We start from the raw sequence: 55,617 nt of genomic DNA on the forward strand, positions 1-55,617 counted from the left end.
ACCAGCGCGCGTCCGACTCCGGGACGGCACCCGTGCCCGCCCCCGTGCCCGCCCCGGCCCCCGCCACGGGTCCCCGGCCCTCCCCGCCCGCCGCCCACGCCTGGGCGGAGGACGACGTGCCGGTCGTGCACGAGAGGACCGCGAACGGACTTCCCCAGCGGCGGCGTCGCGCTGCGGCCCCGAGTCCCGCCCCCGGTGCGCGGATGGGCACCGTGCCCGCCGACGGCTCGGTCACTGCCGCGTCGGACCCGAAGCCGGGCAAGGAGCCCGTGCAACCGGGCATGTGGCTGGCGGCCTTCACCAGCGCCGTGTCCGGTGAGAGCACTGCCACCTCCTCTGACAGCAACAGTGACGAAACGTTAGATAAGGGTGAGTAGCCGTGATTCAGCAGCGGGCCAACATGGACTGGATGCTCAAGGACCTGGCGACGGGCGTCCCCGAGACCCGGCACGTCGTGGTGCTGTCCTCGGACGGCCTGCGCATGGCCCAGTACGGCGGCGACACGGACGCGGCCGACCGCCTGGCCGCGGCCTGCGCGGGCCTGCAGAGCCTGGCGGCGGCCATCGCCGGTGAGTTCCCGCACGGCGACGGGCGGATGCGGCTGGTCGTCATCGAGGTGGACGGCGGCTTCTTCTACCTCATGGCGGCGGGCGCGGGTGCGTACCTCGCGGTCCTCGCCGACGAGGGCGTCGACGCCGGGCTCATGGGCAATCGGATGCGGGACCTGGTCGCACGGATCGGCGCGCATCTGACCAGTCCTCCGCGCCGGGACGGGCAGGCCGTATGAGCGACGGTCCTGCGGAGGAGTGGGACAACGGAAACCCCGAGCGGCTCTACGTGGTGACGGGAGGGCGCAGCGGATCCTCGGAAGAGACCGCCATCGACCTGGTCACCCTGGTACGGGCCCGCTCGGGGCCGCCCCCGGGCATGGCGCCCGAACAGGCCGCGATCCTGCGGCTGTGCACCTCTCCCCTGTCCGTCGCCGAGATCTCCGCGTACCTGAACCTCCCGGTCAGCGTGGTGACCGTACTTCTCGCGGATCTGCTGGCCGACAAGCGGGTGGAGGCACGACCGCCGATCGCGCCCGCACTTCTTCCCGACGCTGCACTGATTGAGGCGGTGATGCATGGACTTGAAAGGCTCTGACGCGCTCGGCGTCAGGGGGCCGCGGAGTGAGGACGCTCTGCCGGAATCGGCAGCCGCCGCGGTCAAGATAGTGATCGTGGGGGGCTTCGGGGTCGGCAAGACGACCCTGGTCGGATCGGTCAGTGAGATCCGGCCGCTGTCCACCGAGGAGACGATGACCCAGGCCGGTGTGGGCGTGGACGACATCGTGGGGGTGGAACGCAAGACGGCCACCACGGTGGCCATGGACTTCGGCCGCATCAGCATCAACGACGAACTGGTCCTCTACCTCTTCGGGACACCGGGCCAGCAGCGCTTCTGGTTCCTGTGGAACGGGCTCTTCGAGGGCGCGCTGGGCGCGGTGGTGCTGGTCGACACGCGGCGCCTCGAGGTCAGTTTCGACGTGATAGGGCGGCTGGAGGAGCGCGGAACACCGTTCGTCGTGGCCGTCAACTCCTTCCCGGAGTCGCCCAGTTACCCGCTCGACGAGCTGCGGTCCGCCCTGGACCTGCCGGATCATGTTCCCCTGGTGGAGTGCGACGCCCGGTCCCGCAGCTCCGTCCGTGACGTGCTGATGACGCTCATGCGCCATCTCCACTCCCTCGCCGCCGCATCGGCCCTGTGATCCTTCCCCGCCCGTGATCAGGAGCGTCCCGTGACCACCCCACCCCCCGAATGCCCCGCCCACGGCCTCGGCCCGGGCGGCCTGCGCAGGCTCTACGGCCCCGAGGCCGCCGCAGACCCCATGGCCCTGTACGAGAAGCTGCGCGCCGAGCACGGAACGGTGGCCCCCGTGCTCGTGCACGGTGACCTGAACGCCTGGATCGTCCTGGGACACCACGAGAACCTCGAGGCCATGCGGAACCCCTCGCGGTTCTCCCGGGACTCCCGCATCTGGCGGCACTTCCGCGAGGGCAACGTCGCCATGGACTCGCCGCTGCTGCCGATGGTCGCCTGGCAGCCGCTGTGCGTCTTCGCCGACGGCGCCGAGCACGAGCGGCTGCGCGGAGCGGTCACCACCAGCATGGGCCGCCTCAACCGACGGGGTATCCGCCAGCACATCATCCGCTTCTCCAACCAGTTGGTCGACGAGTTCTGCCAGTCCGGGGAGGTCGAACTGGTCACCCAGTTCGCCGAGCAGCTTCCGGTGCTCGTCATGACCCAGCTGCTGGGCATGCCCGAGGAGTACGGGCCGAAGCTGGTGGAGGCCGGCCGCGACCTGATGCGCGGCACCGAGACGGCGGTGGCCAGCAACGAGTACGTGCTGTCCGCCTGCAAGCAGCTCGTGCAGCGCAAGCGGGCCGACCCCGGCGGCGACCTGACCTCCTGGCTGCTGCGCCATGAGGCGAACCTCACCGACGACGAGGTCGCCGAACACCTGCGGCTGATCCTGATCGCGGCCAACGAGCCCACCGTCAACTTCATCGTCGGCGCGCTCAAGATGGTGCTGACCGACCCCCGTTTCCGGGCCCACCTCTCGGGCGGTCACATGACCCTCCCCGATGCCCTGGAGCAGGTGCTGTGGGACGAGCCGTCGATCGCCGTGGTGCCCGGCCGCTGGGCCACGGGGGCCACCGAGCTGGGTGGTCAGCAGATCGAGGAGGGGGACATGGTGATGTTCGGCATCGCCGCGGGCAACGTCGACCCGCGCGTGCGGCCGGACCTCTCCACCCCCGTGCACGGCAACCGTTCGCACCTGGCCTTCAGCAGCGGCCCGCACGAGTGTCCCGGCAAGGACATCGCCCGGGCCATCGTCGACACCGCCATCGACACGCTGCTGATGCGGCTGCCGGACCTGCGGGTTGCCGTGCCGGAGGAGGAACTGACCTCGCAGGCCGCGTGGATCTCCCGGCACCTGGTGGCCCTGCCCGCGGAGTTCAGCCCGGCCAAGCCGCTCGGTGACCAGGGGCTGGCAGCGGCCGAACCGGCGCCCCGGGAGGTCCGCGTCCCGCAGACGCCCCCGAGGGGGCAGGTGTCCGAGGCCGCTCCGTCGACGACGGCCGAACTGCCCCCGGCGCAGCCGGAACCGGCCTTCGCGCCCCGGCCGGCGGCAGCCGTTCCCCTGCAGCGCCGTTCCTGGTGGCGGGCGCTCGTTTCGCGCCTGGGCGTACGACGGCGGTAGCCGTTGGCACGTGGTGTCTCACTGTGTGACCGGTTCAAGACGGGCGCACGGGCGAATGCGCCCGTGCGCCCGTTCGTGCGCCCTCCATGCCGTAGGGCCATCGTGGCTGGTTCGGCCAAGGTCGAGCATCGGGCGCACACACCTCGCCCATGAACACAACCGGAATGTGCGTCAACTGTCCTTCCCGTGACGCGTTTTGGTCTCTTGACTGCTCCGCCATATGCCGGAGTAATTGTCATTTGAATGATCCACTTGTGTTCGATTTCCGCCACGCGTGCGGTGCGTCACAGGTGGAACGGTTGTGACAGCTGAGAGGTGGACGTCAGTGGAGCCCGGGTCCGTCGTTCCACTGGGCCGCCCTCCCGCGGGCCGCTCCGCGCGCTCCGGGCGCGCGGCCCGCGCCTGTTCCTGTCGGTCTACGTTTGGCGCGTTCATGGCAAGGTTGTGCGGAAGGTAGCAGGCGCTGGCCCGCCCTCCCCCAAGCTCGAAGGAGCATGTCCGTGACCACTGTGCCCGCCCTTCAACTGGCGCCCTTCTACTGCCCGATCGCACCGGCCGCCCACCCCCTGGCCGACGACCTGGACCGGGCCACCATCGAGTGGGTCCGCCGCTTCGGCCTGTACGAGGACGAGTCCCAGCGGCTGCGCCTGGAGCACGTCGGAGCCGGCCGCCTCGCCGCGCTCACCTCGCCGTACGGGACCGAGGAGGGGGCGCAGATATCGGCGGACTCCCTGATGTGGCTGTTCGCCTTCGACGACGCCCACTGCGACGAAGGCCGCCTGGGCCGGCGCCCCGGCGAGCTGAGTCGTGTGCTGACCAGGCTGCTGCGCATACTCGAGGCTCCCGAGACACCGTTGTCCCCGAACGGCACGTACTTCTGCTTCGAGGCGGCCTTCCGGGACCTGCGGCTGCGCGTGGGCCGGGTCGCCACCGCCGCGCAGATCGGCCGTTGGACGGACGCGATGCGCATGTACTTCCTGTGCCAGGTGTGGGAGGCGGCCAACCGGGTCGACGGTGCGGCACCCGGCCTGGACGACTACGCACTGCTGCGCATCCACAACGGCGCGATGAAGGTCAGTGTCATGCTGCTCGACGTCGCGGACGGGTACGAGGTGCCCCCGGCCGAGCTGGAGCGGCCGGACGTCCGTGCCCTCACCGAGGCGACCTGTCTGCTGGTCGGCTGGGACAATGACATCCTGTCCTACCGCAAGGAGCACCTGCGCGACGGTGACGACCAGAACCTGCTCGACGTCCTCGCGCACGCCGCGGGCAAGCCCGTCCCCGGCATGGTCTCCGAGGCGATGTTCCTGCGTGACCAGATCATGGTCCTGTTCACGACGCTGAGCGCGCAGGTGCACCGCACGGCATCATCCGAGCTGCAGCGGTACGTGACCTCGCTCGGGCACTGGATCCGGGCGAACCTCGAGTGGGGCACGACCTGCGAGCGCTACCTCAACCCCGAGGATCCCGCCTACCTGCCGACGACCTGGGCGCCGGCGCCGATGCCCGGCAGCGATGCCCCGGTGGACCTCCCGGCGATCTCCTGGTGGTGGAGGCAACTGGAGGACTGACGGACGGCCCCCGCGGGACCGTCCGCACCCTCGGCGCCCTCGTGCCGTCCGTCAGCGGGACGCCATGAGGGCGCCGCCGTTCCCGGGCACGAAGGCGTCGTCGGCGGGGGAGGAGGCCGGGCCGTCGGCGCCGGGGCCGTCGGCGGAGCGGGGGCCGGGGGTCGTGCCGGCCGGGGGCTCCCCGTCGGCCGGGTGCTTGTCGCAGGAACAAGTGGGCTTCAACATGTCGATCTCTCCCAGCGTGTGAGCCCGGGATCATCGCTCGAGACGCGATGATCCACGGTCGTTTCTTACCAGACCGGGACATTCGCCACCGTGGCGTTGAGGATTCCCGCGTCACGGGTGGCTCAACCGGCTACCGTGCCTCGTTCTCCGGCCGGCCCGGACCGCAACTCCGCTGAACGCCGAGGCAACTTGATCCGTACGGGAGCGCGGCGGGCACCGGCGCCTCCTAGGATCACGCCATGGAACTGACGTTCGTGGACGTGAAGTCTGGTGAACCGGCCATGACCGCTGAAGTCGGGCCGCTGATCAGGGCGTTGCGGCCGGCTCTGACCGCCGACGGGTTCGCGGCCTTCGCCGCCGAGGCGCATGACCAGGGGGTGGTCTTCACGGCGGCCCTGGACGAGCGGGAGCGTTACCTGGGGGTGGCCACGCACCGGGTGCTGACCACGAGCAGGGGGCGGTTGCTGCTGGTCGACGACCTGGTCACGGCGCTGGACGCGCGTGGCGCGGGGGTGGGCACGCGGTTGCTGGCGGAGGTGGAGGCCAGGGCCCGGGCGGCGGGCTGCGAGCGGCTGGAGCTGGACGCGGGCGTGGCCAACCACGGGGCGCACCGCTTCTTCCACGCCCGCCGTATGGCGATCACGGCGCTGCACCTCGCGCGCGAACTCACCTGACGGGCGCGGCGCGGGACGGCGGGGCCGTTCAGAGGTCCCCGGTGAAGGCCACCAGCTGCGGGGTGCCCCACGGTTCGGGGACCGCGGTCCGGGTGGCGTGGTCGAGGAGCCACTTCTTCAGCACCTCGAAGCCGGCGTCCCCGTAGGTGTCCTTGTAGAGCGCGGCGATGCCGGTGACGTGGGGGGCCGCCATCGACGTGCCGCTCATGATCGCGTAGAGCCCGCCGGGGAAGGCGGAGGCGATGTCGACACCGGGCGCGTTCAGGTTGACGCAGCTGCCGAAGTTGCTGAACGCCGCCCGGTGGTCGGCCCGGTCGGTCGCGGCGACGGTGAAGGACTCCGTGGCGCTCGCCGGGGAGATGACGCAGGAGCTGACGTCGTCGTTGCCGGCCGCGACGACCGGGAAGACCCCGGCCCGGGCCAGCGCGTCCAGGGTCTCGTTCATCGTCGGGGAGTAGAGGCCGCCCAGCGAGATGTTGGCCACGGCGGGCTTCACCGCGTGCCGGGCGACCCAGTTGATCCCGGCGATGATGCCGGAGTTGGGGCCGCGCGCCTCGCAGTCCAGCACGCGTACGGAGACCAGCGAGACCGCCCGGGCGACCCCGGTGTGCTCGCCGCCGACCGTGCCGGCGACGTGCGTGCCGTGGCCCGCGCAGTCCGCGGCGTTCCGGCCGTCGTCCATCTCGTCGATGCCGGGCTTGGCGCGGCCGCCGAACTCCGGGTGGGTGAAGTCGATCCCGCTGTCGATGATGTACGCGGTGACCTTGGCGCCGGTCGCGCGGACGGTGAAGCCGTGCGTGGCCGGGGCGCGGTTGCTCACGCGCTCCAGGCCCCAGAACCGTCCGGTGCCGTCGGCCGGGGGCGGGCTGCCCGGCATCCGGCGGCTGGTCGACACCGGGATCCGGTCCTCCGCGGGCAGGGTGACCGTGGTGTCCTGCTCGACGCCGCGCACCGAGGGCAGGGCCCGTACGCGGGCCAGTTGCCTCCCGGTGAGCGGGGCGGCGAAGCCCCGCATCACGCTGTCGTACACGTGGGCCGGGGTGATCCCGGCCGCGCTCGCCACGGCGGAGGGGTCGCTGTCCGGGGCCAGGGTGACGATGTAGCGGCCCGGGATGGAGTTCGGCGCCCCGACGCCGAGCAGGGGCGCCAGGGCGACGGAGGAGCGCGCCTGTGCGGGCACCGGCGCGGGGAGGGCGGCCAGCGCGGGGACGGCGGTCATCAGCAGCGCGGCGAACGTCCGGCGCAGGGACACACGCATGTGTCGATCTCCTCGGGACTCGGCGGACAGCTCGGCCGACGGGCCGTCAGCCGGCCCTCTCCCCCACCCTGTCAGCCAGGATCGGACGCGGGCGCGCCCTGCTACGCCATCCGGGCCGGGGCGCGACGAGCAGCCCCAGGCCGATCCACACGTAGGCGCTGCCGCCCACGAGGGTGCCCAGGCCGCCGGTGCCGGGGTCGCCCCGCCAGAGCCACACGACGCTGCTGCAGAGCAGGACGTAGCTGCCGACCGCCGCGACCGTCGGGCCCCGGGTCCGTACCCGCAGCGCCTCGCCGGCCAGCGCCGCCAACGCCGGGACCAGCCACACCAGGTGGTGCACCCAGGTCACCGGGCTGACCAGGCAGGCCGTCACCCCCGTGAGGGCGACGCCCGTCGTGACGCCGGTCCGGCGCACCTTGTACGCCCACACCGCCAGCACCGCGACCACGGCCACCGCCCACACCCACGTGGGTGCGTCGAGCCGGGCGAAGGTGCCGCGCAGCGACTGGTTCGAGGCGTACGACAGCGAGCCGACGCGGTCGGTGTCCCACATCGCCCGGGTCCAGAAGTCGCGGGACGCGCCGGGCGCGGCCAGCGCCGCCAACAGGGTCGCCCCGGTCGCGGTGGCGGCCGCGGTGAGGCCGGCGCGGCGGTGCCCGGCGAGCAGCAGCCATCCGACGAACAGCGCGGGCGTCAGCTTCACGGCGGCGGCGAGGCCGATCGCGCACCCGGCCCAGCGGCTGCCGCGGCGCAGCAGTTCGGTGTCGGCGAGCACCAGGGCGAGCAGGACCAGGTTGACCTGCCCGAAGGTGAAGGTGTCGTGGACCGGCTCCAGGAGCGCCATCAGGCACACGGCCAGCACCATCGCGTACCAGGGGGTCCAGCCCTCGCGGCGCACGATCGGCCACACCGTCCACCACAGGACGGCCGCCGCGGCGCAGATGTTGATCGCGGCCGCGCAGACGACGGCCGCGGGCCAGCTCACCAGGGCCAGCGGCAGCATGCACAGCGCGGCGAACGGCGGGTAGGTGAAGCCGTACGTCGTCCCGGGACTGAGGTAGTCGTAGACGCCGACGCCGTCGTGCGTCCAGGCGTTGACGGTGCCCCAGTACACGCCGAGGTCGAACCAGTGCCGGTGCAGCGGCACGGTGGCCAGGAAGAGCGCGGTCGCGACCACGGCGGCGACCGCCGTCACGATCCGCCTCATGAGGCGAGCGCGGGACGTACGAGCCGGACCAGCCGCAGCGCGGCGAGCGGGAGCAGCGCGAGTGCCGCACCCGTGGCCGCCAGGGCGATCTGACGGGGCGTCGCGGCGAACCCGCTGGGCAGCACCACGAGCGCCAGCACCGCGCTGGCGAGCGCGGCGATCCGCCGCACCCGGCCGTCGGGTGCGGCCACGGCGAGCGGCACGAGCCCCCACAGCAGGTACCAGGGGCGGATCGCCGGGCCCAGCAGCGCCACCGCGAGCAGGCTGATCCCCAGGGCGTACACCGGCCCGAGCCGTTCGCGGTACAGCCACACGGCGGCGATGACGAGCGCGGCCGCGGCCATGCCGAGCAGCCGCCAGACGTCCGGGGTGCCGGCGAACCGCCCCAGGACGTTGACCAGGGACCAGTTGGAGGCGGAGGCGGGCGTGGTCAGCGCGCCGATCCAGCCGTAGCCGACGCCGGTGACGGCGGTGACCGCCACGGTGGCCGCGCCGGCGACCGCCGCCGTGGCCGCTCCGGCGCGCGCCAGGCGCCGGCGGCCCTCCAGGTGTTCGGCCCACAGGCTGGCCACGACCAGCAGTCCGAGCGCCGCGGGCGCCTTGACCAGGGCGGCCAGGGTGACCAGCGCGGCGGCCACGACCGGGCGCCGGGCGAGTGCCGCGCCCAGGCCCGCGCCGAGCAGGCCGAGCATCACGGCGTCGTTGTGCGCCCCCGCCACCAGGTGCAGCAGCACCAGCGGGTTGAGCGCCCCCAGCCACACGGCCGCGGCCGGGTCCGCGCCGCAGCGCCGGGCGAGCCGCGGCAGCAGCGTGGCCAGCAGGGCCACCCCCAGCAAGGCCAGCGCCCGCATCCCGGCGACCCCGGCGTGCGCCCCGAAGCGCGCCAGCGCCAGGAACGCCGGCCCGTACGGCGCGGGGCTGTTCCGCCAGATCGCCGGCACCTCGGCCGCCGCCGTACCTCCCAGCACGCCCGGCCCGTGCGTGTAGGCGTCGATGCCCGCGTTCACCATCGTGCCCTGCGCCAGGTAGCTGTAGACGTCCCTGCTGAACAGCGGCGGGGCCAGCAGCAGCGGTGCCGCCCACACGGCGCACGTCGTCAGCAGCGCGCGTATCGACGGGGGCCGGGGCCCGCGGACCAGCCGGCCGAGCTGCCACCACGCCGCGACGAGCAGCCCGAGGCCGAAGTACGCCACCAGCAGTCCGGCCGCCGCCTGCCCCTGCGGCAGCGCGATCCCGTCCCGTACCGGCAGCGCCCCCGCGGCCATGCCGCCGATCGCCAGCGCGGCGGTACCGGCCAGTCCGAGAGCCATCGTGCGAGTCACGCCCGCACGTTCCCATCACCGGATGTCCGCCGGACGACCGGCGGGCGACCGGCGGATGACCGGCCCGGACGCGCGGCGCCCGCTTCGCTACGGTGAGGGCATGTTCACACCCGGGGAACGCGACCGCGTACGGGCCCGGTTGCTCGGTCTCGCCGCGGACGACCCGGACGTCACCGGGGCCGCGCTCACCGGTTCGCTCGCGGTCCCGGGCGGCGGCGACCGGTGGTCCGACGTCGACCTGGTGCTCGGGGTGCGGGGCGAGGTGGGCGCGGCGCTGGCCCGCTGGACGGCGTGGCTGTACGGGCCCGGGTTCGGGGCGCTGCACCACTGGGACCTGCCGGCGGGCGCGACCGTCTACCGGGTGTTCCTGCTGCCGGGGGCGCTGGAGGCGGACCTGGCGTTCACGCCGGAGGAGGAGTTCGGACCCCGGGGGCCGCAGTGGCGGACGGTGTTCGGCTCCGCGGGCCGGGCGCCGGAGGCGGCGCCGGCCGACCCGGGGACGCCGACGGGACTCGGCTGGCACCACGTCCTGCACGCCGCGGCGAGCATCGAGCGGGGCCGGCTGTGGCAGGCCGAGCACTGGATCGCAGCGGTGCGCACCCAGGTCATCGCCCTCGCCTGTCTGCGCCTTGGGCACCCCGCGGCCTACGCCAAGGGCGCCCACCTGCTGCCGGACGAGGTCACGGGGCCGCTGCACGCCACGCTGGTGCGCTCGGCGGAGCCGGCGGAACTGCGCCGCGCGCTCGCCGCGGCCGCGTCCGCCCTGGGGCGTGAAGTGGCCCGCACCGACCCGGTGCTGGCGGAGCGCCTGTGGCCGGTCCTGGTGGAGCGGGGCGGCGCGGCCTGCTGATCCCGGCGGCGGTGCAGCGATGATCTCCGCGGCGCGGCCGGGTCGTTCGAAGAGGAAGCCGTACCCGGCGCGGTGCAGGTGCCGAGGTCGCGCCGTTCCCGGTCGGTGAGGCCGATGTCGTCGGCGGTCCCGCCGACGACGACCGCGCGGACGCCGACGGCGCGCAGCCGGGCGAGCCGGCAGGCTGCGGACGACGACGCCGCAGCCCGTGTCGGCGGCGAGCCGTTCCATGAGGCGGGCGCGGTTCCTGATCGGCAGGTCGCGCCCGTGGTCGGGCAGGGCGATGGCTACCGGGCCGAATCCGGCGACTGCAGGTGCGGGCTCGGCCATGACGGCCGTGGTCGGGCAGGGCGATGGCTACCGGGCCGAATCCGGCGACTGCAGGTGCGGGCTCGGCCATGACGGCCGTGGTCGGGCAGGGCGATGGCTACCGGGCCGAATCCGGCGACCGCAGGCGCGGGCTCGGCCATGACGTCGGCGTGGAACCCGGTCGTGCGGACGTCCCGGTCCGCACGCCCACCGTCGGCGTTCTCGGCTCCGTACCCCGGCCCGGTCCGTCGGGGCGGGCGGGCACCGTGCTCCGTGCGCGGCGTGCCGGTGCGATCCTGAACCGCGTGCGAGATGCGATGACGGTGGTCGAGGCGGCGTTCGCCGGTGTCCTGGGGGCGCCGGAGGGGGACGTCGAGACGGCGCTGGACGCCGGGGCGTCGGCGATGGCGGCGGCGGAGGCCGGGTGGGACGAGGTCGGCCGGGCGGTGGCGACCGCGGTGGGCGGGCTGCTGCGGGGCTGCCGGGCGCGCGGCTGGGAGGACGCCGACCTGCTGCGGATGGTGCGCCGCGAACTGCGCCCGGAGCACGTGCGGCTCGCCGGGCGTCTGACCGCCGACGGGGGCGGTGACCCGGCGGGCCTCCTGACGGCGTACGGGGCGGCCGAGCGGCTGGACCGCTTCACGGTGGCGACGGCCGTGCTGGAGCTCGTCCGCCTGCTGGGGCGGCTGCCCGGGATCACGCCGCCGGCACCGCCCGCGCCCGCTGCGGGCGGTGCGGGGCATCCGATGCTGCGGCGGATCAGGGCGCTGCTGGCGAAGGCGGAGTCCACGGCCTTCCCCGAGGAGGCGGAGGCGCTGAGCGCGAAGGCCCAGCACCTGATGGCACGGCACAGCGTGGACGAGGCGCTGGTCGCGGGCAAGGCGCCGGGCGGCGGCGGTCCCGGCGCGCGGCGGATCGGCGTGGAACGTCCGTACGAGGCGCCGAAGGCGCTGCTGCTGGACGCGGTCGCGGCGGCGAACCGCTGCCGTGCCGTGTGGTCGGCGGAGTTCGGCTTCTCGACCGTCGTGGGCTGGGAGGCCGACCTGGAGGCCGTGGAGGTGCTGTACACCTCGCTGCTGGTGCAGGCCGAGGCGGCCATGCGCGGCGGCGGCGCCCCGGGGCCGGCCACGCGTCGCCCGGGACGCAGGGGCGTCAGGGGCGGCGCCAGGGGCGGGGACCTGTCGCGGGACTTCCGCGAGTCCTTCCTCATCGCCTATGCGGGCCGGATCGGCGAGCGCCTGGCCGCCGCCGCCCGTGACGCGACGGAGGAAGCCGCGGAGGCGGGCGGGTCCACGGAGGTGCTCCCCGTGCTGGCGGCGCGCGAGGTCGCCGTCGGCCGCGCCGCGGACGCGATGTTCCCCGAGACCCGCACGCAGCGGCTCAGGGGCCGTGACCGCGAGGGCTGGGAACGCGGTACCGCCGCCGCCGACCGTGCCGCCTTCCACGGCCCGGCCGGCGCCGGACCGGGACGGGAGCGCGGCCGGGGCCCGGGTCCGTCCCCGGGTTCCCGGGGGTGAGGGAACGGCCTGCGCCCCGGTGCGCCCGCCCGCTCCGGCGACCGGACCTCCGGCACGGCCTGCGCCACGTCCCGGCCGCGTACGCCTAGAACAGCCACCGGGTCTGGCTGTAGGTGGTGCCGCGGGCGTACGCGAAGGCCGTGGTGGGTTCCACCTCGTACACCAGGGCCTCGTGGCCTTCGCCGACGAGGACCTGGTCGCCCACGTCGAAGTGCCATCCGGAGCCGTACTTGGTCTCGTACGCCGCGGCGATCCGGTGCAGCTGGTTCTCGCTGCGCACGCGGGCCGCCTTGCCCTCGAGCACCACGTCCAGGCCCTCGCCGAGCGCGTTGTTGCCGGTGGTGAGGACGACCCGGCCGTTGCGGGCGAGGTTCTTGGCCTTGCGCTCGTCGGCGCCGGTGCAGAAGTGCAGGGCGTCGTCCAGCCAGACCCCGATGAGCGGGGTGACGTGGGGGCGGCCGTCGGGACGGACGGTGGTCAGCCAGTAGATCTCGGCTCCGGCCAGGTGCCCGCGGGCGTCGTGCCAGGTGGTGGGGGCCGCGCCGGCGCTGCTGAAGCGGGCGTCGAGCCGGGGCTCGGGTTCCTTCTCTTCTGTCATGGGTTCACTGATACTCCATCAGCCCGCGCGCAGCGCGTACGCGCTGTCCACGGCTTCCGCCAGGTCGCGTACCGCCGGGTCCTCGGTGGTCGCCGCCAGGGCGTGCGCGCGGTCGCCGAGCCGGGCGAGGCCGGGGGCGCCGGGCAGCTGCTCGTCGCCGGTGTCGTAGGTGCGCAGCGCGTCGGCGAAGTAGGCGGCCACCGCGTCCACCCGGAGCCGCGGCGAGGTGCCGGAGTCCCACAGCCGGCCGGCCAGCCGGTCCGCCTCGACGGCGCCCGACGCCTCGTGCGGGGTGCGGTCGTGCGGGTCGAGCCAGCGCACGGTCGCGGTGGCGACGTGGCCGCGGGCGCCCGCCTTCAGGCGTACGGCGTAGAGCGCGGTGACGGTGTGGCCGGGGCCGACCTCGCCGCCGTCGACGCGGTCGTCGCGGAAGTCCTCGTCGGCGACGGCGCGGTCCTCGAAGCCGATCAGGCGGTAGCGCTCGACGGTGTTCGGGTCGAAGGAGACCTGGGCCTTGGCGTCGCGGGCGCGCAGGCCGATGTTGACGGGCAGCTGGTCCACGAACAGGGCGCGGGCCTCGGCCGGGGTGGAGACGTACGAGGTGTGGCCGTCGCCCTTGTCGACCAGCCGCTCCATCAGTTCGTCGCCGTACTCGCTGCCGACGCCGACCCCGAACAGGGCGACGCCGTGCTGTGAGCGGGCCCGGTCGATCCGTTCCAGGAGGGCGTCGGGGTCGGTCTGCCCGGTGTTGGCGAGGGCGTCGGAGAGCAGGACGACCCGGTTGGTGGCCCCGCGCCGGGCGCTCTCCAGGGCCACGTCGTAGCCGGTGCGCAGGCCCGCCTCCAGGTTGGTGGAGTCCTCCGGCGCGAGGCGGTCGACGACGGACAGGGCGCGCTGCCGGGCGCCTCCGGCGCCGAGCCGGGTCGTCGGCAGGGCGACCCGCGCGCGGTCGCTGAAGGTCACGACGGCGAGGGAGTCGTCGTCCCGCAGCTCGCCGACCGCGGCGCGGAGCGCCTTCTGGACGAGGTCCAGCCGGCCCGGATCGCCCATGGAGCCGGAGACGTCCACGACGAAGGTGAGCACGGCCGGCGGCCGGTTCCCCTCGTCGGCGGGGCGGGTGGCGAGGCCGACCCGCAGGAGGGACCAGCCCTCCTCGTCGCCGATGCGGGCGCCGTCGACGGTGACGGAGAAGCCGTCGCCCTCGGGGGCGGGGTAGTCCTGGCGGAAGCTGTTGACGAACTCCTCGTGGCGCACGTCCGCGGGGGAGGGCAGCGAGCCCTCGTCGAGCCGCCGCTTGGCGTAGCCGTACGAGGCGGTGTCGACGTCCAGCGCGAAGGTCGACAGCTGTGACGCGTCGGGCGCCCGCTCCAGGCCCCGGTCCTCCTCCGTGCCCTGCCCGTTCCACTCGGAGCCGCCGTCCTTGGGGGCGCCGTCCGCGCCCCGTACCGGTCCGGGCCGCCGCGTGTCACCGGCGTGGCCCCGGTCGGTGTTCGCGCCGCAACCCGTCAGGACCGCTCCGGCCGCCACCGCCGCCAGCACCGCCGCCGTGATCCGCCGCATCACCGTCACCTGCTTCCCCCGGGGGCGCCCCCTGCGCCTTCTGCGACTGTGACGCAGGAGGGGGCGGGCGGGTGGCATCGGGGCCGTTGCGGATGGATCTCAGTCGGGCAACGCCGCTTCGCCCGGGGCCGCTTGGCGGGCGCGGCCGGCGGGTGGGGAGTTGGCCCGCGGGGTGGGGCGGGCGTCAGGCGGGCCGGGTGTGGCGGGCGCGTGCGACGTACAGCGCCGCCCCGGTGGCGAGGACGGCCGCGCCCGCGGCGACGGAGGTCCAGGGGAGGGCGAAGGCCAGGGCGAGGCAGCCGATCAGGCCGAGGGCGGGGACGGCGCGCCGGGCGCCGGGGCCCAGGGTCCAGGCGGAGACGTTGGCGACGGCGTAGTAGGCGAGGACGCCGAAGGAGGAGAAGCCGATCGCCCCGCGCAGGTCGGCGGTGGCGGCGAGCACGGCGACGACCGCGCCGACGGCGAGTTCGGCGTGGTGCGGCACCCCGGACCGGGGGTGCACCGCGGCCAGGGTCCGCGGCAGGTGCCCGTCGCGGGCCATGGCCAGGGTGGTGCGGGAGACCCCGAGGATCAGCGCGAGCAGGGATCCGGTGGCGGCGACCGCCGCGCCCACCCGCATCAGCGGCGCGAGGCCGCCCGCGGCGTCGGCCAGGGGCGCCGCGGAACGGGCGAGCCCCTGCGGGCCCAGCACCGCGAGGAGGGCGACGGCGACGGCGGCGTAGACGGCCAGGGTGATGCCGAGGGCGAGCGGGATGGCCCGGGGGATGGTGCGCGCGGGGTCCTTGACCTCCTCGCCGAGCGTGGCGATCCTGGCGTACCCGGCGAAGGCGAAGAACAGCAGACCGGCCGCCTGCAGCACCCCGCCCGCGGTCGCGTCGGCCCCGATGTCCAGCCGGGCGGCGTCCGCGTCGCCGCCGGTGGACGCGGCGACCACGAAGGCCGCGAGCACCGCGAGGACGACCGCGACGATGCCCCGGGTCAGCCAGGCCGCCTTCTGCACCCCCGCGTAGTTGACGGCGGTGAGCGCCACGACCGCGGCGACGCCGACCGCCCGTTGCTGCTCCGGCCAGGCGTACGCGCCGATCGTCAGCGCCATCGCCCCGCAGGAGGCGGTCTTGCCCACGACGAAGGACCAGCCCGCCAGGTAGCCCCAGAACGGCCCGAGCCGCTCGCGCCCGTAGACGTAGGTCCCGCCCGAGGCGGGATGGAGCGCGGCGAGCCGGGCCGAGGACATGGCGTTGCAGTAGGCGACGACGGCGGCCGCCGCGAGCCCGAGCAGCAGCCCGGACCCTGCCGCGCGGGCGGCCGGGGCGAAGGCCGCGAAGACCCCGGCGCCGATCATCGAGCCGAGCCCGACGACGGTGGCGTCGAAGACGCCGAGCCGTCGTCGCAGTATCGCGTTCTCACCGGTCACGGCGGCAAAGCTATACCGTCCCACTGCTAGACACGGCGTCAACAAGCTGCCATCGTGGCCGCCGGGAACGGCGAACCGACGACCGACCGACGACGCGGTGACGCGAAGGCGAAGACGAAGGGCGGCGGACATGGCGCAGCGCTGGGTCACGGCCTCCGACGGGGTGCGGCTGGCGGTGTACGAGCAGGGGGACCCGGCCGGGACCACGGTGCTGTGCGTGCACGGCTTCCCCGACGACCACGGTGTGTGGGACGGCGTCGCAGGGCGCCTCGCCGCCCGCGGCTTCCACGTCGTGACGTACGACGTGCGCGGCTCGGGCGCCTCGGACGTCCCACGCCGCACCCGCGCCTACCGGTTGCCGCAGCTCGCCGCCGACACCACCGCCGTCGCCGACGCGGTCAGCCCGCGGGCCCCGGTCCACCTGCTGACCCACGACTGGGGGTCGGTGCAGAGCTGGCACACCGTCAGCACCCCGGAGCTCGCCCACCGCTACGCCTCGATCACCTCGATCTCCGGCCCCGACCTGGACCACACCGGCCGCTGGTACCGCGCCCAGCTGCGCCGGCCGACGCCCGCCCGCCTGCTGAAGCTCGCCAAGCAGTCGCTGGCCTCGCAGTACGTCGGCTTCTTCCACCTGACGGGGGTCGCCGAACTCGCCTGCCGCAGCGGCCTCCTGGACGGAGTCGTCACGGCCCTGCGCCGCCTGGAGACCGGCGGGGGCCCCTCCGGCTACGGCCCCGGGCTCGCCGCCCGCAACCGTGCCGGGCTCAAGCTCTACCGCGCCAACGTGCTGCCCCGCATGTTCCGCCCCCGGGTCCGGCACGCCGCGCTCCCCGCGGTCGTGCTGGCCCCGTCCAAGGACGTGTTTGTCCTGCCGCCCTGGCAGACAGAGATCACCGACTGGGCGCCCGGGGCCGAGGTCCACCACGTGGACGGCGGCCACTGGCTGCCGTCCCACCGTCCGGACCTCGTCGCCGAGCACGCCGCCCGCCTGGTCGAACGTGCGGAGAAGGAGAGGACCGCGGCATGACCGCCGAGCCCGAGCACCTCGTCCTCAAGCCCCGCGACGTGCACTGGGACTGGGACGGCCTGCCCGTCCGCTACCTGGACGACGACGCGTTCCTCACCCACTTCGCCAACGTCCTCAACATCCTGCTCCCCGAGGGCGAGGACTGGTTCCTCACCGTCTTCCAGCAGACCGTGCCGATGATCGGGGACGACCGGCTGCGCGAGGACGTCATCGGCTTCATCGGCCAGGAGGCCATGCACTCCCGGGCCCACCAGTCGCTGCTGGGCCACTTCAACGACGCGGGTCTGGACACCGAGGGGTTCGTCGCCCAACTGCGCTGGTTCTTCCAGGAGATGCTCGGCGACCGCGGTCTGACCGGCAGGGCCGCGCACGGCTGGCTCGTCGAGCGGGTCGCGATCATCGCCGCCATCGAGCACGTGACGTCCTTCCTCGGCGACTGGATCCTGAACGCGCACGCGCTGGACGCCCTCGACAAGCACGAGAAGGCCGGGGCCGTCCTCGACCTCTACCGCTGGCACGGGGCGGAGGAGGTCGAGCACCGCGCCGTCGCGTACGACCTGTTCACCCATCTCGACGGCCGCTACCGGCACCGGGTGCGGGCGCACCTGGTCGCCTTCCCCGTGCTGCTCTACTGGTGGGTGCGCGGGCTGCGCTGCCTCATGGCCGAGGACCCGGTGGGCGCCGGGAAGCCGCGCTGGCGCGACTGGTACCGCGGTGCCCGGCGGGGGCTGCTGCCGCCGCCGCGCGCGGTCGTCCGGCTCTTCTTCTCCTACCTGCGGCCCGGCTACCACCCGTCGCAGTACGGGTCCACCACGCAGGCCGTCGCCTACCTCGCGTCCTCGCCCGCCGCGCGCGCGGCGCTCCAGTAGGGGGTCCCCGCACGTGTCCCTGCCCGACCGGAGCACCCTTCCCCCGCCTCCGGCATGGGCGACCCCGCCGCCCCGCCGGGCCGGCGGCTCCCGCCCGGAGCCGCTGCTGGCGCTGCTCGCCCGGATCACCCCGCTGCTGGTGCGCGGCAGCGGGCGGCGGCCGGTGCGCGAACCGGCCGCCGTGGACCGCTCGCTGGCCCTGCGCGTCGCCGAGGTCACCGCGGCGGCCGAGGGCGTCGTGGGGCTGCGGCTGGTGCGGGCGGACGGCGGCACCGCCGCGCTGCCCGCCTGGCACCCCGGTGCCCACCTCGACCTCGACCTGCCGTCCGGGCGGCGCCGCCAGTACAGCCTGTGCGGCGACCCGGCCGAACGGGACGCCTACCGGGTGGCGGTGCGGCTCGTCCCGGACGGGGAGGGCGGGTCCCGCGAGATGCACGCCCTCGCCCCGGGCGCGGTCCTGCGCACCCTCGGCCCGCGCAACGCCTTCCCCCTGGCCCTGACCGGCTCCGGGTCGCTGCTCTTCCTCGCGGGCGGCATCGGGATCACGCCGATCCTGCCGATGGTGCGCGCCGCGGCCGCCGCCGGGGCGGACTGGCGCCTGGTGTACGCGGGGCGCAGTCGGGCGACGCTGCCGTTCCTGGCGGAGCTGGCCGAGTTCGCGGGGCACGAGCCGTGGCGGGTGCGGGTCCGCACCGACGAGGAGGCCGGTGGTCCCCCGACGGGGGCGGAACTGCTGGCGGGCGCGGACGCGGGTACGGCGGTCTACTTCTGCGGTCCGCCCGCGCTGATCCCGGCGTTGCGCCCGGCCCCGGTGCTGCACGTGGAGCGCTTCTCGCCGCCGCCGATCACGGACGGCACCGCCTTCGAGATGCAGCTCGGCCGGGACGGGGAGGTGCTCCCCGTCCCGGCCGACCGCACCGCGCTCTCCGTCCTGACGGGGGCGCGGCCCGCGACGTCGTACTCCTGCCGCCAGGGCTTCTGCGGCACGTGCCGGGTCCGGGTCCTGGCGGGCGCGGACGCGGTCCGCCACGGCGGCAGTGCGACCGCCCGCCGTACGGACGACGCGATGCTCGTCTGCGTCTCGCGGGGAGCCGCCGGCTCCCGTCTCGTCCTGGACGTCTGAACCCGGCCCGGGGCCTACACGGACAGCGGGTCGAGCGGCATCGGGACGGGGTGGCCCTCCATCATCGCGCCCAGCCCGCGCACCGCGCAGACGTCGGGCCGGTCCGCGATCGTGACCGGCATCCCGGTGGCCTGACGGAGCATCATGTCCAGGCCGGGCAGCAGCGCGCTGCCGCCCGCGAGCATGATGCCGCGGTCGGTGAGGTCGGCGACCAGGTCCGGCGGGCACCGCCTGAGCGTCTGGCCGATCCCGTCGACCAGCGTCGCCATGGGCATCCGGATCGCCTGCCGCACCGCCTCGGTGTCGACGCGGACCGTACGGGCGATGCCGCTGGCGACGTCGCGCCCCTGGACCTCGGCGCTGGGCGCGGTGGGGCCGGGCGCCGAGAGGATCTCGTGCAGGGGCCGTACCGACTGGCTGGGCAGCACCAGTTCGTGGGTGTTGCGCAGGTGCTGGACGACGGCGTGGTCGATCGCCTCGCCGCCCACCGCGATGGTCTCCGCCGCGACGATCGCGCCCATCGACATGACCGCGATCTGCGTGGTGCTCGCCCCGGCCAGCATGATCATCGTCGCCTCGGGCTGCTCGACCGGCAGTCCGCATCCGATGGCGGCCGCGATGACGGAGTCGACGAGTTCGACCCGCCGCGAACCGAGGCCGTACATCGTCTCGACGGCGGCCCGCTGGGCCAGCGGTCCGCTGCCGTTGGGGGTGCAGACGGCCGCCCGGAGCATCGGCTTGCGCCGCCAGGCCTTGCGGAGCTGACCGCCCAGCAGGTGACGGAGCATGCGCTGGGCCATCTCGATGTCGACGACCATGCCGGCCTGGATGGGGCGGACCACGCGGATGTGCTCGGGCGTGCGCCCTGTCATCTTCTCGGCGAGCGAGCCGACCGCGATGAGGGCACCGCTGTGCGCGTTGACGGCGGCCACGCTGGGCTCGTCCACGACGAGTCCCTGGTGCTTGAGGTAGACACGGGTGCGCGACGCCCCGAGGTCGACGGCAACGGAGCAACGACGCAGATGCGCCAGACTGACGGTCACGGCAGATCCTCCCCGAGGGGCCGGTTCCCGGGCCCGCCCCTGCGGCGGCCCGTCTGATCATCGTGCGGGCGCAAGTCGAGATGTGCCTGTTGTGGTACTCCGAGCGGTTGATCCGCCTATCGCATGATCCGTGCCGCGAGGACCGCGATGTCGTCGTCGGCCGGCTCCACGACCAGCAGGGACAGCACCCGGTCGACGAGTCCGCCCAGATCACCGTCGGAGTGCAGGCGCAACCCGGCGAGGCGGTCGAGCGAGGCGTCGATGTCCTCCCCGCGCCGCTCCACCAGACCGTCCGTGTACAGCAGCAGGACGTCACCGGCCCGGCAGGGGGCCGCGACGGGCTCGTAGCCTCCGTGGCCGGTGCCCAGCGGCGGCCCGACCGGCACGTCGACGATGTCGACCGTGCCGTCCGGCCGGATGACGGCGGGCGGCAGGTGACCGGCGCTGGAGAAGGTGCACGTGTTGCGCACCGGGTCGACGAGGGCCAGCAGGCAGCTCGCCGGACGGCCCGACTCGGTCTCCGAGATGAGGGTGTCCAGCCGGCGCAGGATGCGGTGCGGCGGCAGGTCGGCCGCCGCCACGAAGCGCAGCATCGAGCGGTACTGGCTCATGTCGACCGAGGCCTCCACCCCGTGCCCCATGACGTCGCCCATGGCCAGCAGGGTGCGCCCGTAGGACAGCCGTACGGCGTCGTACCAGTCGCCGCCCACCAGCGCGGTGCTGCCGGCCGGCTGGTAGCGGAACGCGGCCTCCACCGAGGGGTGCGGGGAGCCCGGCTCCGACATCAGGGCACGCTGCAACTCCAGGGCGATGCCGTGCTCGTGGGTGTAGCGGCGGGCGTTGTCGAGGTAGATCGCGGCCCGCCGGACGATGTCCTGGACGGTCTCGGTGTCCCGCTCGGTGAACCCCGGGGACTCGCCGCAGCGGACCAGGGTCACCGTGCCGATGGGTTCGCCGCGCGCCGCGAGCGGCACGACGAGCGCCGAGTGGATGCCCACCGAGCGGAAGGCGGCCATCCGCTCGCGGGCCGACCCGCCGTGGCCCAGGGCGTCGTCCTCGAAGAGGCTCTGCACCACCGGGCTGCCCGACTGCAGGCAGCGCGGGATGGTCGTGCCCGACGGGTACTCCACGTACTCCCCGGGCTCGCCGAAGATCTTGACCTGCTCGCGCAGGTTCGGCAGCGCGGCCATCGCCGCCCGGCGCAGCCGCAGCACACCGCGGTTGTAGGGGGTGGAGCGCTCGGTGGGGAAGACCTCGACGGTGGCGATGTCGGCGAGCAGCGGCACGAGGAACCCGGCGAGCTCGGCGCAGGTCTCGTCCATCTCCAGGGTGGTGCCGATGAAGGTGGCGGCGCGGTCCAGGATCGCCAGCCGCTCCCGGGCCCGTTCCAGCTCCTGCTGGTGCTGGCGCGACGCGCTGACCTCCAGCATGATCCCGACGAGGCCGAGCACCGTGCCGTCCGCCGCGTCCAGCCGGTGGTACGCGCCCTGCCAGTAGCGCCGGCCCGTCCCGGACTCGGCGTGCGTGCGGCCGCTGGAGGGCACCTCGCGCGACTTGCCGTCGGACAGGACCTGGCGCAGCGCCTCCTCGCCCGCGTCGTCCAGGTCCGGCAGCACCTCGGTGATCCGGCGACCGAGGTGCTGCTCGGCGGGCAGGCCGTTCATCCGGGCGAGGGCGGGGTTGACGTAGACGTAGCGCAGTTGCGGGTCGTAGATGCCCACGCCCGCGGGGGTGCCGTCCAGCACCTGCCGCAGGACCCCGTCGTCCGGCGGTGACCAGCCGCCGGGCTCACCGTCACCGCTCACCCGGTCACCCTCCTGTCCGCCGAGTGCGCCCGTTCCCATGATCGGGCGGTCCCCCGCCGGGCGCACGCCCGGATGCGGTCACCCCGCCGGGTGGCCGCCGGGCGGCGGGGCGTGTCGTCCGGGCCCCGCGGTGACCGGCCCGAAAGGATCGGGCGATGCGATGGAGGACGGCGGCCGTGGCCCTCTGCCTGCTGCTGACCGCCTCGCCGGCGGTGGCCGGCGAGCACCCCGGGCCGCGCCCGGGCCCCCCGGCCCGGGTGGAGCGGCTGTACGCGCAGGCGGCCCGTGCGGTGCAGGAGTACGAGGACGCGGAGCGGGCGGTCCGCCGCAAGCGGGCCGACCTGCGCCTGCTGCACCGGGCCGCGGCGGTGGAACGGCGGCGGCTGGACGTGCTGCGGGACCGGATCGGGGCGATGGCGCGCAGCGAGTACCGCAACGGGGGGCTGGGACCCTCGGCGCGGCTGCTGCTGTCCGGGCGGCCCGACCGGCTGCTGGAGGGCGCGACGCTGGCCCGGCAGGGCGACCACGCGCAGGCGGCGCTGCTGGCCGAGCGGATGCTGGCCGAGCGCCGGCTGGCGGCGGACACCGAGGCCGTCCACCGGACGCTGGCGGTGCTGGCCCGCGAGGCCCGTCGCAAGGACGCGCTCCGCCGGCGCATCGAGGCGCGGCTGCTGCGCGCGCGGGCCGGGCTGTCCGCCCGGGACCTGGCGCTCATGGCCCACGAGGGACTCTCGGCGGACTGCCCGCGCGACCTCCCCCGGACCCCGCCCCGGTCGTCCGCCGCCGCCCACCGGGCGGGCGCCCCGCACTGGGTGCGGCCGGTGGCGCACTACACGCTCACCGCCGGCTACGACGCCTCCGGGGCGCACTGGGCGCACCGCCACACCGGCCAGGACTTCGCGGTGCCGCCGGGCACCCCGGTCCGCGCGGTGGGCGACGGCACGGTGGTGGTGGCCGCGTGCGGTGACGGCTTCGGCAACCAGGTCGTGGTCCGGCACGACGACGGCTACTGCACGCACTACGCCCATCTGTCCGTGCTGGAGGTCGTCCCCGGGCAGCGGGTCCGCGCCGGCGAGCGGATCGGCCTGTCCGGCAACTCCGGCAACTCCACTGGTCCGCACCTGCACTTCGAGGTCCGTGTCACGCCGCAGATGGGTTCGTCGGTCGCCCCGCTGCCCTGGCTGGCCCGGCACGGCGTGCGGATCGGCGGCTGACGGCCGCCGACCGGCACGGGAGCCCCACCCCCACAACTTCCCCACAGGTTCGCTATTGTTCGGCCTCCGGCGCTGACCGTTTCGGCGCCGCTTTCTGACCTGTGGGGGGTCCTGCATGCGCATTCCGCGCGCACATCGGGCTGCCGTCCTCCGAAGTGCATCCGTTCTCCTTCTCACCACCGGCCTCGCGGCAGGACCGCTGACCGCCTGGCCCGCCTTCGCCGACGACGTGACGGTCAGCGGTCTGACCACCGGCGACGACGGCACCCTGGCCGTGGGCCTGGCCGACGGCCAGGCGCTGTGGGTCAAGGTGAGCGTCCGGGCCTCCGCGGCGCCGGACGCGGCGGTCCTCGCCTCGACGGAAGAGGTGTCGTACTCCTGGGAGCGCGGCTGGACCACCGATGACCCGATCCGCCTGCCGGAGGGCACCGTCTACGGCGACTATCCGGTGGACGTCGACTACCGCCTGCCCGGCGGCACCGTCCAGCACTGGAGCGGCGCCGGGCACGGTGCGGCCGGTAACTTCGGCTACCGGCTGCACACCGGGGTGGCCGGAGCCCGCTTCGACCGCGAGTACACCGACTACGACCACCGCGAAGCGACGCTCGGCGGCACGGTCACCACCTTCGACCCCGCGACGGGCACGACCGGCCCGGCCCGGGCCGGCACCCAGGTGAAGATCGCCTGGGACTCCTACGGCGACGGCGACTGGACCGCCGCGTCGCAGACGGTCGTCACCGACGGGTCCGGCGCCTTCGCGCTGACCGTCACCCCCGGTGGCACGTTCCAGAACGGCACCGCCACGGTCGTCGCCGCCGGGGCGGACACCGACCCGGCCGCCGCCGAGGACCTGCCGGACCTGGACGTCTCCAGGACGCGGTACCGCGTCACCGCTCAGGCCGACAAGGAGCGGGTCTACGCGGGCAAGACCTTCAAGGTCGGCGGGACCGTGCAGCGCTTCACGCCCAACGGCTGGGTGCCCTTCGAGGGCGCGCCGGTCGTGACCACCATGCGTGAGCCCGACACCTGGCACCACACGGTCACCGGCATCATGGGCGAGGGCGTCAGCGGCGCCGGCGGGTCGTTCTCCTACGACGCCACGGCCGCGTACTCCACCAGCCACTTCACCTACGTGCGGCCCTCCGAGTACCTGACGGACGCCGATCCCTACCGGGACGACGTCACCGTGCCGAGGACGGGCCAACTCACCAACGTCAGCGTCAGCCTGGACGCCTACCGGTGGCTCACCGTCAAGGGACGGCTCAAGCCGGACTGGACCTGCGCGGACCAGACGGTCTCGCTGCAGTACTCGAAGAACGGCCGGGACGGCTGGAAGAACCTCGCCTCCGCGAAGGCGGAGGGCGGGACCGCGGGGTACTGCCCGTTCACCATCGAGGCCCGCGGCCTTCCCACCGGGTACTACCGGGCGGCGCACGCCGAGAGCTACACCCTGCTCCCCGTCAGTTCGGCGGCCGTGAAGCGCAGTCGCGTCGAGACACGCGTCACGTCGTTCGACATGACGCCCAACCGGCCCTACCGGAACGCTCCGCTGACCGCCAAGGGCAGGTTGCAGTACAAGTCGGGCAGCACCTGGAAGAACTACAAGGGCGGGAAGATCGTCGTCGTCTTCCGGCCCAAGGGCGAGAGCACCTGGTACTGGACGGTGAAGGGCACGACCGACTCCTCGGGCCGGTTCAGCCTGAAGAGCAAGGCGTACGGCGACGGTACGTGGGGTGTCTACCTCGCGGCCGACTCGAAGCACTTCTCCAGCGAGTCGAAGACGGAGTACGTCGATGTCCGTTAAGCGCGGTGCCCTCGTCCTGGCCGCCGCCACCGCGGTGGTCTCCACCCTGCTGACCGCCGCGCCCGCCCTGGCCGACGACGCGGGACCGGTCGGCATCGGTGCCGCCCGCACCTCGGGCAACCGGGGGATCTTCACCGTCAACGCGTGGACGGACGCCTCGGGCGCCGCCGTGACCTCGGTCTCCGCCCGGGTGCGGGACGGCGGCGCGGTGGTCGCCGAAGTGCCGGCCCTGACCAGGAGCGGTTCGACCTGGGCGGTGCCCGCCGACGCCGCGCTGAAGCTGGCCGAGGACGGCGGGACGATGCCCCGCCTCGGCAGCTACGCCATCGACGTGACCGCCACCGACGACCAGGGCCACACCACGACCCGCACCGGGGCGGGAACCCTGGACTTCACCCTGACGCCCGCCCTGGTCGACGCGGACGGCGTGGAGAGGCTGGAGTTCACCCGCCTGCCCACCTACGACCGGCCGAGTCTGGGGGTCACCGACCGCCTGGTCGGCATCGAGCCCGGCACCGGGGAGCGCGTACCGCTCGAGGGCCGTACGGTCGAGGTCACCCGGTCCTACGACGGTGGCAGGCCGCAGCAGGACACCGTCTTCACCGCGGTCACCGGTGCCGACGGCCGGTTTGTCACCGATGACCTCGACATGCTGAACTGGGCCGACTTCACGGCCCGGTTCACCGAAGACGGCGACGGGGTCCACGGGACGGCCACCGCGTCGGGCCGCCCGTCGGTCTCCCCCACGAAGGTGTCGGTGACGGCGACGGCGGACCGCACCCGCGTGCTCCCCGGCGAGAAGGTCACCGTCACCGGCACCGTGCGCGACGGCGAGGCTCCCGAGGACGCCGGACTCGGTGGCATCGCGCTGGCCGTCCGCATGGGCTACTACGGCCACGACACGACGGCGCTCACCGTCACGACCGACGCGACCGGGCACTTCACGGCGGTCCTGTCGCCACCGGCAGGTGTCGGCGTCGACGGCTGGTCCGTCGTTCCCGCGGACCTCTACCTGTCGACCACCCCGGCCTCGGGCACCCTCGTGGTGCCCGAGGAGTCCGTGCTCCGCAAGGTGAAGTCCTCGATCGCGGCCGACGGACGGGTCCAGGTCACCGGCTACCTGCAGCGTGCCTACAGCGACGAGTCCACCGACGGCGAGGCCGTGCGTCTGGAGTACTCGGCCGACGGCCTGACCGGCTGGAAGAGCCTGGCCACCGCGAAGACCGGCTACTACGGCGACTTCACGCTGTCCGCGTGGGGCTACGTCGACGGCCACTACCGGGTCCGCCACCTCGCCGGCGACAGGCTGGCGGAGAGCATGACCAAGCCGGTCCGGCTGACCCGCACCAACACCCGGATGTACTCGATCAAGGCGTCCGCGACGAAGGTGAAGAAGGGCGCCACCGTCACCTTCACCGGCACGTTGAAGGAGTACGTCTCCGGTTCCTGGCGGCCGTACAAGGGCCGGCACGTCGAGCTGTTCTTCCAGAAGAAGGGCTCGACGAAGTGGACGTACGTCGCGTCGGGCACCACGAGCTCGACGGGCAAGGCCACCGTGAAGGGCAAGCCGTCCTCCGACGGCAAGTGGCTGATCCAGTACTTCGGTGACTCCAAGCACTTCGACAGCGACGGCACCGCCGTGTACGTCGACGTGCGCTGACACGCGGCACCACCCGCACGAGGGCGGGGGCCGGCCGGGCGACCGGTCAGCCCCCGCCCTCGCCCTTGCCCGCCTCGGAGCGCAGGGACCGCAGCAGCCGGTGCGCCGCGCGGCGGTCCTCGTCGGAGGCGTCCGTGACGTCCAGGAAGATCTGGTCCAGTTCGGGGAACTCCCCGGCCAGGGTGCGCTTGATGCGGACCGCGGCCTCCTCCACGGTCTCGCTGTCGATGCCCTCGGTCAGGTCCACCCGGGCGGCCAGCAGCACCGAGTCGACCCCGAGGCGCATCGTCAGCAGCGCGGTGACCGTGTCGATCTCCGGCTGCAGGGTCAGCAGTTCGTGCGCCCGCTGCCGCAGCCGGGGGTCGGCGGCCTCGCCGATGAGGGTGTCCCGGCAGTCCTTGCCGAGCCGGTAGGCGACGTACATCAGCAGGGCGGCGATCGCCAGGGACGCGTACGCCTCCCAGGTGCGGTCGCCGGTGGTCCAGTGCAGCACCACGCCGGCGAGCGCCAGCAGCACGCCGAGCACCGCGGCGCTGTCCTCGCCGAGCACGGTGCGCAGGGTGGGGTCGTCGCCCTCGCGCAGTTCGGTGCGGAAGGGGCGGCCGTGCTCGCGGGCCCCGCCGCGCACCTGCAGCAGCGCCCTGAGCAGTGAGGATCCCTCGGCGAGCAGGGAGACGACCAGGACGGCCACGGCGATCAGGAAGGCCCGCGTGGTGTGCGGCTCGCGCTCGTGGAACGCGGACACGCCCTGGTAGAAGGAGAAGCAGCCGCCCATCACGAAGATCCCCACGGCGGCGAGCAGCGACCAGAACCAGCGCTCCTTTCCGTAGCCGAAGGGGTGCCGCGCGTCGGGCCTGCGCCGGCTGCGGCGCAGCGCGGCCAGCAGGAAGACCTCGTTGAGGGTGTCGGCCACCGAGTGCGCGGCCTCCGACAGCAGCGCAGGCGAGGTGGTGAGCAGCCCGCCGACCGCCTTAGCCACGGCGATCACCAGGTTCGCGGCGAGGGCGATGAAGACGGTGCCCTTGGTCTGTTCGTCCTTCCCCATGGGGAGCGTGTGCCCCGCCACGCGGCGCTCAGTGGTGGAAGGCGGTGGGTGCCTCGCCGGGCGGGTGGAGCGGGCGCTCCTGTTCGCGCAGTTGGGGGAGGTAGCGCTTGAGGTCGGCGAGGAAGAGGTCGGCGAGGTCCTCGGAGAAGCCGTTGCGGACCACGATGCGCAGCACCGCCAGGTCCTCGCGGTCGGCCGGATAGGTGTAGGCGGGCACCAGCCAGCCGCGCTCGCGCATCCGCCGGGAGACGTCGAAGACGTCGTAGGCGGTGACGTGGTCGGCGGTGGTGAAGGCGAAGACCGGCAACTGGTCGCCTCGGGTGATCAGCCGGAAGTCCCCGCACTCCTCGATCCGCGAGGCGAGGTAGACGGCCACGTCGCGGGCGGTCTGCTGGACGGTGCGGAAGCCGTCCCGGCCCAGGCGCAGGAAGGTGTAGTACTGGGCGACCACCTGCGCGCCCGGCCGGGAGAAGTTCAGGGCGAAGGTCGGCATGTCGCCGCCGAGGTAGTTGACCCGGAAGACCAGTTCCTCGGGGAGGGCGTCGGTGTCCCGCCACAGGGCCCAGCCGACGCCGGGGTAGACCAGCCCGTACTTGTGGCCGGAGGTGTTGATCGAGGCCACCCGGGGCAACCGGAAGTCCCAGACAAGGTCCTCGTCGAGGAAGGGCGCGATCATGCCCCCGGAGGCGCCGTCGACGTGGACGGGGACGTCCAGCCCGGTCCGCTCCTGGAAGGCGTCGAGCGCGGCGCAGATCTCGGCCACGGGCTCGTAGGAGCCGTCGAAGGTCGAGCCGAGGACGGCCACCACCCCGATGGTGTTCTCGTCGCACATCGCGACGGCGGCGTCCGCGTCCAGGTGCAGCCGGTCGCCCTCCATCGGCATCAGGCGCGGCTCGACCTCCCAGAAGTTGCAGAACTTCTCCCAGCAGACCTGCACGTTGGCGCCCATGACCAGGTTCGGGCGGCCGGCGCCCGGGTGGCGGTCGCCGCCGCGCCTGGTCAGGCGGCGTGCGAGGGACGCGCGGGCGCCGTCGCCGGTACGCCTCATCCAGCGGCGCTTGAGGGCCATCCCGGCGAGCATGCAGGCCTCGGAGGAGCCGGTGGTGGAGCAGCCGACGGCGCTCTCCGGATCGGGCGCGTGCCACAGGTCGGCGAGCATCGACACGCAGCGCCGCTCCAGTTCGGCGGTGCGTGGGTACTCGTCCTTGTCGATCATGTTCTTGTCGAGGCACTCGCCCATCAGCACCCCGGCCTCGGGCTCCATCCACGTCGTGACGAAGGTGGCGAGGTTGAGCCGGGCGTTGCCGTCGAGCATCAGCTCGTCGTGCACGAGCTGGTACGCCGTGGCCGGCACCATCGGGCCGTCCGGCAGCCGGTGCTTCGGTGGCGCCGAGCGCATCCCGGCGACCGGGTCGGCCCCGGCGTAGAAGGGGTTCACGGCGAGCTTCGGCAGGCCCTCGGCACCTCTGTGCAGCGACATACCGTCACGATACGTGTGAAAACGGTCACCGGCAGGTCGGTGGCGACCGGCGACCGGTCCCGGCCGGGGGGCCGCTCAGCCCGCCGAGGACATCGACAGCTTCGCCGCGAAGCCCAGGAAGAGCGCCGCGGCGCCCGAGGTCAGTCCCGCCGCCAGGCGCCTGCGACGGCGGAACTGGGCGGCCAGGTAGGTGCCGCCGAAGATCAGCAGCGTCAGGTAGCAGAAGCTGAAGACCTGCGCGATGGCGCCCAGCGCGAGGAAGGACAGCACGGGGTGGGCGTAGCCGGGGTCCACGAACTGCACGAAGAAGGAGATGAAGAACAGGATCGCCTTGGGGTTGAGCAGGCTGATCACCAGCGCCCGCCGGAACGGCCGCTCGGCTTCCGCCACCTCCTCGGCCGCGGTGGCCGGAGCCACCGGCTCGGTGCCCCGGGAGCGCCACATGCCCCAGGCGGCCCGCGCCATGCCGACGGCGATCCACGCCAGGTAGCCGGCGCCCGCGTACTTCACGATGCCGAACAGCACGGCGTTGGCCTGGAGCAGCCCGGCCACGCCCGCCGCCGACGCGGTCATCAGCACGGTGTCGCCGAGGAAGACGCCCAGTGCCGCGCGGTACGCCGTCCGGACGCCGCGGCGCGCCGCGACGGACAGGGTGTACAGCGAGTTCGGCCCCGGCAGCAGCACGATCAGTACGGTGCCCAGCACGTACGTCGACAGGTCGGTGATTCCCAGCATGCGCACCAATATGGCACTTGCACCTCACGTGGCGTGAGGCCGGAGGGTGTGGTCATGAACACGAGCACGGGCTACCCGGTCGGGCAGGTGGCGGGTTTCGCCGGCGTGACCGTCCGCACGCTGCACCACTACGACGAGATCGGACTGCTCTCGCCCAGCGCCCGCAGCCACGCGGGCCACCGGCGCTACAGCGACGCCGACCTCGACCGGCTGCAGCAGATCCTCTTCTACCGGGAGCTCGGCTTCCCCCTGGACCAGGTGGCGGTCCTCCTCGACGACCCTGCCGCGGACCCGCGGGAGCACCTGCGGCGCCAGCACGAGCTGCTGACCGCGCGGATCGGGAAGCTGACGGAGATGGCCGACGCCGTCCAACGAGCCATGGAGGCACGCACGATGGGCATCAACCTCACGCCCGAGGAGAAGTTCGAGGTCTTCGGGGACTACGACCCCGACCGGCACGCCGAGGAGACCCGGGAGCGCTGGGGCGACACCGAGGCGTACGAGCAGTCGCAGCGCCGCGCCGCCTCCTACACCAAGGAGGACTGGCTGCGGATCAAGGCCGAACAGGAGGACTGGGGCGCCCGGCTGGTCGCGCTGCGCGGGTCCGGCGCCCCGGCGGACGGCGAGGCGGCGATGGACCTGGCCGAGGAGCACCGGCAGTTCATCGTGGACCACTACTACGACTGCACGTACGAGATCCACACCGGTCTCGCCGAGATGTACCTGGTGGACCCGCGCTTCAACGCCTTCTACGAGGCGATCGCGCCGGGCACTGCGCAGTACGTCCACGACGCGATCATGGCCAACGCTAGGCGTGCCGCGGCGTGATCACCGCCGCGGTGCCATAGGCGCACACCTCGGTGCCGGCCTCCGCGGCCTCGCTGACGTCGAAGCGCATCATCAGCACCGCGTTGGCGCCGCGCGACTGCGCCTGTTCCACCAGCCGCTCCATCGCCTCGGTGCGGGTCTGGGCCAGGGTCCTGGTGAGTCCCTTCAGCTCGCCGCCGATCAGGGACTTCAGGCCCGCGCCGATCTGGCTGCCCAGGTGGCGGGAGCGCACGGTGAGGCCGAACACCTCACCGATCACCCGTTCCACCCGGTAGCCCGGCACGTCGTTCGTGGTGACCACCAGGACGGCGGACCGGGGCGACTGTCCGCCGCCGTACTCGTCGATACCCATACGGGCATCGTCGCCCCTGTGCGCCGTCCCGCGCAGTCTCAGTACTCCAGGTGCGGTGCCCGGTCCGGGGCCGGGCAGATCCGGTGGCCCGCGTGGTCGAAGACGTACAGGTGCGCGAGGTCGACCAGCAGCGGCACGTGCTGGCCGGCGCGGAGCCGCAGGTCGGGCCCGGTGCGCACGACCAGGTCGCCGCCCCCGCCGGCGGGCCGCTCGGTCTCCGGCCGCTGCCCCGGCGGGTCCAGTACGGCCGTCTGGCCCTGGCCGGAGACCCGAGCGGCGGCCTTCTGCACCAGCCGGCCCAGGCCTGCCGCGCCGCCCTGCCGGGACGCCGCCCGGGAGCGCTGCCGCCCGGTGCCCGGACGGGCGGACTCCAGTTCGGGCACGACGGCCGCGCGGGCGCCGGTGCCGAGGTGCACCAGCGATTCGTGGCCCTGGTACTCCACGTGCTCCACGACACCGCTCAGCACCACCTCGCCCGGCCGCGCGCTGCTCGGCCGGTCGATGCGCACGGCCTCCGAGCGCAGACCGACGATGACCGGCCGGCCCTGCTGGATGCGGAGCATCTGGTGGTCCCGGCTCAGCGGCTGGGGGAGGACGAGCCGCTGCCGTCCGAGGTCGATCCACATCCCGCCGTCCAGCGGTGCCACCACGGTCGCCTCCATGAGGTTGATCCGCGGGGTGCCGATGAAGGCGGCCACGAAGACGTTCTGCGGCAGGTGGTACGCCGCACGCGGGGTGCCCACCTGCTGCAGCACGCCGTTGCGCATGATCGCCACGCGGTCGCCCAGGGACATCGCCTCGGCCTGGTCGTGGGTGACGTACACGGTCGTCACGCCCATGCCGCGGGTCAGCCGGGCGATCTCGGCGCGCAGGTGCGAGCGGAGCTTGGCGTCCAGGTTGGACAGCGGCTCGTCCATCAGGAAGACGGACGGGCGCCGCGAGATGGCCCGGCCCATCGCGACCCGCTGCCGCTCGCCGCCGGACAGCTGGCCCGGGTAGCGGTCGAGGATGTCCTCGATGCCCAGGGTCCGCGCGGTCTCCGCGACCCGGGGCCCGGTGTCCTGCCCGGGCATCTCGAAGCGCAGCGGGAAGCCGATGTTCTCCCGGCTGGTCATGCTCGGGTAGAGGGCGAAGTTCTGGAAGACCATGGCCATCCTCCGGTCGCCCGGTGCCAGGTCGTTGGCGTACTCGCCGTCCAGCAGCAGCTCGCCGGAGGTGATGTCCTCCAGGCCGGCGATCATGCGCAGCACCGTGGACTTGCCGCAGCCCGAGGGGCCGAGCAGCACCAGGAACTCGCCGGGGGCGATGTCCAGGGAGAAGCGGTCCACGGCGCGCACGCCGCGGCCGTAGGTCTTCGAGACGTCGTGCAGGGAGATGGCGCGAGTCATGTGGGTTCCGCCGGATCATGATGATTCAGGAGTGACGGGCGACTTGCGGTGTTGCACGGTAAAACGCTTGGGAGGACCGTAGCCGAGCGTTCGCGGGCTGGGAACGGTTCGGTCGCGACCACGTTGATACTTTTGGCGCGTGACGACTCTCGCCCTGGGCCCGCAATGGCTCGACCCCGATTACCTCATCTCGTCAGCGGGCCTGATCGGCCTGCTGGCGATCGTCTTCGCCGAGTCGGGTCTGCTCATCGGCTTCTTCCTGCCAGGTGACTCCCTGCTCTTCACCGGCGGCCTGCTGGTCGCGGGCGGCAAGCTCGACTACCCGATCTGGCTGGTCTGCGTGCTGGTCGTGCTCGCCGCGGTCGCCGGCGACCAGGTGGGCTACCTCTTCGGCCGCAAGGTCGGGCCCTCGCTCTTCCGGCGCCCTGACTCCAGGCTCTTCAAGCAGGAGAACGTCGAGAAGGCCCACGAGTTCTTCGAACGGCACGGCGCCAAGTCGATCGTGCTCGCCCGCTTCGTGCCGATCGTGCGCACCTTCACCCCGATCATCGCCGGCGTCAGCCGCATGAACTACCGCGTCTTCGTGACGTACAACATCGTCGGCGGCCTGCTGTGGGGCGCCGGCGTGACCCTGCTCGGCTACTGGCTGGGCCAGATCGCGTTCGTCCACGAGCACATCGAGCTGATCCTGGTCGGCATCGTGCTGCTCTCGGTCGTCCCGATCGCGATCGAGTTCCTGCGCGCCCGCGCGGCCTCCCGCAAGGCCGGCCCCGGGCCGCTGCCCGGCGCACCCGAGTACGCGGACGAGGACGAGGCCGGCCAGCCCCCGCTCCAGCGGGGCTCCGGCGGGCGGCACCGCGCGAACCGTCGTTAGCGGACGGAGGGAGTGGGCAGTCGTCCCGCTGTGCCAGAGGGGAGGGTGACCGCACCCTCCCCTCTGGCGCACCCCGGCACCGTCCAGTGATCACGCGTCGAAAGGAGGATCCCGTGGCGCACCCCAAGGAGCCCGACGAGCCCGAGCAGCCGGTCGGCGGCTCGGAGTTCACCCCGCCGCTGGGCGTGGAACTGCCCAGGCCCGAACCGCAGGGTTCCGCCTTCGCCCGCCCCGGGACGCGGACCTCATCGCAGCTGTCCCACCCGGCCTTCACGCCCCCCGAGGGCATCCCGGTCGTCAGCCTCTCCAAGGAGACCCCCTGGCCCGACCGGATGCGCACGATGCTGCGCATGCCCGTCGGCGAGCGCCCCGCTCCCGAGCAGCCCGCCCGGCGACCGGAGGCGGAGGGCGGCCCACCGGTCCCGCGCGTGCTCGACCTCACGCTGCGCATCGGTGAGCTGCTGCTCGCCGGCGGCGAGGGCGCGGAGGACGTCGAGGCCGCGATGCTCGGCGTCGCCCACGCCTACGGGCTCGGACGGGTCGAGCCGACCGTGACGTTCACCCTGCTGGGCATCTCGTACCAGCCCTCGCTCGTGGACGCGCCGGTCACCGCCAACCGCACGGTGCGCCGCCGGGCCACCGACTACACCCGTCTCGCGGCCGTCTTCCGGCTGATCAACGACGTCACCGCGGCCGACCTCAGCCTGGAGGACGCCTACCGGCGGCTCGCCGAGATCCGCCGCAACCGGCACCCGTACCCGGGCTGGCTGCTGACCGGGGCGGCCGGGCTCCTCGCCGGCGCGGCGAGCATGCTGGTCGGCGGCGGTGGTCCGGCGGTGTTCGCGATCGCCGCGCTCGGCGCGATGCTGGGCGACCGGCTGGCCTGGCTGTGCGCGGGCCGCGGGCTGCCGGAGTTCTACCAGTTCGTCGCCGCGGCGATGCCCGCCGCCGTGATGGGGGTGCTGGTCGCCCGGTTCGGCCAGCACCTGCCCGGTACGAGCACCCTGCAGGCCTCGGCGGTCATCACCGGTGGGCTCTTCGCGCTGATCCCGGGAAGGGCCCTGGTCGCCGCCGTCCAGGACGGCCTGACCGGCTTCTACATCACCGCCTCCGCGCGCCTGCTGGAGGTGATGTACCTCTTCACCGGCATCGTCGTCGGCGTGACGCTGATCCTCTACGCCGGGGTCAGCCTGGGTGCCGGACTCGACCCGGACCAGGTCTTCCGGGCCTACGAGAACCCGCCGGTGCAACTGGTCGCCGCGATGGTGCTGAGCCTGGCCTTCGCCGTGCTGCTGCAGTGCGAGCGCGGCGTGCTGGTGGTCGCCGCGCTCAACGGCGGTGTCGCCTGGACGGTCTACGCGGCGCTGCACCAGGAGAAGATCGGCATCGGCATGTCGCCGGTCGCGGCCACCGCCGTCGCCGCCGGCCTGGTGGGTCTCTTCGGCCAGGTGCTCTCCCGCTACCGGTACGCCTCCGCGCTGCCGTACGTCACGGCGGCCATCGGCCCGCTGCTGCCGGGTTCCGCGACGTACTTCGGGCTCCTCGGGCTGACCCGCGGTCACCTGGACCAGGGATTCGCCTCGCTGACGAAGGCGGCGGCGCTGGCGCTCGCCGTGGCCATCGGGGTGAACCTGGGAGGAGAGATCGCGCGGCTGTTCATCAAGCTGCCCGGCGGCGCTGACCAGGCACGACGCCGCGCGGCGGCCAAGCGGACCCGCGGTTTCTGAGCCTTCCGGGCCCCGCCGCCTCGCCGCCCGGCGATCGTACGGGCAACCTGATGTTAACTGTCCGTATCGTGGTCGTAGTTGACTGTAATCGGTTTTAGGGGTTTCACTTCACCAACTGGAGTCCGTTCCGGGGCAAAACCCGACCTTTCGGAGGCATGGAGCCTTGGCAGACGAGCACCTGAGCCCGCTGGACCTCGCCTTCTGGAACCTGGACTCGCCGGGTCACCCCATGCACCTGGGCGCCGTGGCCGTCTTCGACCGCGACCCGGAGCACCCGGTCGACGCCGACGGACTCGCCGCGCTGCTCACCGTCCGGGCCGAGGCCGTACCGCGGATGCGGCAGCGCGTGAGGGACGTCTGGTACGGCGTCGGCGGCGCCGCCTGGGCGGCCGACGAGCACTTCGACGCCCGGCACCACGTCCACGCCGTCCGCCGGGCCGACGCCCGGGCCGCCGTCGCCGAACTGATGTCCCGGCCCATGGACCGCGACCGGCCGCCGTGGGAGGTCTACGTCATCGAGGGCGCGCCCGACGTGCCCTTCTACGTCCTGGTCAAGCTGCACCACGCCCTCGCCGACGGCCTGCGCGCCGTGGAGTTCGGCGCCGCCCTGCTCGACCAGGGGGCCCGGACCACGGCGGCCGCCCCCGCCCCGGCGGGTCCGGCGCCGGTGGCGCCGGCTCCGCGCCCCGGCGCCGAGGCGGCCGTACCGGCCCAGGTACGGGGGCCCGGCATCCACCTGCCCGCGCTGCCGCTGCCCGATCCGCGGCAGGTCGTCGCATCCCTGCCGGACCGGGTGCGCGAGGCCGGGCGCGCCCTGGGCATCGGCTCGGCCGTGCTGCGCGCCTCCCTCGACCCCGGCGGGCCCGCCGCGCTGGGCGCGGCCTGGACGCCCGGCGGCGCGGAGCGCCGCTTCGCCACCGCCTCCCTCGACGTCGACGACCTGCACCGGATCCGCAAGACCAGCGGCGGGACCGTCAACGACGTCGTCATGGCCGTCGTCGCCGGCGCGCTGCGGCGCTGGATGCAGGCCCGCGGCGACGACCCGGCGGGTCCGGGCCCGCGCGCCCTGATCCCGGTGGCGCGGCGCCGCCGCAGAGGCGTGCGCGGCGGCCGGGGCAACCGCATCTCCGGCTACCTGCTGCGGCTGCCGGTCGGTGAGCCCGACCCGCTCGCCCGGCTGCGCGACGTCCGCGCGGGCATGGACCGCAACAAGGACGCCGGACCCGACTCGGGGCCCGGTGCCGTCGCGCTGCTGGCCGACAGCGTGCCGCCGCTCGCGCACCGCTTCGCCGCGCCGCTGCTCGCCGCCTCCGCACGACTGCTGTTCGACGTGCTGGTCACCAACGTGCCGATGCTCGACGTGCCGCTCACCCTGGACGGCTGCCGCATGACGGAGCTCTACCCGATCGCCCCGCTCGCCCGCGGGCAGTCGCTGGCGGTCGCCGTCTCCACGTACCGCCGCCGGGTCCACATCGGGCTGCTCGCGGACGCGGAGTCCCTGCCGGACGCCGAGACGCTCGCCGGGGCCCTGCACGGCGCGCTGGCCGAGCTTCTCGACGCCTGCGGGTGACGCCCCCGGACACGCGTGAGGGCGGCGCGCCCCGGCAGGGAGCGCGCCGCCCTCGTGGCCGCGGGAGCGTACGGGGTCAGTGACCGCCGTGCTCCTTCAGGCGCTTGTAGGACGCCTCGATCTCGGCCTCGGCCTCGGCGCGGCCCACCCAGTTGGCGCCCTCGACGGACTTGCCGGGCTCCAGGTCCTTGTAGACCTCGAAGAAGTGCTGGATCTCCAGGCGGTCGAACTCGGAGACGTGGTGAATGTCACGCAGGTGCTCGACCCGCGGGTCCGCGGCGGGCACGCACAGGAGCTTGTCGTCGCCGCCGGCCTCGTCCGTCATGCGGAACATGCCGATCGCGCGGCAGCGCACGAGGACACCGGGGAAGGTCGGCTCGTCGAGCAGGACCAGGGCGTCCAGCGGGTCGCCGTCCTCGCCGAGGGTGTTCTCCACGAAGCCGTAGTCGGCCGGGTAGACCGTCGAGGTGAACAGGTGCCGGTCCAGGCGGATACGACCGGTCTCGTGGTCCACCTCGTACTTGTTGCGGGAACCCTTCGGGATCTCGATCGTTACGTCGAACTCGAGCACAGCCTGTCCTCCATGATCAGCACATACTTCTGGTGATTAAGTGTCTCCCACGCTTGTGTGTGGTCGCGAAAGGGGCTGGTCCGGGGTGCCCGTCTCGAAGAACTGGCAGGTGGTGGCAGGTTCGGCTGCCGCAGGACTTGCCGTGGCGCTGACGGCTGTGGCCGTAGCAGGACCGTGGGAGTCAGGCCAGCGTACGGCCGAACGGGCGATCGCCGCCTCCCGGGACGGTCAGGGGAAGCAGGCGCGTCCCCACAAGAAGGGCGGCGGGGGCGGCCACAAGGGGGCGGTCGCCCCGGTGCCGCCCGCCCCCGAGGTGCTCACCGCCGTGTCCGGGCCGCAGGGCGCGCCGCTGCCGACCAAGGCCGGACTGGCGGGCCGGCTCGGCCCGTTGCTGCACGACCCCGCGCTCGGCGCGCTGACGACGGGCGCCGTCGTCGACGCCGTGTCGGGCCGGACCGTGTGGGGGCAGGGCGCCGCCACGGCCGCCGTCCCCGCCTCCACCACGAAGGTCGCCACGGCCGTCGCGGCCCTGTCGCTGCTCGGGGCCGACCACCGGCTCACCACCTCCGTGGTCGCCGCGGGCAAGGACCGCGTCGTCCTGGTCGGCGGCGGCGACCCCACCCTGACCGCCCGCGCGAAGCCCGGCGGCGGATGGACGGCGGCCTCCCTGGGCACCCTGGCCTCCGACACCGCCCGCGCGCTGCGCGCCAAGGGCGTCCGCTCGGTGAAGCTCACGTACGACACCTCGCTCTTCACCGGCCCCGCTGTCCACCCCATCGGGCACAACGACAACATCGCGCCCGTCACCGCCCTGATGGCCGACGAGGGCCGCACCGACGGCAAGAGCTTCAAGGGCCCCGCCGCCCGCGGGTGGGACCCGGCGGCGGACGCGGCGGCGGCCTTCGCGGACCTGCTGCGCAAGCGCGGCGTCGAGATCGACGGCGCGGTGAAGGCCGGCAAGGCGCCCACGCGCACGCACGCGGCCGACCGGCTGGCGGAGGCGCGGTCCGCACCCCTGGCCGACCTGGTCGAGCGCATGCTCACCAACAGCGACAACGACATCGCCGAGGCCCTCGCCCGGCACACCGCCCTCGCCGCGGACCGCCCGGGGTCCTTCTCCGGCGGCGCCAAGGCCATCGGCTCCGCACTCCGCGAACTCGGGCTCCCGCTGGAGGGGGCCCGCTTCGTGGACGGCAGCGGGCTCAACCGCGCCGGCCACCTCACGGCGGAGCAGCTGGCGCGGATGCTGGCGCTGGCGGCCGACTCCGACCACCCGGAGCTCCGCCCCGTCCTCACCGGGCTGCCCGTGGCGGGCTTCACCGGGTCCCTGCGGGAACGCTTCACCTCCGCGGGCGGGGGCGCGGGGCTCGTCCGCGCGAAGACGGGCACGCTCACCGGGGTCAACGCGCTCGCCGGGACGGTGGTCGACGCGGACGGCCGCCTGCTCACGTTCGCCTTCCTGACCAACGGCACGACCAACCCCACGGCCGCGCAGTCCGCCCTCGACCGCCTCGCCGCCGGCCTCGCCACCTGCGGCTGCCGCACGTAGGGGGTTGTGGGACGTCGTTCCGCAAGGCATGGGCTCCCCCCAGCGGTAGCTGGGGGGAGCCCATGCCTCCGGCGAGCGGCCGACCCGCAACCCCGTTCGCCGCCCGCGCCCCCGCGAGGAACGCTCCCGGGGAGGGGGACAAGCACGTACCGTGAAGGGATGACGAGCATCGGTGGTGCGGAGATGGTCGACTGGAACCTCGCGGTCGCGACCGCGACCCGCTTCGTGCGGCCCGGACCGGACGTGAGCCGGGACGAGGCGCGCGCGGTCGTGGCGGAACTGCGGCGGCACGCAAAGGAGTCGGAGGCGCACGTCCGGGCCTTCACCAGGATGTTCGGCGATCAGGAGGACCCGGCCGACACCGGGACCCCGGTGCTGATCGTGGACCGCCCGGGGTGGATCAGGGCCAACGTCGCCGGCTTCCGCGAAGTGCTCAAGCCGCTGCTGGACAAGATGCAGGCGCGCAAGCCGGGAGGCCCCGGCGGCGCCGTGCTGGGCACCGTCGGCGGGAAGGTGACCGGCGTCGAGGTCGGGATGCTGCTGAGCTTCCTGGCCTCCCGCGTGCTGGGCCAGTACGAGACCTTCGCCCCCGCGACCCGCGACATGCCGGCTGGCCCCGCCGCGCCCGGTCCGGGCGAGCCGCGCACCGGGCGGCTCCTGCTGGTGGCCCCCAACATCGTCCACGTGGAGCGCGAACTCGACGTGGACCCGCACGACTTCCGGCTGTGGGTGTGCCTGCACGAGGAGACCCACCGCACCCAGTTCACGGCCGTGCCCTGGCTGCGGGACCACATCGAGCAGGAGATCCAGGCCTTCCTCGGCGAGACCGAGATCGACCCGTCGACGCTGATCGAGCGGCTCCGGGAGGCGTTCCAGGCCTTCTCCTCCGGCAACCGGCCCGACGCGGAGGAGGCGTCGGTCGACGCGGACGGCGACGAGGGCCGCAGCCTGATCGACCTGGTGCAGACCCCGAACCAGCGGGAGATCCTGGGGCGGCTGACCGCGGTCATGTCGCTGCTGGAGGGGCACGCCGACTACGTGATGGACGGGGTGGGCCCGGACGTCGTGCCGTCCGTGGCGGAGATCCGGGAGAAGTTCCAGCGCCGTCGGCAGAGCGGTGCCGGGCGGATGGACATGGCGCTGCGCAAGCTGCTGGGGCTGGACGCCAAGCTGCGCCAGTACCGTGACGGCGAGCGTTTCGTGCGGGCCGTGGTGGACGGGGCCGGGATGGACGGCTTCAACCGGATCTGGACCTCGCCCAACACCCTGCCCACCAAGCAGGAGATCGCCAAACCCGCGGACTGGGTGGCACGGGTGCACGGGCGGAGCGAAACCTGAGTCGACCCGGGGCACAACAGGCCCCGGGGCCTCCCGGTTCACCCGTCCGAGGGACCGTGGGCGCAGGGTAAGCGTGCGATGCTCGAGTATCGCCCGCTGTCTGTCACCATCTAGCTACCCTGCGTCATCTTCACCGTTCCCGACGCCTCCCCCAGCCTCTCCAGGAGGGAAACCGGACATGGGTCCCCACCCCGCGGTCGCGGCGATACGCCTGGCGGTCCGCCGCGTACTCCAGGACGTCCTGACCGATCACCCCGGCGGCAGCCCGCTCGTGCTGGCCGCCTGCAGCGGCGGAGCCGATTCGATGGCCCTCGCCACCGCCCTCGCCTTCGAAGCGCCCAAGCTCGGCATCCGGGCCGGCGGCGTCACCGTCGACCACGGTCTGCAGGACGGCTCTGCGGCCCGCGCCGTCGACGTGGCCGACCGGCTGCGCGGTCTCGGACTCGACCCGGTGGACGCCGTCGCGGTCACCGTGGGCCGCCAGGGCGGCCCTGAGGCCGCCGCCCGCGACGCCCGGTACGCGGCCCTCGACGCCGCGGCGGAACGCGCCGGCGCCGCCGCCGTGCTGCTCGGGCACACCCGGGACGACCAGGCCGAAACGGTGCTGCTGGGGCTGGCCCGCGGCTCCGGCATCCGGTCGCTGTCCGGCATGCCCGCCGTCAACGGCCGTTACCGCCGTCCCTTCCTGCTGCTGGACCGTGACACGGTCCGCAAGGCCTGCCTTGCGCAGGGCATCGACGTGTGGGAGGACCCGCACAACCAGGACCCCGCCTACACCCGCTCCCGGGTCCGCCACGAGGCGCTGCCGGTGCTGGAGAAGTCCCTGGGCAAGGGCGTCGTGGAGGCGCTGGCCCGCACCGCCCAGCTCTCCCGGGACGACGCCGACGCCCTCGACCAGTGGGCGGCCCAGGCCGAGCGGACCGCCGTCGACGCCGACGGCGGGCTGGACGTCGCCCGGCTGCTGACCCTCCCCGCCGCCGTGCGCCGCCGGGTGCTGCGCCGTGCGGCTGTCGCGGCGGGCTCCCCCGCCGGTTCGCTCTTCGCCCGGCACGTCGAGGAGACCGACCGCCTGCTCACCGCGTGGCGCGGTCAGAAGCCGCTCAACCTCCCGGGCGGCGTCGTCGTCGGCCGGCGGAATGGCAGACTGTTCTTCCAGGCCCTGTAGACCGAGCCGGAAGTTGTGCGGGTGAACGAGAACGACATGGGCACCGACCTCGAGAAGGTGCTCATCTCCAAGCAAGAGATCGACGCCAAGCTGGCGGAGCTGGCTGCGCAGATCGACAAGGACTACGAGGGCAAGGACCTCCTGATCGTCGGCGTCCTCAAGGGCGCCGTCATGGTGATGGCGGACCTCGCGCGATCCCTGTCCTCCCAGGTCACCATGGACTGGATGGCGGTGTCCTCGTACGGCGCCGGGACCAAGTCCTCGGGTGTCGTGCGGATCCTCAAGGACCTGGACACCGACATCGCCGGCCGGGACGTCCTGATCGTCGAGGACATCATCGACTCCGGACTGACCCTGTCCTGGCTGATCAGCAACCTCGGCTCGCGCCGTCCGGCCTCGCTGGAGGTCTGCACGCTGCTGCGCAAGCCGGACGCCGCCAAGGTCGAGATCGATGTGAAGTACGTCGGCTTCGACATCCCCAACGAGTTCGTGGTCGGATACGGCCTGGACTTCGCGGAGAAGTACCGGAACCTGCCGTTCATCGGCACCCTTGCGCCGCACGTGTACGGCGGCTGAGGCTCCGGGAACCCCGACGCCCTCCTCCGCGTTGGAGGGTGGTAACGCTGTTTGTTTATGGTCTCCGGCGACTTCGGGTGACAATGCTGGGGTACCGTCCGAAGGTCGGTTCATACACCGGATGCACCGGCGGCCCCCAGGCCGCGGTGCCTCACTGTGGCAGGAGGGACGGGGCGATTTCGCCCCGCATGGATGGACGTGAAGCGCTATTTCCGTGGGCCAGTCATGTGGATCGTGCTGGCTGTCCTCGCCGTGGTCGTATTGATGCAGGTCGTCGGTTCTTCCGGTGGCTACAAGACGGTGGACACCGGCCAGGCCATTGAGGCGATCAACAGCAACCAGGCCAAGTCCGCCGAGCTGACCACCGGCGACGAGAACACGATCAAGGTCGAGCTCAAGGACGGCGCCAAGGTAGGCGACAAGGACCTGGGCTCCAAGATCAAGGCGAGCTACATCGGCGACCAGGGCGTCGACGTGGCCAAGATCCTGCAGGCGAAGGTCGACGACGGCGACAAGAGCACGCTGCCCGACGGCTACACCGTCGCGCCCTCGAAGCAGAACGCCTTCGTCGGCATCCTGCTGTCGTTGCTGCCCTTCGTCCTCATCGTCGTGGTCTTCCTGTTCCTGATGAACCAGATGCAGGGCGGCGGCTCCCGGGTCATGAACTTCGGGAAGTCCAAGGCCAAGCTGATCACCAAGGACACCCCGAAGACCACCTTCGCCGACGTGGCGGGCTCGGACGAGGCCGTCGAGGAACTCCAGGAGATCAAGGAGTTCCTGCAGGAGCCGGCGAAGTTCCAGGCCGTGGGCGCCAAGATCCCCAAGGGTGTGCTGCTCTACGGCCCGCCCGGAACCGGCAAGACCCTGCTCGCGCGCGCCGTCGCCGGTGAGGCGGGGGTCCCGTTCTACTCGATCTCCGGTTCCGACTTCGTCGAGATGTTCGTGGGTGTCGGCGCCTCGCGTGTCCGCGACCTGTTCGAGCAGGCCAAGGCGAACGCCCCGGCCATCGTCTTCGTCGACGAGATCGACGCCGTCGGCCGGCACCGTGGTGCGGGCCTCGGCGGCGGTCACGACGAGCGCGAGCAGACGCTGAACCAGCTGCTGGTCGAGATGGACGGCTTCGACGTCAAGGGCGGCGTCATCCTGATCGCCGCCACCAACCGCCCGGACATTCTGGACCCGGCGCTGCTGCGCCCGGGCCGTTTCGACCGGCAGATCGCCGTCGACCGCCCCGACCTGCAGGGCCGCCTGGAGATCCTCCGGGTCCACCAGAAGGGCAAGCCGGTCGCCCCGGACGTCGACCTCAAGGCCGTCGCCCGCCGGACCCCCGGCTTCACCGGCGCGGACCTCGCGAACGTGCTCAACGAGGCGGCGCTGCTCACCGCGCGCAGCGACAAGAAGCTGGTCGACAACGCGATGCTGGACGAGGCCATCGACCGTGTCGTGGCCGGCCCGCAGAAGCGCACCCGGATCATGTCCGAGAAGGAGAAGAAGATCACCGCGTACCACGAGGGCGGTCACGCCCTGGTCGCGGCGGCTTCTCCGAACAGCGACCCGGTCCACAAGATCACGATCTTGTCCCGCGGCCGTGCTCTCGGCTACACGATGGTCCTGCCCGACGAGGACAAGTACTCCACCACCCGCAACGAGATGCTCGACCGGCTCGCCATGACCATGGGCGGCCGCGCGGCGGAGGAGCTCGTCTTCCACGACCCCACCACGGGTGCCGCGGACGACATCGAGAAGGCCACCACCACGGCCCGCGCGATGGTCACCCAGTACGGCATGACCGAGCGGCTGGGCGCGATCAAGTTCGGGTCGAGCGACGGGGAGCCCTTCCTCGGCCGTGAGATGTCCCACCAGCGCGACTACTCGGAAGAGGTCGCCGGGCTGGTCGACGAAGAGGTCAAGAAGCTCATCGAGACCGCGCACAACGAGGCGTGGGAGATCCTGGTCGAGAACCGCGACGTCCTCGACAACCTCGTTCTGGCCCTCCTGGAGAAGGAGACGCTGAACAAGGAGGAGATCGCCGAGATCTTCAAGTCGATCGTCAAGCGTCCGGCGCGTCCGGCCTGGACGGGTTCCTCGCGGCGTACGCCGTCGACCCGCCCGCCGGTGCTCTCGCCCAAGGAGCTCGCCCTGACCAACGGCACCCAGCCGACGGCCAACGGCAGCACCACGGCGTCCTCCCTGAGCAAGTCCGCCGAGACGGTGGAGCTTCCGGAGGAGCCCAACCCGGAGTCCTGACGTCCGCGACGTGGCCTTGGTCACGGACATCGGAATGCGTGCCGCGCCCCCCAGGTTTCCTATCCTGGGGGGCGCGGCGTTTCCGCGGCTCCCGCGGTGCATGCATTTCGGTACGTCTGAGGAACGAGGCACACATGACCGACCCGGTGACCCTGGAGGGCGATCTGCGCCCCATCGGCGAGTTCGACGAGAAGCGTGCCGAGAACGCCGTCCGTGAGCTGCTGATCGCCGTCGGGGAGGACCCCGACCGCGAGGGGCTGCGGGAGACCCCCGGCCGGGTCGCGCGGGCGTACCGGGAGATCTTCGCCGGGCTCTACCAGGAGCCGGAGGACGTCCTGACGACCACCTTCGACCTCGGGCACGACGAGATGGTCCTGGTGAAGGACATCGAGGTGCTGTCGAGCTGCGAGCACCACCTGGTTCCGTTCGTGGGCGTCGCCCACGTCGGCTACATCCCCTCCGTGGACGGCAAGATCACCGGTCTGTCGAAGCTGGCCCGCCTGGTCGACGTCTTCGCCCGCCGCCCGCAGGTGCAGGAGCGGCTCACCACGCAGATCGCGGACTCGCTCATGCGGATACTCGAACCGCGCGGTGTGATCGTGGTCATCGAGTGCGAGCACATGTGCATGACGATGCGCGGGGTCCGCAAGCCCGGCGCGAAGACCATCACCTCGGCGGTGCGGGGGCAGTTGCGCGACCCCGCGACCCGCGCGGAGGCGATGAGCCTGATCATGGCCCAGTGACCTGAGGCGCCGCGGGCCCCGGCCCGCGGCCCGGTCGGCGTCCCCCGTCCCCCGTTCCCCGTTCCCGTTCCGCGCTTCCCGCCCGGCGACGGAACCCGCCCGCCGGAGTTCACGTCCTACAGGGCGCAAATCTCCGACGAGAGCGGGGCGTGCGGTGGTGAACCGCACCGCCGGGGCGTGGTGGCTGATGTCTGTCGTGGCAGAGGAAGATCCCGCTGTCCGGGTTCCCCGGGACAGGGTGCGACGGCTCCCACGGCTGATGCCGGGGTCGGCGGCGCCCCGCGTGGTGGGGAGGGCGTGCGCGCTGGTGGGGCTGCTGGACCTCGCGGCGGCGGTCTTCCCCGGGTTCCGGCACAGCCGGATGCACGTGCTCGCCGGGGTCTTCCCGGGCACGGTCACCTCGGTGGCCGCGGCGGCGGGGGTGGTCACCGGCATCCTGATGCTGATGCTGGCGCACGCCCTCAAGCGGGGGAAGAAGCGCGCCTGGCGGGCGGCCGTGCTGCTGCTGCCGGCGGGCGCGGTGGCGCAGGTGCTGCACCGGCACTCGCTGGGCGGGGCCCTGCTGTCGGCGGTGCTGCTGACCCTGCTGATCGGGTACCGGGCGGAGTTCTCGGCGCTCGGTGACCCCCGTACCCGGCTGAAGGCGGTCGCGGCCTTCGCGGGGCTGAGCACGCTCAGCCTGGTGGTGGGACTGGTCATCGTCTCCGCCCACCCGGCGGCGGAGATGGGCGACCCGTCCTGGACGGACCGGCTGGCCGAGGTGGTCTGCGGGCTCTTCGGCTTCGACGGGCCGGTCTCCTACGCCACCGGCCAGGCCTCCGACGTCGTCGCGTACTCGCTGGGCGGGCTGGGGTTCCTGATCGCCGCCACCACCGCGTACCTGGCGCTGCGCCCGGCCCACCCGGTCGCCGAGCTGACGGCCGGGGACGAGGAGCGGCTGCGGGCGCTGCTGCGACGGCACGGGGCCCGTGACTCCCTGGGGCACTTCGCGCTGCGCAGGGACAAGAGCGTGGTCTTCTCGCCGAGCGGCAAGGCCGCGGTCTGCTACCGCGTGGTGTCGGGGGTGATGCTCGCCAGCGGCGACCCGATCGGTGACGTGGAGGCCTGGCCGGGGGCGATACAGCGGTTCATGGCCGAGGCCCGGGCGCACGCCTGGATCCCCGCGGTCATGGGCTGCAGCGAGACCGGCGGGGAGGTGTGGACCCGGGAGACCGGTCTGGACGCCCTGGAGCTGGGCGACGAGGCGGTGGTGGAGACCTCCTGCTTCTCCCTGTCGGGGCGGGCGATGCGCAACGTGCGGCAGATGGTCAAGCGCACCGAGCGCGCGGGGTACGTGTGCCGGGTCCGGCGCGTGGCGGAACTGGGCGAGGAGGAACGCGACGGGGTCCGCCGCGCCGCGGACGCCTGGCGCGGCACGGACACCGAGCGGGGCTTCTCCATGGCGCTGGGCCGCTTCGGCGACCCGGCGGACGAGGAGTGCGTGGTGGTGACGGCGCACGACGCGCAGGACGTGGTGAGGGCGGTGCTCCACTTCGTGCCCTGGGGCGAGGACGGCATGTCGCTGGACCTGATGCGGCGCGACCGGTCCGCCGACCCGGGGCTGAACGAACTGCTGATCGTGGCCGCGCTGGGCGAGGCGCCGCGGCTGGGCGTGCGGCGGGTCTCGCTGAACTTCGCGATGTTCCGGTCGGCGCTGGCCCGCGGGGAGCGGCTCGGCGCGGGGCCGGTGCTGCGGACCTGGCGGGGCCTGCTGGTCTTCCTGTCCCGGTGGTTCCAGATCGAGTCGCTGTACCGGTTCAACGCCAAGTTCCAGCCGGAGTGGCTGCCGCGCTTCCTGGTCTTCCGGGCCACCGGGGATCTGCCCCGGATCGGCCTGGCCGCCATGCGCGCCGAGGGATTCGTCACCCTGGCGCTCCCCGCGTGGGCCTCCCGGCGCCTGCGGTGAGCCGCCCGCTCTAGGCTGACCTCATGGGTACGATGCGCGGCCACGTGGCCGGATTGCCGTCCTGGGACCGGTGCGCGGTCATGGGCGTGGTCAACGTCACGCCGGACTCGTTCTCCGACGGCGGCGACTGGTTCGACACGGACCTGGCTGTGAAGCACGGCCTGGACCTCGTCGCGGCCGGTGCCGACCTGGTGGACGTCGGCGGTGAGTCGACCCGTCCGGGCGCGGCGCGGGTGGACGAGGCGGAGGAACTGCGCCGGGTGGTCCCGGTCGTCCGCGAGCTGGCCAGGGCCGGGGTCGTGGTGAGCGTCGACACGATGCGGGCCACGGTCGCGGAGAAGGCGGTCGAGGCGGGCGCGGCGCTGGTCAACGACGTCAGCGGCGGACTGGCCGACCCGGCGATGATCCCGGTCGTCGCGGCGACGGGCAGCCCGTTCATCGTGATGCACTGGCGCGGCCAGAGCATCGACATGAACAACCGGGCGGTCTACCGGGACGTCGTCGGCGAGGTCACCACCGAGCTGCGGCGCAGCTTCGAGCACGCGGTGGCGGGCGGCGTCGACCCGGAGCGGATCGTCCTCGACCCGGGGCTGGGCTTCGCGAAGAACGCCGAGCACGACCTGACCCTGATCGCCCACGTCGAGGACCTGCTGGCCCTCGGCCGCCCCCTGCTGATCGCGGCCTCCCGCAAGCGGTTCCTCGGCCGCGTGCTGGCCGGCGAGGGCGGGGATCCGCCCCCGGCCAGGGAACGCGACGCCGCCACGGCCGCCGTCACCGCCATCGTGGCGGGCCGCGGCGCCTGGGCGGTCCGGGTGCACGAGGTGCACGACAGCGCCGACGCCGTACGGGTCGCACGGGCGCTGGAAGGGGCTCGGTGAGCTACGTGTCCGACCGGGTGGCGAGGGGTGCCGGGAGAAGCGAACGAGGGGGCTTGGTGAGCGACGTACGCGAGCAGACGACGAGGGACGGGGGGACAGGATGACGCCGCGTACCGCCGAGGCCGCACGGGTCGAGGAGGCGAACCAGGCGTTCTACGACGCAGTGGAGCGGTCCGACCTGGACGCGCTGGAGGAGCTGGTGCTGACCGGCCCGCTGGCGGAGACGGTGTCCGTGGTGCACCCGGGCTGGCCGGTGCTGCGCGGGCGACGCGAGGTGATGCGCTCGTACGCCCTGATCATGGCGAACACCGAGTACATCCAGTTCTTCCTGACCGACGTGGAGGTGGCGGTCGACGGCGACACGGCCCTCGTCACGTGCACCGAGAACATCCTCACCGGCGGCCCCGCCGAGGAGGAGGGCGAGATGGGCTCCCTCGTGGGCGGCCTGGTGGTCGCCACGAATGTGTTTCGGCGCACACCGGAGGGCTGGCGGCTGTGGGTGCACCACGGTTCCCCGGTGATGGCGGACGGGGCCGACGAGGACGCCGCGGAGGACGCCGACAACGGCGGCGAGGGGTCAGCCTGAGGCCTTCTGACCACTCGTTCGAGCCAAGAAGTGGTGAAGGCCGGAGTAGGCCGCTGCGTCCCGGGGTAAGCGCGGGGCGGTCGGCCGCCTCCGTGCCCGGTACTGGGGACTGTCGGTGGTCGAAGGTACATTCGAGTAAGGGTGGAGCGGCCCTCCCCTCCCGCTGGGCGGGCGGACCGCGCCCGCCCGTCCGTCCGTCGACCAGCGGGAGTGAATCGTGGATCGTGTCGCGCTGCGCGGCCTGAAGGCCCGCGGGCACCACGGCGTGTTCGAACACGAGCGCCGCGAGGGCCAGGACTTCTTCGTGGACCTCGTCCTCGGCCTGGACACCGCCCCCGCCGCCGCCACGGACGACCTGACCAGGACCGTGCACTACGGCATCGTGGCCGAGGAGGTCACCGCCGTCGTCGAGGGCGAGCCCGTGGACCTGATCGAGACCTTGGCCCAGCGGATCGCCGACCAGGTCCTCAAGCACGACCTGGTCCAGGAGGTGGAGGTCACCGTGCACAAGCCACATGCCCCGATCACCGTCCCGTTCGCCGATGTGTCCGTCACCATCACCCGGAGGCGCCCGTGAGCTACGACCCCACCGTGCAGCCGGTCCCGGCCTCCGTCGTCGCGCAGGTCGACGCCGCGGACTCGACGCTGCAGAATCCGAAGTTCGCCGTCATCTCGCTGGGCAGCAACCTCGGCAACCGCCTGGAGACGCTGCAGGGCGCCGTGGACGCGCTGGAGGACACCCCGGGCGTCCGGGTCAAGAAGGTCTCGCCGGTGTACGAGACGGAGCCCTGGGGCGTCGAGCCGGGCTCGCAGCCGAACTACTTCAACGCCGTCGTCCTGGTCAGGACGACGCTGCCGCCGTCCTCGCTGCTGGAGCGCGGCCGGGCGATCGAGGACGCCTTCGCCCGGACCCGCACCGAGCGCTGGGGCGCGCGCACCATCGACGTCGACATCGTGGCCTACCAGGGCGTGGTCTCCGACGACCCGGAGCTGACGCTGCCGCATCCGCGGGCGCACCAGCGGGCCTTCGTGCTGGCGCCGTGGCTCGACATCGACCCCGCGGCGGAGCTTCCGGGACAGGGGCCGGTGGCCGGTCTGCTGGCCGGCGTGGGCCGCGAGAGCGTGTGGGCCCGGGGCGACGTGGAACTCAGGCTGCCGGAGTAATCGTTACGATCCCGTCGGTACGTTCGTCGATGTGATGTGGGGAGCGAGCACTCGGTGAAGGCGCTGCGCATCAGGACCCTGGTCGGACTGTTCGTGGTGGCCGGAGTGCTCTCCTGGGCCGGCGCGAAGCTCTGGGACTCGCTCGGCACCCTGCCGGGCGTGCCCGTGGCCGCGCCGATCGTGCTGGCGCTGATCGCCGCCGTGCTGGCGGCGACGGCGCTGTCGTTGCGCTCCAGGCTGCGCGCGCAGCGCGAGCGGCGTCCGGGAGCCAAGGGCGTGGACCCGCTGCTGGCCGCCCGGGCGGTGGTCTTCGGCCAGGCCAGCGCGCTGGTCGCCGCCCTGGTCGCGGGCATGTACGGCGGCGCGTGCGTCTTCCTCGTCATGTACCAGCTGGACAACGACCCCCGCCGTGACCAGGCGATCTACGCGGGCACCGCGGTGATCGCCGGCATCGCGGTCTGCGCCGCCGCGATCTTCCTGGAGCGGGTCTGCCGCCTCCCCGAGGACGAGGACGACAACCGCACCGGCGCGGTGGGCGGCCGGGCCTAGCCCTGTCAGTAGCCGCGCCGGACGTTCTCGGCGGCGGCGTCGGCCTGCCGGCGGGAGCGCCGTCGGCGCTCGGCCGTCAGCTCGGCCAGCGCGCCGTCGAGGGCGGCCAGGACGCGGGCCTTCGCGGGGTCGGTCACGCCGGGTGCCGCGTCGGCGGCCGGGCCGACGCGCAGGCCGAGCGCCCCGGTGAGGGCCGCCAGGACGGGCTCGTCCGCCGCCAGGCGGTCCGCCGCGCGGCGACGGGCGGGGGAGTCGCCCAGCACGGTCCGGGTGTCGCGGACCAGCCACCTCCGGTGCCGTTCCCGTACGACCTCGCCCCCGGCTTCCAGGGCGGCCAGGTAGACGTCGGCCAGGCCGCGGCCCCTGCGCCACAGCCAGTCGCCGGGGGTCTCGTACGGCGTCCGGCGCACCAGCGCGGCCGCGGCCTCCTCCAGCAGCGGGTCGGCGACCTCCGGGTGCCCGCCCGGCACCAGGCGGTCGCCCTCCAGGGCTACCGCCCCCGCGGCCAGGAGGTCGACGGCCTCGGCCGCGGCGAGGGCGAGGGAGAGGTCGCCGGGCTCCACGGCGCGTTCGGCGGCCCGTTCCAGGGCGGTGATGATCAGGTCCCGCGGGGTGGTCATGGAACGCTCCGCATCAGGAGGCTTCGGCGTCCGGTTCGGCCCGGCGATTGTCGCCCGGCCCGGTCCCGGCCGCCACCGACCGCCCCGCGTCCTCGTCGTCGCCGTCGTCACCGTCCTCGTTGACCGAACGGCGCAACGCGGTGTGGAGCGTCGCCGGGGTCAGCACCCCGGCGAAGCGGTCGCCATCCACGACGGCTATCCAGCCCGCGTCGTGCTGGAGCATCGCGCTGAAGGCCCGCTTGAGGGGGGCGCCGACCGGGACCCAGGCCTCCAGGCGGCGGGTGTGGTCGGCCACGGTGCCCGAGGTGAGGGTGCCCGCGGCGACGTAGCCGCGCAGCCCGCCGTCGTCGTCGAGGACGACGGCGTAGGGGTCGCCCTGCTTCGCCAGGACGGCCGCGGCCTCCGCGGCGGGGGAGCCGGCGCGCACGACGGGCGGGTGCTCCAGGTCGGCGGTCTCGACCGGCGTGACGGACAGCCGCTTCAGACCGCGGTCGGAGCCGACGAAGTCGGCCACGTACGGGGTGGCGGGGGAGCCGAGCACGGTCGCGGGGGTGTCGTACTGCTCGATCCGGCCGGGGCCGAAGACCGCCATGCGGTCGCCGAGCCGGACCGCCTCCTCGATGTCGTGGGTGACGAACAGCACGGTCTTGCGCACCTGTTCCTGCAGCCGCAGGAACTCCGACTGCAGCCGCTCGCGCACCACCGGGTCGACGGCGCCGAAGGGCTCGTCCATGAGCAGCAGCGGCGGGTCGGCCGCCAGTGCCCGCGCCACACCGACCCGTTGCCGCTGCCCGCCGGAGAGCTGCTCCGGGTAGCGGGAGCCGTGCACGGACGGGTCCAGGCCGACCAGTTCCAGCAGCTCGGCGGCGCGCGCCCGGCGCTTGGCGCGGGTCCAGCCGAGCAGGTGCGGCACGGTCTCGGTGTTCTCCAGCACGGTCTTGTGGGGGAACAGCCCGACGTTCTGGATGACGTAGCCGATGCGGCGGCGCAGCCGTACCGGGTCGGTGCGGGCGATGTCCTCGCCGTCCAGCAGGATCCGGCCGGCGGTGGGCTCGATGAGCCGGTTGACCATCTTCATCGTCGTGGTCTTGCCGCAGCCGGACGGCCCGACGAGGGTCACGAGTTCGCCCTCGCGCACGTCGAAGGACAGGTCGTCGACGGCGGTGGTGCCGTCGGGGTAGCGCTTGGTGACGTTCTCGAAGCGGATCATCGGGACCTCTCGTCGGCGCTGGGCGGTGCGGCTCACCCCCCAGCTTGGTACACGCTCGGCGATGGTTGTGAAGGGGGTGTTGCGAGGATGTGGCGGGACGCCGGGAATGTCGGTGGCCGGGTTTACGCTCACCTGCATGATCTGAAGCGGGCGGGGGAGGTGGCATCGCATGGCCGGACAGGACTGCCTGGCGGCGAACGACTGGATCTGCGGTGAGTACGTGCGCACGCGCAGCCAGGAGTTGCTGGACGCGGGTGTGCAACATCTGTGGATCACCGTGGCGTCGGTGGCGGCGGGCGTGCTGCTCGCGTTGCCGCTGGCCCTGCTCGCCCGGCGCTGGCGGGTGGCCGCGGCGCCGGTGATGGGGGTGACGACGGTGCTCTACACGATCCCGTCGCTGGCCCTCTTCTCGCTGCTGGTGCCGGTTTTCGGGATCTCCGCGTCGGTGGTCGTCACCGGTCTGACCCTGTACTCGCTCACCATCCTCGTCAGGAACTTCCTGGCCGGTCTGGACGCTGTGCCCGAGGACGCGCGGGAGGCCGCGCGCGGCATGGGCTACGGGCCGGTACGCCTGCTGTGGGAGGTCGAGCTCCCGCTGGCGCTGCCTGCGGTGATGGCGGGCGTGCGCATCGCCACGGTCGCCACGGTCTCCCTCACCACGGTCGGCGCGATCATCGGCTACGGGGGTCTCGGCAATCTCATCAAGGACGGCATGCAGAGCTTCTTCAAGGCGGAAGTGCTCACCGCGTCCGTGATCTGCGTGGTGTTCGCCCTCGTCGCCGATCTGCTGCTGCTCGGGGTGCAGCGGCTGCTCACGCCATGGACCAGGGCCGCCAAGGCGGTGGGCTGATGGGGACGATCCCCGGCGCGTGGCACTGGCTGACCACGGGCGCCAACTGGACCGGCACCGACGGAGTGCTGCAGCGGCTCGGCGAGCACCTGGTGCTGACCTCCGTGTCGTTGGCCATCGCCTGCCTCGTGGCCCTGCCGGTCGCGATCCTCCTCGGCCACCTCGGCAAGGGCGGCGCGCTCGCCGTGAACCTCTCGAACGTCGGGCGGGCGGTGCCCACCTTCGCCATCCTGGTGCTGCTCATCGTCGCGACGAACTCGGCGCGCTACTGGCCCACCATCATCGCACTGGTGCTGTTCGCCGTACCGCCGCTCCTCACCAACACCTACGTCGGCATGCGTCAGGTCGACCGGGACGCGGTGGAGGCCGCCCGCGGAATGGGGATGACCGGTGGCCAGCTGCTGGCCCGGGTGGAGCTACCGCTCGCGGCGCCCTTCGTCCTGAGCGGGGTGCGTTCGGCCGCCGTCCAGGTCGTCGCCACCGCCACGCTCGCCGCGATTCCCGGCGAGGGCGGCCTCGGCCGCATCATCACCGCGGGCTTCGCCCAGTTCGACACCCCGAAGGTCGTGGCGGGAGCGGTGCTCGTGGCCGCGTTCGCCCTGCTCGTGGAGGGAGTCTTCCTGTTGCTGCAGCGCCTGGTGTCCCCCACGCGGAAGTCCCGACCCGCCCGAAGACCTGCCCGTCCCACACATCAGATGGAGTTCTCATGAGCAAGGCCCTGCGCACCGCCACCGCCGTGGCCGCCGTGGCGGTCCTCTCCGCCGGCCTGGCGGCCTGCGGCGGCGACAGCCTGGAGAAGAGCGGGGGAGGTGGCAGTTCGTCGGCAGGCGGCGGCAAGGGTTCCCTGACCGTCGGCTCGGCCGGGTTCACCGAGAGCACGGTCCTCGCGCAGCTGTACGCGCAGTTGCTGACCGACGCCGGCTACAAGACCACGATCAAGACGGTCGACAACCGCGAGCTCTACGAACCCGCCCTGGAGAAGGGCCAGATAGACGTCGTCCCCGAGTACGCGGCCACGCTCGCGGAATTCCTCAACGCGAAGGCGAACGGCAAGGACGCCGCGCCCGTGGCCTCCTCCGACGTCGACGCCACCGTCACGGCGCTCACCGAACTCGCCGACCCGCGCGGGCTGAAGGTGCTGCCGGCCGGTGAGGCGGTCGACCAGAACGCGTTCGCGGTCACCAAGGACTTCGCGGAGAAGAACAACCTCAAGACCCTCTCCGACCTCGGCAAGTCGAAGATCAAGGTCAAGCTCGCCGCGGGCGAGGAGTGCTCCATCCGCCCCTTCTGCTCGCCCGGCCTGAAGAAGACCTACGGCATAGACGTCACGTCGGTCGACGCCAAGGGCGTCGGCACCGTCCAGGCCAAGCAGGCCGTCAAGGACGGCACCGACCAGCTGGTGCTCACCACGACCACGGACGCCACCCTCGACCAGTTCGGCCTGGTGCTCCTGGAGGACGACAGGGGCCTGCAGAACGCCGACAACGTGCTGCCCGTCGTCAACGCGAAGGAGGCCGGCGGGGCGGACGTCGCCGCGGCCCTGGACAAGCTCACCCAGGTGCTGACCACGGCCGACCTGACCGAGCTGAACAAGCAGGTGGACGCGGAGCGCAAGAAGCCCGAGGACGTGGCCGCCGACTACCTGAAGTCGAAGGGCCTGCTGAAGGGCTGAGGCCCCGGGGCCGACGGACGGTCCCGGACGGACAAGATCGACTAAATGGTGGCGGGAGGGCGTTCGCGTGACGTTTGGTGCACACGCGAGCGCCCTCCGTATTTGTCGTTGTGTGTTCGGTGAGAAATCGGATGCCGCGGCCCCACACGACGCACGGGCACGCTAAGTTCCCTTCCATGCCCCGTGGACGACACCGCCATTCCCAGCCGCTGCACCGGCTGCTCCCGCCCGTGACGGTCGCCGGCTCCGCCGCGGCCCTCGCCGTCGGCGCGCTGGTGATCGGTGATCCGGTGCTGCTCCGTGTGTTCGTCGTCGCGGCGGCCGGTGTCGCCGGTGGCGGCGCCTTCCTGCTGCGCAGCTGGGACCGTGCGGCCGGCAAGCAGGTCGCCGACCTGAAGACCGCGCGTGTGCGCGACGAGTGGCGTGCCGACGAGCGGATCGCGGAGCTCGAGGTGGACCTCGAGGACTCCCGCGAGCTGCGCGGCAAGCTGGAGAACAAGCTGCGCGGCAAGCGCGCCGAACTGGCCCGGCTCCGCACGGAGCACGCGGACCTGCTGCGCCGCTACGCCACCGCCGAGTCCGAGCGGGCCCGCGCCCTGGAGGACGGCCGCGTCGCCAAGAAGGCGGTCGGCTCCGCGCTGCCCGTGCCCTACACCTCGCCGGTCAGCCCGGCCGCGTACCTGCGGGCCGCCTCCGCGCTGCGGGACCTGTCGCGCAACGGCGCCCGCCAGCAGGCCGCGCTCACCGTCGAGGAGGCGCGCCGCCGCGACCTCGCCGACACCGACGAGCCGCAGGGCAGGCACGCGCTGGACCCGGCCGTCCGTGAGCGTCCCGCCGACGCCACCACCAGCGGCAGCGGGAACACCCCGGCGCTGCCGGTGCGCCAGCCCAAGCTCGTCCCGGCGGTCGCAGCAGCCGTGCTGCCGTACGCCAAGCCCAACCGGCAGGCCAGCCGAGCCCAGGGCGGCTTCGACTTCTTCGGCACGAAGAACGAGAAGGCCCGCCCCCAGGAACTGGAACCGGCCGGCGAGGCGGCGCCTGCGGGGGCGGACCTCGCCGACGTCGTCGGGGACGAGGCCGTGGCCGAGCAGGCCGAGGTCATCGACCTGACCGTGCACGACGAGACCGAGCAGCTGGACCTCAGCGAGCTGCGCGCCCAGTCCTCCTGACGCCCGGCTTCCCGACGTCCGGCGGGCCGCCCGCGGGCGGCCCGCCGGTCACTTGTCGATGTCGCCGACGACGAAGAACATCGAGCCCAGGATCGCCACCATGTCGGCGATCAGCGTGCCCGGCAGCAGTACGGCGAGCGCCTGGATGTTGTTGTAGGACGCCGAGCGCAGCTTCAGCCGGTACGGCGTCTTCTCGCCCTTGGAGACCAGGTAGTAGCCGTTGAGCCCGAGCGGGTTCTCGGTCCAGGCGTACGTGTGGCCCTCGGGGGCCTTGAGCACCTTCGGCAGCCGCTGGTTGACGGGTCCCGGGGGCAGCTCGGCCAGCCGGTCGAGGCACGCGTCGGCGAGGTCCAGGGCGACGTGGGTCTGCTCCAGCAGCACCTCGAAGCGGGCCAGGCAGTCGCCCTCGGTGCGGGTGGGGACCTTCAGGGTGTCCGCCAACTCCCCGTAGGCCAGGTACGGCTCGTCCCGGCGCAGGTCGAAGTC

53 protein-coding genes (2 of these 53 running past the window's edge) are annotated in these 55,617 nt (G+C 73.3%); 35 read left to right on the forward strand and 18 right to left on the reverse strand.

The genetic code is table 11. The annotated features are described in order from the left end of the window. The 6 genes from ACFYYN_RS02215 to ACFYYN_RS02240 form a co-directional block, all read left to right on the forward strand. On the forward strand, positions 1-377 hold the final stretch of the coding sequence (locus tag ACFYYN_RS02215; RefSeq protein ID WP_500544483.1) for a sensor histidine kinase. It extends 1,207 nt beyond the left edge of the window; the window shows 377 of its 1,584 coding nt (coding positions 1,208-1,584); its start codon lies off the left edge, out of view; it ends in the stop codon at positions 375-377. A gap of 23 nt (positions 378-400) precedes the next feature. Continuing rightward, positions 401-787 (forward strand): roadblock/LC7 domain-containing protein, encoded by a 387-nt coding sequence (locus ACFYYN_RS02220; protein ID WP_499600269.1) that lies wholly within the window; start codon positions 401-403, stop codon positions 785-787. Continuing rightward, positions 784-1,146, forward strand: coding sequence for a DUF742 domain-containing protein (locus ACFYYN_RS02225; protein ID WP_500322680.1), 363 nt, complete (start codon positions 784-786; stop codon positions 1,144-1,146). The genes ACFYYN_RS02220 and ACFYYN_RS02225 overlap by 4 nt, the downstream gene beginning before the upstream one ends. After that, the gene (locus ACFYYN_RS02230; protein ID WP_500322682.1) at positions 1,127-1,750 is read left to right on the forward strand and encodes a GTP-binding protein; all 624 of its coding nucleotides are present in this window, start codon (positions 1,127-1,129) and stop codon (positions 1,748-1,750) included. Before ACFYYN_RS02225 ends, ACFYYN_RS02230 begins: the two co-directional genes overlap by 20 nt. A gap of 30 nt (positions 1,751-1,780) precedes the next feature. Further along, positions 1,781-3,247 (forward strand): cytochrome P450, encoded by a 1,467-nt coding sequence (locus ACFYYN_RS02235; protein WP_500360828.1) that lies wholly within the window; start codon positions 1,781-1,783, stop codon positions 3,245-3,247. A gap of 500 nt (positions 3,248-3,747) precedes the next feature. Beyond that, a complete protein-coding gene (locus ACFYYN_RS02240; RefSeq protein WP_500360830.1) occupies positions 3,748-4,818 on the forward strand; it encodes a terpene synthase family protein in 1,071 nt (356 codons plus the stop codon). A gap of 51 nt (positions 4,819-4,869) precedes the next feature. Here ACFYYN_RS02240 and ACFYYN_RS02245 read toward each other — a convergent pair whose 3' ends face one another. Further along, positions 4,870-5,043 carry a hypothetical protein gene (locus ACFYYN_RS02245; RefSeq protein ID WP_500544364.1) on the reverse strand — a complete coding sequence of 58 codons (174 nt, stop codon included), beginning with the start codon at positions 5,041-5,043 and terminating at the stop codon, positions 4,870-4,872. 239 nt (positions 5,044-5,282) lie between these two features. On the opposite strand from ACFYYN_RS02245, the gene ACFYYN_RS02250 reads away from it, so the two are divergent. Next, on the forward strand, positions 5,283-5,717 hold the full coding sequence (locus ACFYYN_RS02250; RefSeq protein WP_499512548.1) for a GNAT family N-acetyltransferase: 435 nt from the start codon (positions 5,283-5,285) through the stop codon (positions 5,715-5,717). A gap of 28 nt (positions 5,718-5,745) precedes the next feature. Here ACFYYN_RS02250 and ACFYYN_RS02255 read toward each other — a convergent pair whose 3' ends face one another. Genes ACFYYN_RS02255 through mptB form a run of 3 tightly spaced genes read right to left on the reverse strand, consistent with a single transcriptional unit; the run spans position 5,746 to position 9,492 of the window. Beyond that, positions 5,746-6,975, reverse strand: a complete 1,230-nt coding sequence (locus tag ACFYYN_RS02255; RefSeq protein ID WP_500544365.1) for a S8 family peptidase — start codon at positions 6,973-6,975, stop codon at positions 5,746-5,748. Between the two features lie 46 nt (positions 6,976-7,021). Further along, positions 7,022-8,182 carry a glycosyltransferase family 87 protein gene (locus tag ACFYYN_RS02260; RefSeq protein WP_500544366.1) on the reverse strand — a complete coding sequence of 387 codons (1,161 nt, stop codon included), beginning with the start codon at positions 8,180-8,182 and terminating at the stop codon, positions 7,022-7,024. Then, a complete protein-coding gene (gene mptB / locus ACFYYN_RS02265; protein WP_500544484.1) occupies positions 8,179-9,492 on the reverse strand; it encodes a polyprenol phosphomannose-dependent alpha 1,6 mannosyltransferase MptB in 1,314 nt (437 codons plus the stop codon). The genes ACFYYN_RS02260 and mptB overlap by 4 nt, the downstream gene beginning before the upstream one ends. A gap of 112 nt (positions 9,493-9,604) precedes the next feature. On the opposite strand from mptB, the gene ACFYYN_RS02270 reads away from it, so the two are divergent. Both ACFYYN_RS02270 and ACFYYN_RS02275 read left to right on the forward strand, forming a co-directional pair. Next, the gene (locus tag ACFYYN_RS02270) at positions 9,605-10,354 is read left to right on the forward strand and encodes a hypothetical protein (protein WP_500544367.1); all 750 of its coding nucleotides are present in this window, start codon (positions 9,605-9,607) and stop codon (positions 10,352-10,354) included. Positions 10,355-10,980: 626 nt separating this feature from the next. Next, a complete protein-coding gene (locus ACFYYN_RS02275) occupies positions 10,981-12,180 on the forward strand; it encodes a DUF2786 domain-containing protein (RefSeq protein WP_500544485.1) in 1,200 nt (399 codons plus the stop codon). 85 nt (positions 12,181-12,265) lie between these two features. Here the strand turns inward: ACFYYN_RS02275 and ACFYYN_RS02280 are convergent, their stop codons facing one another. From ACFYYN_RS02280 to ACFYYN_RS02290, 3 genes are all read right to left on the reverse strand, one after another. Continuing rightward, positions 12,266-12,778, reverse strand: a complete 513-nt coding sequence (locus ACFYYN_RS02280) for a pyridoxamine 5'-phosphate oxidase family protein (protein ID WP_500544368.1) — start codon at positions 12,776-12,778, stop codon at positions 12,266-12,268. 18 nt (positions 12,779-12,796) lie between these two features. Then, the gene (locus ACFYYN_RS02285; RefSeq protein WP_500544369.1) at positions 12,797-14,338 is read right to left on the reverse strand and encodes a vWA domain-containing protein; all 1,542 of its coding nucleotides are present in this window, start codon (positions 14,336-14,338) and stop codon (positions 12,797-12,799) included. Positions 14,339-14,522: 184 nt separating this feature from the next. Beyond that, a complete protein-coding gene (locus ACFYYN_RS02290; protein ID WP_500544370.1) occupies positions 14,523-15,752 on the reverse strand; it encodes an APC family permease in 1,230 nt (409 codons plus the stop codon). A gap of 130 nt (positions 15,753-15,882) precedes the next feature. On the opposite strand from ACFYYN_RS02290, the gene ACFYYN_RS02295 reads away from it, so the two are divergent. The 3 genes from ACFYYN_RS02295 to ACFYYN_RS02305 are packed head-to-tail and all read left to right on the forward strand — an operon-like array spanning position 15,883 to position 18,774. Continuing rightward, complete coding sequence (locus ACFYYN_RS02295) at positions 15,883-16,782, forward strand: alpha/beta fold hydrolase (RefSeq protein ID WP_500544371.1); 900 nt, start codon at positions 15,883-15,885, stop codon at positions 16,780-16,782. Then, positions 16,779-17,651: a metal-dependent hydrolase gene (locus ACFYYN_RS02300; protein WP_500544372.1), complete on the forward strand. Its 873-nt coding sequence runs from the start codon at positions 16,779-16,781 to the stop codon at positions 17,649-17,651. The genes ACFYYN_RS02295 and ACFYYN_RS02300 overlap by 4 nt, the downstream gene beginning before the upstream one ends. Before the next feature lie 13 nt (positions 17,652-17,664). Beyond that, positions 17,665-18,774 (forward strand): PDR/VanB family oxidoreductase, encoded by a 1,110-nt coding sequence (locus tag ACFYYN_RS02305; RefSeq protein WP_500544373.1) that lies wholly within the window; start codon positions 17,665-17,667, stop codon positions 18,772-18,774. A gap of 14 nt (positions 18,775-18,788) precedes the next feature. Here the strand turns inward: ACFYYN_RS02305 and ACFYYN_RS02310 are convergent, their stop codons facing one another. After that, entirely contained in the window at positions 18,789-19,817 is a 1,029-nt protein-coding gene (locus tag ACFYYN_RS02310; RefSeq protein ID WP_499512538.1) for a rod shape-determining protein, read from the reverse strand. Between the two features lie 116 nt (positions 19,818-19,933). Then, positions 19,934-21,622, reverse strand: coding sequence for a SpoIIE family protein phosphatase (locus tag ACFYYN_RS02315; protein ID WP_500544374.1), 1,689 nt, complete (start codon positions 21,620-21,622; stop codon positions 19,934-19,936). 155 nt (positions 21,623-21,777) lie between these two features. On the opposite strand from ACFYYN_RS02315, the gene ACFYYN_RS02320 reads away from it, so the two are divergent. From ACFYYN_RS02320 to ACFYYN_RS02330, 3 genes are all read left to right on the forward strand, one after another. Next, the gene (locus ACFYYN_RS02320) at positions 21,778-22,836 is read left to right on the forward strand and encodes a M23 family metallopeptidase (protein WP_500544375.1); all 1,059 of its coding nucleotides are present in this window, start codon (positions 21,778-21,780) and stop codon (positions 22,834-22,836) included. Between the two features lie 115 nt (positions 22,837-22,951). After that, complete coding sequence (locus tag ACFYYN_RS02325) at positions 22,952-24,640, forward strand: hypothetical protein (RefSeq protein ID WP_500544376.1); 1,689 nt, start codon at positions 22,952-22,954, stop codon at positions 24,638-24,640. Continuing rightward, on the forward strand, positions 24,630-26,300 hold the full coding sequence (locus tag ACFYYN_RS02330) for a hypothetical protein (RefSeq protein WP_500544377.1): 1,671 nt from the start codon (positions 24,630-24,632) through the stop codon (positions 26,298-26,300). Before ACFYYN_RS02325 ends, ACFYYN_RS02330 begins: the two co-directional genes overlap by 11 nt. A 46-nt stretch (positions 26,301-26,346) precedes the next feature. On the opposite strand, the gene ACFYYN_RS02335 is transcribed toward ACFYYN_RS02330, so the two are convergent. The 3 genes from ACFYYN_RS02335 to leuE form a co-directional block, all read right to left on the reverse strand. Beyond that, complete coding sequence (locus ACFYYN_RS02335) at positions 26,347-27,345, reverse strand: cation diffusion facilitator family transporter (protein WP_500544378.1); 999 nt, start codon at positions 27,343-27,345, stop codon at positions 26,347-26,349. 28 nt (positions 27,346-27,373) lie between these two features. Continuing rightward, entirely contained in the window at positions 27,374-28,825 is a 1,452-nt protein-coding gene (gene gad, locus ACFYYN_RS02340) for a glutamate decarboxylase (protein WP_500544379.1), read from the reverse strand. Between the two features lie 75 nt (positions 28,826-28,900). Beyond that, positions 28,901-29,560, reverse strand: a complete 660-nt coding sequence (gene leuE, locus ACFYYN_RS02345; protein ID WP_500544380.1) for a leucine efflux protein LeuE — start codon at positions 29,558-29,560, stop codon at positions 28,901-28,903. 54 nt (positions 29,561-29,614) lie between these two features. On the opposite strand from leuE, the gene ACFYYN_RS02350 reads away from it, so the two are divergent. Next, positions 29,615-30,388 carry a MerR family transcriptional regulator gene (locus ACFYYN_RS02350; RefSeq protein WP_500544381.1) on the forward strand — a complete coding sequence of 258 codons (774 nt, stop codon included), beginning with the start codon at positions 29,615-29,617 and terminating at the stop codon, positions 30,386-30,388. On the opposite strand, the gene ACFYYN_RS02355 is transcribed toward ACFYYN_RS02350, so the two are convergent. Together ACFYYN_RS02355 and ACFYYN_RS02360 are read right to left on the reverse strand one after the other, a co-directional pair. Then, entirely contained in the window at positions 30,369-30,740 is a 372-nt protein-coding gene (locus tag ACFYYN_RS02355; RefSeq protein ID WP_500544382.1) for a YbjQ family protein, read from the reverse strand. The genes ACFYYN_RS02350 and ACFYYN_RS02355 overlap by 20 nt on opposite strands. Positions 30,741-30,778: 38 nt before the next feature. After that, positions 30,779-32,128, reverse strand: a complete 1,350-nt coding sequence (locus ACFYYN_RS02360; RefSeq protein WP_500322712.1) for an ABC transporter ATP-binding protein — start codon at positions 32,126-32,128, stop codon at positions 30,779-30,781. Between the two features lie 139 nt (positions 32,129-32,267). Between ACFYYN_RS02360 and ACFYYN_RS02365 the strand changes: the two genes are divergently transcribed. From ACFYYN_RS02365 to ACFYYN_RS02375, 3 genes are all read left to right on the forward strand, one after another. Next, positions 32,268-33,002, forward strand: coding sequence for a DedA family protein (locus ACFYYN_RS02365; protein WP_500322713.1), 735 nt, complete (start codon positions 32,268-32,270; stop codon positions 33,000-33,002). Between the two features lie 113 nt (positions 33,003-33,115). Then, positions 33,116-34,729 carry a threonine/serine exporter family protein gene (locus tag ACFYYN_RS02370; RefSeq protein WP_500544383.1) on the forward strand — a complete coding sequence of 538 codons (1,614 nt, stop codon included), beginning with the start codon at positions 33,116-33,118 and terminating at the stop codon, positions 34,727-34,729. Positions 34,730-34,892: 163 nt separating this feature from the next. After that, positions 34,893-36,299: a wax ester/triacylglycerol synthase family O-acyltransferase gene (locus ACFYYN_RS02375; RefSeq protein WP_500544384.1), complete on the forward strand. Its 1,407-nt coding sequence runs from the start codon at positions 34,893-34,895 to the stop codon at positions 36,297-36,299. A 76-nt stretch (positions 36,300-36,375) separates the two neighbouring features. Here ACFYYN_RS02375 and ACFYYN_RS02380 read toward each other — a convergent pair whose 3' ends face one another. After that, positions 36,376-36,870 carry an inorganic diphosphatase gene (locus ACFYYN_RS02380; protein ID WP_431948302.1) on the reverse strand — a complete coding sequence of 165 codons (495 nt, stop codon included), beginning with the start codon at positions 36,868-36,870 and terminating at the stop codon, positions 36,376-36,378. 142 nt (positions 36,871-37,012) lie between these two features. On the opposite strand from ACFYYN_RS02380, the gene dacB reads away from it, so the two are divergent. The 12 genes from dacB to ACFYYN_RS02440 all read left to right on the forward strand — a co-directional run bounded on the left by dacB (position 37,013) and on the right by ACFYYN_RS02440 (position 49,610). Next, the gene (gene dacB, locus ACFYYN_RS02385; RefSeq protein WP_500544385.1) at positions 37,013-38,419 is read left to right on the forward strand and encodes a D-alanyl-D-alanine carboxypeptidase/D-alanyl-D-alanine endopeptidase; all 1,407 of its coding nucleotides are present in this window, start codon (positions 37,013-37,015) and stop codon (positions 38,417-38,419) included. 159 nt (positions 38,420-38,578) lie between these two features. Further along, positions 38,579-39,757 (forward strand): zinc-dependent metalloprotease, encoded by a 1,179-nt coding sequence (locus ACFYYN_RS02390; protein WP_499512523.1) that lies wholly within the window; start codon positions 38,579-38,581, stop codon positions 39,755-39,757. Between the two features lie 178 nt (positions 39,758-39,935). After that, positions 39,936-40,922: a tRNA lysidine(34) synthetase TilS gene (tilS, locus tag ACFYYN_RS02395; protein ID WP_499512522.1), complete on the forward strand. Its 987-nt coding sequence runs from the start codon at positions 39,936-39,938 to the stop codon at positions 40,920-40,922. Positions 40,923-40,958: 36 nt separating this feature from the next. Continuing rightward, positions 40,959-41,498: a phosphoribosyltransferase gene (gene hpt, locus ACFYYN_RS02400; protein WP_499516875.1), complete on the forward strand. Its 540-nt coding sequence runs from the start codon at positions 40,959-40,961 to the stop codon at positions 41,496-41,498. A 192-nt stretch (positions 41,499-41,690) separates the two neighbouring features. Next, positions 41,691-43,745 (forward strand): ATP-dependent zinc metalloprotease FtsH, encoded by a 2,055-nt coding sequence (ftsH, locus tag ACFYYN_RS02405; RefSeq protein ID WP_500322720.1) that lies wholly within the window; start codon positions 41,691-41,693, stop codon positions 43,743-43,745. 134 nt (positions 43,746-43,879) lie between these two features. Next, the gene (folE, locus tag ACFYYN_RS02410) at positions 43,880-44,488 is read left to right on the forward strand and encodes a GTP cyclohydrolase I FolE (RefSeq protein ID WP_500322721.1); all 609 of its coding nucleotides are present in this window, start codon (positions 43,880-43,882) and stop codon (positions 44,486-44,488) included. 187 nt (positions 44,489-44,675) lie between these two features. After that, positions 44,676-46,433 carry a phosphatidylglycerol lysyltransferase domain-containing protein gene (locus ACFYYN_RS02415; RefSeq protein WP_500544386.1) on the forward strand — a complete coding sequence of 586 codons (1,758 nt, stop codon included), beginning with the start codon at positions 44,676-44,678 and terminating at the stop codon, positions 46,431-46,433. A gap of 23 nt (positions 46,434-46,456) precedes the next feature. Next, positions 46,457-47,311 carry a dihydropteroate synthase gene (folP, locus tag ACFYYN_RS02420; protein ID WP_500322725.1) on the forward strand — a complete coding sequence of 285 codons (855 nt, stop codon included), beginning with the start codon at positions 46,457-46,459 and terminating at the stop codon, positions 47,309-47,311. Between the two features lie 100 nt (positions 47,312-47,411). Next, positions 47,412-47,897: a nuclear transport factor 2 family protein gene (locus ACFYYN_RS02425; protein ID WP_499512517.1), complete on the forward strand. Its 486-nt coding sequence runs from the start codon at positions 47,412-47,414 to the stop codon at positions 47,895-47,897. A gap of 217 nt (positions 47,898-48,114) precedes the next feature. Continuing rightward, complete coding sequence (gene folB / locus ACFYYN_RS02430) at positions 48,115-48,474, forward strand: dihydroneopterin aldolase (protein WP_499512516.1); 360 nt, start codon at positions 48,115-48,117, stop codon at positions 48,472-48,474. After that, positions 48,471-49,061, forward strand: a complete 591-nt coding sequence (gene folK / locus ACFYYN_RS02435) for a 2-amino-4-hydroxy-6-hydroxymethyldihydropteridine diphosphokinase (RefSeq protein ID WP_499512515.1) — start codon at positions 48,471-48,473, stop codon at positions 49,059-49,061. The genes folB and folK overlap by 4 nt, the downstream gene beginning before the upstream one ends. Before the next feature lie 54 nt (positions 49,062-49,115). Then, a complete protein-coding gene (locus tag ACFYYN_RS02440; RefSeq protein ID WP_499516874.1) occupies positions 49,116-49,610 on the forward strand; it encodes a DUF3180 domain-containing protein in 495 nt (164 codons plus the stop codon). A 5-nt stretch (positions 49,611-49,615) separates the two neighbouring features. On the opposite strand, the gene ACFYYN_RS02445 is transcribed toward ACFYYN_RS02440, so the two are convergent. After that, entirely contained in the window at positions 49,616-50,230 is a 615-nt protein-coding gene (locus tag ACFYYN_RS02445; RefSeq protein ID WP_500544387.1) for a GPP34 family phosphoprotein, read from the reverse strand. A 13-nt stretch (positions 50,231-50,243) separates the two neighbouring features. After that, complete coding sequence (locus ACFYYN_RS02450) at positions 50,244-51,440, reverse strand: ABC transporter ATP-binding protein (RefSeq protein ID WP_500544486.1); 1,197 nt, start codon at positions 51,438-51,440, stop codon at positions 50,244-50,246. Positions 51,441-51,609: 169 nt separating this feature from the next. On the opposite strand from ACFYYN_RS02450, the gene ACFYYN_RS02455 reads away from it, so the two are divergent. The 4 genes from ACFYYN_RS02455 to ACFYYN_RS02470 all read left to right on the forward strand — a co-directional run bounded on the left by ACFYYN_RS02455 (position 51,610) and on the right by ACFYYN_RS02470 (position 55,131). Next, a complete protein-coding gene (locus ACFYYN_RS02455) occupies positions 51,610-52,290 on the forward strand; it encodes an ABC transporter permease (RefSeq protein WP_500544388.1) in 681 nt (226 codons plus the stop codon). Continuing rightward, entirely contained in the window at positions 52,290-53,000 is a 711-nt protein-coding gene (locus tag ACFYYN_RS02460; protein ID WP_500544389.1) for an ABC transporter permease, read from the forward strand. Before ACFYYN_RS02455 ends, ACFYYN_RS02460 begins: the two co-directional genes overlap by 1 nt. Continuing rightward, entirely contained in the window at positions 52,997-53,962 is a 966-nt protein-coding gene (locus ACFYYN_RS02465; RefSeq protein WP_500544390.1) for an ABC transporter substrate-binding protein, read from the forward strand. Before ACFYYN_RS02460 ends, ACFYYN_RS02465 begins: the two co-directional genes overlap by 4 nt. A gap of 176 nt (positions 53,963-54,138) precedes the next feature. Continuing rightward, entirely contained in the window at positions 54,139-55,131 is a 993-nt protein-coding gene (locus ACFYYN_RS02470; RefSeq protein ID WP_500322732.1) for a hypothetical protein, read from the forward strand. 48 nt (positions 55,132-55,179) lie between these two features. On the opposite strand, the gene ACFYYN_RS02475 is transcribed toward ACFYYN_RS02470, so the two are convergent. After that, on the reverse strand, positions 55,180-55,617 hold the end of the coding sequence (locus ACFYYN_RS02475) for an NADH-quinone oxidoreductase subunit D (protein WP_500357848.1). 705 nt of this gene lie beyond the right edge of the window; 438 of the gene's 1,143 nt are visible here — the last part of the coding sequence; its start codon lies off the right edge, out of view; its stop codon occupies positions 55,180-55,182.

This window comes from Streptomyces sp. NPDC001902, assembly GCF_042891295.1.
Lineage (GTDB): Bacteria > Actinomycetota > Actinomycetes > Streptomycetales > Streptomycetaceae > Actinacidiphila.

What these genes read in the sequence shown, in the direction of transcription:
- ACFYYN_RS02360 (WP_500322712.1), bottom strand. Translation starts at nt 32,128, where the DNA reads ATGACTCGCGCCATCTCCCTGCACGACGTCTCGAAGACCTACGGCCGC.
- ACFYYN_RS02270 (WP_500544367.1), top strand. Translation starts at nt 9,605, where the DNA reads ATGTTCACACCCGGGGAACGCGACCGCGTACGGGCCCGGTTGCTCGGT.
- folP (WP_500322725.1), top strand. Translation starts at nt 46,457, where the DNA reads ATGGGTACGATGCGCGGCCACGTGGCCGGATTGCCGTCCTGGGACCGG.
- ACFYYN_RS02260 (WP_500544366.1), bottom strand. Translation starts at nt 8,182, where the DNA reads ATGAGGCGGATCGTGACGGCGGTCGCCGCCGTGGTCGCGACCGCGCTC.
- tilS (WP_499512522.1), top strand. Translation starts at nt 39,936, where the DNA reads ATGGGTCCCCACCCCGCGGTCGCGGCGATACGCCTGGCGGTCCGCCGC.
- ACFYYN_RS02225 (WP_500322680.1), top strand. Translation starts at nt 784, where the DNA reads ATGAGCGACGGTCCTGCGGAGGAGTGGGACAACGGAAACCCCGAGCGG.
- ACFYYN_RS02470 (WP_500322732.1), top strand. Translation starts at nt 54,139, where the DNA reads ATGCCCCGTGGACGACACCGCCATTCCCAGCCGCTGCACCGGCTGCTC.
- ACFYYN_RS02390 (WP_499512523.1), top strand. Translation starts at nt 38,579, where the DNA reads ATGACGAGCATCGGTGGTGCGGAGATGGTCGACTGGAACCTCGCGGTC.
- ACFYYN_RS02445 (WP_500544387.1), bottom strand. Translation starts at nt 50,230, where the DNA reads ATGACCACCCCGCGGGACCTGATCATCACCGCCCTGGAACGGGCCGCC.
- gad (WP_500544379.1), bottom strand. Translation starts at nt 28,825, where the DNA reads ATGTCGCTGCACAGAGGTGCCGAGGGCCTGCCGAAGCTCGCCGTGAAC.
- ACFYYN_RS02255 (WP_500544365.1), bottom strand. Translation starts at nt 6,975, where the DNA reads ATGCGTGTGTCCCTGCGCCGGACGTTCGCCGCGCTGCTGATGACCGCC.
- ACFYYN_RS02325 (WP_500544376.1), top strand. Translation starts at nt 22,952, where the DNA reads ATGCGCATTCCGCGCGCACATCGGGCTGCCGTCCTCCGAAGTGCATCC.
- ACFYYN_RS02280 (WP_500544368.1), bottom strand. Translation starts at nt 12,778, where the DNA reads ATGACAGAAGAGAAGGAACCCGAGCCCCGGCTCGACGCCCGCTTCAGC.
- ACFYYN_RS02245 (WP_500544364.1), bottom strand. Translation starts at nt 5,043, where the DNA reads ATGTTGAAGCCCACTTGTTCCTGCGACAAGCACCCGGCCGACGGGGAG.
- ACFYYN_RS02335 (WP_500544378.1), bottom strand. Translation starts at nt 27,345, where the DNA reads ATGGGGAAGGACGAACAGACCAAGGGCACCGTCTTCATCGCCCTCGCC.
- ACFYYN_RS02275 (WP_500544485.1), top strand. Translation starts at nt 10,981, where the DNA reads ATGACGGTGGTCGAGGCGGCGTTCGCCGGTGTCCTGGGGGCGCCGGAG.
- ACFYYN_RS02465 (WP_500544390.1), top strand. Translation starts at nt 52,997, where the DNA reads ATGAGCAAGGCCCTGCGCACCGCCACCGCCGTGGCCGCCGTGGCGGTC.
- ftsH (WP_500322720.1), top strand. Translation starts at nt 41,691, where the DNA reads ATGGACGTGAAGCGCTATTTCCGTGGGCCAGTCATGTGGATCGTGCTG.
- ACFYYN_RS02355 (WP_500544382.1), bottom strand. Translation starts at nt 30,740, where the DNA reads ATGGGTATCGACGAGTACGGCGGCGGACAGTCGCCCCGGTCCGCCGTC.
- ACFYYN_RS02320 (WP_500544375.1), top strand. Translation starts at nt 21,778, where the DNA reads ATGCGATGGAGGACGGCGGCCGTGGCCCTCTGCCTGCTGCTGACCGCC.
- ACFYYN_RS02455 (WP_500544388.1), top strand. Translation starts at nt 51,610, where the DNA reads ATGGCCGGACAGGACTGCCTGGCGGCGAACGACTGGATCTGCGGTGAG.
- ACFYYN_RS02250 (WP_499512548.1), top strand. Translation starts at nt 5,283, where the DNA reads ATGGAACTGACGTTCGTGGACGTGAAGTCTGGTGAACCGGCCATGACC.
- ACFYYN_RS02300 (WP_500544372.1), top strand. Translation starts at nt 16,779, where the DNA reads ATGACCGCCGAGCCCGAGCACCTCGTCCTCAAGCCCCGCGACGTGCAC.
- ACFYYN_RS02230 (WP_500322682.1), top strand. Translation starts at nt 1,127, where the DNA reads ATGGACTTGAAAGGCTCTGACGCGCTCGGCGTCAGGGGGCCGCGGAGT.
- ACFYYN_RS02415 (WP_500544386.1), top strand. Translation starts at nt 44,676, where the DNA reads ATGTCTGTCGTGGCAGAGGAAGATCCCGCTGTCCGGGTTCCCCGGGAC.
- ACFYYN_RS02295 (WP_500544371.1), top strand. Translation starts at nt 15,883, where the DNA reads ATGGCGCAGCGCTGGGTCACGGCCTCCGACGGGGTGCGGCTGGCGGTG.
- ACFYYN_RS02220 (WP_499600269.1), top strand. Translation starts at nt 401, where the DNA reads ATGGACTGGATGCTCAAGGACCTGGCGACGGGCGTCCCCGAGACCCGG.
- folE (WP_500322721.1), top strand. Translation starts at nt 43,880, where the DNA reads ATGACCGACCCGGTGACCCTGGAGGGCGATCTGCGCCCCATCGGCGAG.
- ACFYYN_RS02460 (WP_500544389.1), top strand. Translation starts at nt 52,290, where the DNA reads ATGGGGACGATCCCCGGCGCGTGGCACTGGCTGACCACGGGCGCCAAC.
- ACFYYN_RS02425 (WP_499512517.1), top strand. Translation starts at nt 47,412, where the DNA reads ATGACGCCGCGTACCGCCGAGGCCGCACGGGTCGAGGAGGCGAACCAG.
- ACFYYN_RS02450 (WP_500544486.1), bottom strand. Translation starts at nt 51,440, where the DNA reads ATGATCCGCTTCGAGAACGTCACCAAGCGCTACCCCGACGGCACCACC.
- ACFYYN_RS02350 (WP_500544381.1), top strand. Translation starts at nt 29,615, where the DNA reads ATGAACACGAGCACGGGCTACCCGGTCGGGCAGGTGGCGGGTTTCGCC.
- leuE (WP_500544380.1), bottom strand. Translation starts at nt 29,560, where the DNA reads ATGCTGGGAATCACCGACCTGTCGACGTACGTGCTGGGCACCGTACTG.
- hpt (WP_499516875.1), top strand. Translation starts at nt 40,959, where the DNA reads ATGGGCACCGACCTCGAGAAGGTGCTCATCTCCAAGCAAGAGATCGAC.
- mptB (WP_500544484.1), bottom strand. Translation starts at nt 9,492, where the DNA reads ATGGCTCTCGGACTGGCCGGTACCGCCGCGCTGGCGATCGGCGGCATG.
- ACFYYN_RS02330 (WP_500544377.1), top strand. Translation starts at nt 24,630, where the DNA reads ATGTCCGTTAAGCGCGGTGCCCTCGTCCTGGCCGCCGCCACCGCGGTG.
- ACFYYN_RS02285 (WP_500544369.1), bottom strand. Translation starts at nt 14,338, where the DNA reads ATGCGGCGGATCACGGCGGCGGTGCTGGCGGCGGTGGCGGCCGGAGCG.